Origin of the sequence: Pseudomonas sp. SG-MS2, from assembly GCF_009933855.1 — a bacterium.
Classification (GTDB): domain Bacteria; phylum Pseudomonadota; class Gammaproteobacteria; order Pseudomonadales; family Pseudomonadaceae; genus Aquipseudomonas; species Aquipseudomonas putida_E.
This window is the reverse complement of record NZ_MOMO01000245.1, coordinates 1-44526: the sequence shown is the minus strand read 5'-3', so window position 1 is coordinate 44526 and position 44526 is coordinate 1. Positions and strand designations below refer to the sequence as shown.

Sequence of the window (44526 nt, the reverse complement as noted above, 5' to 3'; positions counted from 1 at the left end):
CGGGCCAAGGTTTGCCGGGGGATTTCGATGCCATGCCGGGACAGTACGCTTTCAAAACGGTGTAGCGGCAGACCATCGACATACTTGGTGGTCAGCAGCATGGCCAGCACGCTGGGGCTGGCCATGCTCTTTTCGATCAACTGGGCTGGCTTGTCAGCGGTAACCGGCGCGGTTTCGCAGCCCCGGCACCCGTAAACCTTGCGCACGTGTTTGAGTACGCGGATCTGCATCGGCACGATGTCGAGCTGCTCGCTGGTTTCCTCGCCAATGACATGCTTGCGGCAACCACAGGCGCAGGTCAGTTCGTGCTCGGGCAGGTCGTGGATGACTTCGACCCGAGGCAGATCGGCCGACAGTGGTTTGCGTTTGCCGCGACGTTTGGCAGGCGCAACGACTTCTTCGTCGGCATCGTCAACCACCGCCAGTAGCGGGTCGCTTTCGGGTTCGTTGAACATCGCCAGTTGCGGCGTGTTGGGATCGACAGTTTGCTCGGACTTACGGCCAAAGAAACGGTCACGCCATAACTTGATCTGCTCTTTCAGGTCGTCGATGTGTGTCGTATAAGCCTCCTTGACCTCCTGCTCGCGCACACGGGCAGCCGATTGCTCACACGCACGAGCAGCGTAACTCTCAAGCAGCATTTGCTTGAGCAGAACAGGGTCATCCGGGAGGTTGTCGGGCACTGAAATCATGGCCCGGATTATACCGGGTCAGGCGACGAAACGGGGCGTCAGAACCTGATGCGGACGGTTGCGCCAGAGGTCGAAACCGTCGAGTAGCCAGTTCAGTTCTTGGACGGTCAGGACAATCGCTTCGTCGGTGGCGTCGGGGGAAGTTTTGAAACGTTCGGCTTCGAGGCGTTTGAGCCAGAGACAGAAGCCGTTGCGCTCCCAGTACAACACCTTGATGCGGTTACGGGCTTTATTGAGGAAAACGAACAGTACGGGGTCGAACACGGCGACCTTGATATCCAACTCGACCAGCGCGGTGAGGCCGTCGATGGACTTTCGGAAGTCTACGGGCTTGGGATAGAGGTACACCTTTTCGACTTTGCTGTCGGGTCGCATCATGGCGGGCGGACTCCAGAAAGAAATCGGGAGCGCAGCATCGGGCATCAGGTGGACGCTTGGAATGTGGGGATGATGGATCCCTTACAGTACATGAGCAAAAAGTGTTCTCTCAGCTTTTTGTCAGGTCGCCCCCAATTGCTGTTTGCCCAAGCGCCTTTCCTTTCTTGCGCAAGGCTTGCCGCGCAGCGGCATGCGTTAAATAGGCTGACAGGGTCGGTGCTGTTCAAGGCCCTGCCTGATTTGGAGCCGCTGATGCATTCTGGTGCTGAGATCGCGATCGCTCTGATCTGGAGATCCGGCGCGGCGTTTAGGGACTCGCAAGAACGCTCGCCCAGGCTCCCCCCGTTGGTGATTTCTAAAGCCATGGTCTTCCTTTCCTGGATATCGGCAATAGCCGTTGTTATATTTGTTGGATATTGGATACAGTAGCCAAAATTTCCAGGCCGAGGTCTATCGAAATGAAACAAAATGTGATCGCATTGGTTTTTGGGGGGAGGAGCTCAGAGCACTCAGTGGCGCTCCGCTCCGCCTCTATGATTCACGAGGCGCTAATGGCCCTCGGTCACCGTGTGCACTGTGTGGGGATAGATCGTGAGGGGAGCTGGAGATATCAGGGGGAGCCGTGCCAGTTTCCAGGCGAGGTTGATCGGTCGGCGCCTTTGATTTCAATACGTCCAGGTCATCCCTCGCTCTCGTACACAACTCAAGGGAGCGACACGGTGGAGATTGCGATCGATCTGCTCTTTCCGGCACTGCATGGTCGGTGGGGGGAGGATGGGACGATTCAAGGATTGGCAGCGATGTGCGGTTTGCCTTGTGTGGGCTCCGGGGTGCTGGGTTCAGCAATGTCCATGGATAAGGATGTTACGAAGAGAATGCTCCAGTCTTCTGGGCTAGTTGTGGGGCCATGGAGGGCCATGAATTTCATGCGCCCCTGGGAAGAACTGGTCGAGTGCCTGGGTAGCAGCACGCTCTTCGTGAAGCCCGCTAATTCGGGGTCATCGATTGGTGTATCTAAGGTATCCAATGCCTTGGAGTATGCTGAGGCATTTGCTATTGCAGCATGTCAAGACGCAAAGGTGCTTGTGGAGGCTGAAATCTGTGGAAGAGAGATAGAGTGTGGTGTGCTCGAACTTGAGGAAGGCTTGATCGCCTCGGTGGTGGGTGAAATACTTAAAAAGGAAGGGCAGGCATATTACGATTATCAGGCGAAATATGATTCTAAAAGCGGAGCAGATATTCGTGTGCCAAGCTTATTGGCACCGGACATTGTCGAACGCATTCAGGATTTATCCGTTCAAGCATTCAGATGCCTTGAACTGAAGGGATACGCCAGGGTGGATTTTTTCTTGACAGAGGATGGTGCAATTATTCTCAATGAGGTCAATACGTTACCCGGATTTACAGGTTCCAGTATGTACCCGAAAATGTTTGAGTGCTCCGGCTATCCCCCTGAGAAGCTAGTAGGAGCGCTGGTGGAATATGCGCTCTCGTCAGCATCGAAGGACCGTTTTAAGGCGCGTCCTGTCGACGCCGTGTCTCCAGAAACGTAACGATTGAATCTCGTCCCTCGGCAAGGTGCTCGGCCAAATATTGCTTGGCGGCTTCGCGATCACCCTGAGCGCACGCTTTCACAATTCGTTTGTGATCCTGTTGCGATTTCTTGTGGTAGTCGAGATTTGTCAACAAAAAACGAAGATGGCGATCCACCGAGTCATGAAGGGACTTAATCAATGCAAGTAGCCTGGGGCGTTTGGCTTTTGAATAAAGAAGGTGATGAAACCTTTCATTTAGTTCGCTAAGCTGGTGCGGATCTGTTGCCTGCTCCATTGTAGACACGAGGTCATGCATCTGCGCCAGATCATTCGCTACAATATTGGAAAAACCAAAATCCAGGGCTGTGCATTCTGCCATGATCCGCATGTCATAGATCTCGACAATATCTTCAATCGTCATGATCGCTACAGATGCGCCTTTATGGACTTCATAGGTAACAAGCCCTTCGGCCTCCAATTGCCTTATGGCGTCCCTTACCGGCATTCGACTCAAACCGAATTTTGAGGCGAGCTCTTCTTGGCGCAAAGCCGTGCCTTCGGCTATTGCGCCAGAAAGTATGCCTTCCCGTAGCGACTCGACTACATAATCCATCGCGGTTTTATGGCGATGTTTGTCAGGAACGATAAAGCTATCGAGAGAGTTTGCCACCATGTTCTCCGGGTCAAGCGATGCAGTCAAAAACGCTGGCGAAGGTATCACAGACTCACTAGGGCTACCAATCGAGTCATTGACTGATGTTCAGTGCCTTATAGCTGTCATTTGCCCCCTGCATGCGCATAGAAACCACGCGCTTTGGCATGTTCAAATCAGTGTGAGTTTTTGCAGCGGATCAGCCTCTCTGTGGTTTTCCGAGAGGTGAAGCTTTGGGTCGCTGCCATTGAAGCGAGTGGGTAGGAGGTCTTGTTTCTCTTGTTGATTGCCCGCTGATGAGCCACCAGTCAACGCGATGGGGCCCGCCCGGTTCACGTTTCACGTGGGATCGGTCAAAGTTGGAAAGCTTCTTGCAAAGCCACGCCCAAGCGCCCCTTGGGCGTCAAAGTTTTGCTTGAAGAGGGCTCTCGGTGGATCGCAGTCAGTTAATCAACAACGCACGCCACAACCTGGCCGGCCTGGGCCGGGGCAACCTGGGTGTGCCGCTGTTGCTGCTGGTGATGTTGGCAATGATGATGTTGCCGATACCGCCGTTCCTGCTCGACGTGTTCTTCACCTTCAATATCGCGCTGTCGATCGTGGTTCTGCTGGTCTGCGTGTATGCCTTGCGGCCACTTGATTTTGCCGCCTTCCCCACCATTTTGCTGGTCGCGACGCTGCTGCGACTGGCGTTGAACGTCGCCTCCACGCGCGTGGTCATGCTCCATGGTCAGGAGGGCCATGGTGCCGCAGGCCAAGTGATCCAGGCTTTCGGTGATGTGGTGATCGGCGGCAACTATGTGGTCGGTGCGGTGGTGTTCGCCATCCTCATGATCATCAACTTCGTGGTGGTCACCAAGGGTGCCGGGCGCATCTCTGAAGTGAGCGCGCGTTTCACCCTCGACGCCATGCCCGGCAAGCAGATGGCGATCGACGCCGACCTCAACGCCGGCCTCATCGATCAGGCCCAGGCCAAGGCGCGGCGCGCTGAGGTCGCCCAGGAGGCCGAGTTCTACGGTTCGATGGACGGTGCCAGCAAATTCGTGCGCGGTGACGCCATCGCCGGCCTGTTGATCCTGTTCATCAACCTCATCGGCGGCATGCTCATTGGCATGCTCCAGTACAACATGTCCTTCAGCGAGGCCGGCAAGGTCTACGCGCTGCTGACCATCGGTGACGGTTTGGTGGCGCAATTGCCATCACTGCTGCTGTCCACCGCTGCTGCGATCATGGTGACCCGTGCCTCCGGCTCCGAGGACATGGGCAAGCTGATCAACCGGCAGATGTTCGATTCGCCCAAAGCGCTGGCGGTGTCGGCAGGCTTGATGATCGTCATGGGCCTGGTGCCGGGCATGCCGCACTTCGCTTTCATCAGCCTTGGCCTGTTGGCCGGCGGTGGTGCCTATCTGGTGTGGAAGAAGCAGCAGAAGGCCAAGCTCGCCGCGCAGCAAGAGGTGCAACGCCAGCAGGACCTGTTGCCGTCGCCGCAACGGGCGATGGAAACCAAGGAGCTTGGCTGGGATGACGTGACGCCGATCGACATGATCGGCCTGGAGGTCGGCTACCGCCTGATCCCGCTGGTCGATCGCAACCAGGGTGGGCAGTTGCTGGCCCGGATCAAGGGGGTGCGCAAAAAGCTCTCCCAGGACCTGGGCTTCCTCATGCCCACCGTGCACATCCGCGACAACCTCGACCTGCAGCCCAGCGCCTACCGCCTGACGCTGATGGGCGTGATTCTGGCCGAGGCCGAGATCTACCCGGACCGCGAGCTTGCCATCAACCCGGGGCAGGTATTCGGCACCCTCAACGGTATCGCCGCCCGTGACCCGGCCTTCGGCCTGGAAGCGGTCTGGATCGATATTGGCCAGCGCGCCCAGGCGCAGTCGTTGGGCTACACCGTGGTCGATGCCAGTACCGTGGTTGCCACGCACCTCAACCAGATCCTGCAGAAGCATTGCCATGAACTGATCGGCCACGAGGAAGTGCAGCAACTGCTGCAGGTGCTGGCCAAGGCTTCGCCTAAACTTGCCGAAGAGCTGGTGCCTGGTGTCATTTCCTTGTCGGGGCTGCTCAAGGTCCTGCAGGCATTGCTCGCCGAGCAGGTGCCGGTGCGTGACATCCGCAGCATTGCCGAGGCCATCGCCAATAATGCCGGCAAGAGTCAAGATACCGCCGCGCTGGTGGCGGCAGTGCGCGTCGGATTGTGTCGCGCCATCGTGCAAAGCATTGTCGGCGTTGAGTCCGAGCTGCCTGTGATCACTCTTGAGCCAAGGTTGGAACAGATTTTGCTCAATAGTCTGCAAAGGGCCGGGCAAGGTCAGGAAGACGGTGTTCTTCTGGAGCCGAGCATGGCCGAAAAGCTGCAGCGTTCGTTGATCGAAGCGGCCCAGCGTCAGGAGATGCAGGGCCAGCCGGCCATCCTTCTGGTTGCCGGCCCGATCCGAGCCATGCTGTCGCGCTTCGGTCGCCTGGCTGTACCGAATTTGCATGTTCTGGCGTATCAGGAAATACCGGATAACAAGCAAGTCACCATCGTTGCCACCGTGGGCCCCAACGGCTGAGGTAGTGGGTTATGCAAGTTAAGCGTTTTTTCGCCGCCGATATGCGCCAGGCCATGAAGCTGGTCCGTGATGAGCTGGGCTCCGACGCCGCCATCATCGGTAACCGGCGCATCGCTGGCGGTGTCGAGCTGACGGCCGCGCTGGACTACAAACTGTCCGCGTTGGCCCCGCGCGTGCCCAATGCCGAGCTCGAGCACGAGCTGCGCAAGACCCAGACGCGCATCGCCACGGCCCAGGCCGAGCTGGACAACCGCAGTGATGCCACCGAAGGCAGCCGCCAATTGTTCGCCGGCCAGTCGCTGACCGCCTCGCAGCCGTTGATCGAACCGCATGTGGATGTACCGGCCCCTGCAGCACCTGCTGCACCGGCACCGGTCGACCCGCGCCTGTTCGATGCCATGCGCTCTGAGCTGTCGGGCCTGCGCGAGCTGCTTGAAGTGCAGCTTGGCTCGCTGGCCTGGAGCCAGCTGCAAGGCAGCAAGCCGGCGCAGGCCAACCTCTGGCGCCGGCTGCAGCGCATCGGCCTGTCGGGGCCGATCGCTCGCGAACTGCTTGACCTCACTGCCGAAATCGAGGAGCCGCGCCAGGCTTGGCGCATGCTGCTGGCGCACTTGGCACGCATGATCGAAGTGCCTGAGATCGAGCCGATCGAAGAGGGTGGTGTGATCGCCATGGTCGGCCCCGCCGGCATGGGCAAGACCACCACCCTGGCCAAGCTGGCGGCGCGCTATGTGCTCAAGTACGGCCCGCAGAACCTGGCCCTGGTCAGCATGGACAGTTTCCGCATTGGTGCCCAGGAGCAGCTCAAGACCCTGGGGCGCATCCTCAACGTGCCGGTGACCTATGTAGACCCCGGCCAGTCGCTGGCCCAGGCGTTGGAGCCGCTGCTGCGCAAGCGCGTGGTGCTGATCGATACCGCCGGCCTGCAGGCCAGCGACCCGGCCCTGCGCATGCAGCTGGAAAGCCTCGCCAGCCGCGGCATCGCCTCGAAGAATTACCTGGTGCTGGCCACCACCAGCCAGAAGCAGGTGCTGACGGCTGCCTATCACAGCTACAAACGCTGTGGGCTGGCCGGCTGCATCCTGACCAAACTCGATGAAACGGCGAGCCTCGGCGATGTGCTGAGCCTGGCCATCAGTCATGAACTGCCCGTTGCCTATCTTACCGATGGCCCGCGCATTCCTGACGACCTGCACTTGCCGCGGGCGCACCAACTGGTTACCCGCGCGGTCAATGTGCAGTTGCAGGACGAGCCCAGCGAAGAGGCCATGGCCGACATGTTCGCTGATCTCTATCACAACCCAAGGAGAGCGGGTTGATGATCAAGCGTATGCAAAATACCTACACCAAGGGGGCCGCAGTCATGCCCCACGTGTGGCTTGGGTCCAAGCGAGACAAGGTGAACAACGAACATGGGTAGCATGCATCCCGTACAGGTGATCGCCGTAACCGGTGGCAAAGGTGGCGTCGGCAAGACTAACGTTTCAGTGAACCTGTCCCTGGCGCTGGCCGAGCTCGGCCGCCGGGTCATGCTGCTGGACGCCGACCTGGGCCTTGCCAACGTCGACGTATTGCTGGGCCTGACCCCCAAACACACCCTGGCCGATGTCATTGAAGGGCGCTGTGAGCTGCGCGACGTGCTGCTGCAGGGGCCGGGCGGCGTGCGCATCGTGCCGGCGGCCTCTGGCACGCAGAGCATGGTGCACCTGGCCCCGGCCCAGCATGCCGGGCTGATCCAGGCCTTCAGCGAGATCGGCGACAACCTCGACGTGTTGGTGATCGACACCGCTGCGGGGATTGGTGACTCAGTAGTCAGCTTCGTCCGTGCAGCCCAGGAAGTGCTGCTGGTGGTGTGCGACGAACCCACCTCGATCACCGATGCCTACGCGCTGATCAAGCTGCTCAATCGCGATTATGGGATGAACCGTTTCCGCGTGCTGGCCAACATGGCGCAGAGCCCGCAGGAAGGGCGCAACCTGTTCGCCAAGTTGACCAAGGTCACCGACCGCTTCCTCGACGTTGCCCTGCAATACGTCGGCGCCGTGCCGTACGACGAGTGTGTGCGCAAGGCGGTGCAGAAGCAGCGGGCAGTCTACGAAGCCTTCCCCCGTTCCAAGTGTGCGCTGGCCTTCAAGGCCATTGCGCAGAAGGTCGACAGCTGGCCGTTGCCGGCCAACCCGCGCGGGCATCTGGAGTTCTTCGTCGAGCGCCTGGTGCAGCCCACCAGCGCAGGGCCGGTCCTATGAGTGCGAGCGGGTTCAAGATGTACAGCAAGGCGTCCAAGGACGCCCAGTACGATCTGGTTGAACGCTACGCGCCGCTGGTCAAGCGCATTGCCTACCACCTGCTGGCGCGCTTGCCTGCCAACGTGCAGGTGGAAGACCTGATCCAGGCCGGCATGATCGGCTTGCTTGAGGTGGCCAACAAATACGACGCCAGCAAGGGCGCCAGCTTCGAAACCTACGCCGGCATCCGCATCCGCGGCGCCATGCTCGACGAGGTACGCAAAGGTGACTGGGCACCGCGCTCGGTGCACCGCAACACGCGCATGGTCAGCGATGCGATGCGCGCTGTGGAAGCAAGAACCGGCCGTGACGCTAAAGATCATGAAGTTGCGGCCGAACTCAAGTTGAGTCTCGATGATTACTACGGGATTTTGAACGATACCCTGGGTAGCCGCCTGTTCAGCTTCGACGACCTGTTGCAGGACGGCGAGCACGAAGGGTTGCACGAGGAGGGCGCCAGTGGCCAGGTCGAGCCGTCGCGCGACCTGGAAGACGAGCGCTTCCAGGCCGCACTGACCGATGCCATCGCCAACTTGCCGGAGCGCGAGCGGCTGGTGCTGGCGCTGTACTACGACGAAGAGCTGAACCTCAAGGAAATCGGTGAGGTACTGGGGGTCAGCGAATCGCGTGTCAGCCAGTTGCACAGCCAGTGCGCCGCGCGACTGCGCAGCCGCCTTGGGGAATGGCGGGCGCGTTGAGCCCGGGGTCGTTGCAGTCGTTTTCACGTTGTACCGAATTGATTGAATGCGCGCTCGGGGCCGAGCGCGTTTGAGACTGCTTGGAGGTCTAATTGAACAAAGACATGAAAATCCTCATCGTTGACGACTTTTCGACGATGCGGCGGATCATCAAGAACCTGTTGCGTGATCTGGGCTTCACCAATACCGACGAAGCCGACGACGGCACCACGGCATTGCCGATGCTCGAAAGCGGCCATTACGACTTCCTGGTGACCGACTGGAACATGCCTGGCATGTCCGGCATCGACTTGCTGCGCAAGGTACGTGCCCACGACCGCCTGAAGGCCATGCCGGTACTGATGGTGACGGCCGAAGCCAAGCGCGACCAGATCATCGAAGCGGCTCAGGCCGGCGTGAATGGGTATGTGGTCAAGCCGTTCACCGCCCAGGTGCTCAAAGAAAAGATCGAGAAGATCTTCGAACGCGTCAACGGCTGAACAAAGTCAGGGGGCGCCATGGAATCAACACAAACGTCTTTGGGGGAGTTTGAGTCAACCCTGAAGAAGCATGCCCAGGAACTGGTCGAAAGCCTGGAACGGGGCCGGTTCGGCGAGGCGGTGCAGCTGATTCATCAGCTCAACCAGACCCGCGACCGCGGCTTGTATCAGGAAGTCGGCAAGCTCACCCGCGAGCTGCACAGTGCGATCGTCAGCTTCCAGATCGACCCGCGCATGCCGCAGGCCGAGGAAGTCTCGCAGATCACCGACGCCACCGAACGTTTGTCCTATGTGGTCAAGCTTACCGAAGGCGCCGCCAACCGCACCATGGACCTGGTGGAGGAGAGCACGCCCGTGCTCAACGACCTGGCCGCTGAGGCGCAGAACCTGAGTGTCGACTGGCAGCGCTTCATGCGCCGCGAAGTCGCTGCGCCGGAATTCCGCGAGCTGGTCAAGCGTGTCGACAGTTTCCTGACGCACAGCGCTGAAGGCAACCGCAAGGTATCTGGCCACCTCAATGACATTCTGCTGGCTCAGGACTATCAGGACCTGACCGGCCAGGTGATCAAGCGGGTGACCGCGCTGGTGACCGAAGTCGAAAGCAATCTGCTCAAGCTCGTGCTGATGGCCAGTCAGGTCGACCGTTTTGCCGGTATCGAACATGACCACCAACAGCTGCGCGCTGAAAAAGATGAAGAAAAATATCCGGCTCGGGGTGAAGGTCCGCAGATTCATGCCGATAAGCGTGAAGACGTTGTGTCCGGTCAGGACGATGTCGATGATCTGCTGTCCAGCCTGGGTTTTTAAGGAGCACGTTTAATGAGCTTCGGCGCCGATGAAGAAATCCTTCAGGATTTCCTGGTAGAAGCCGGCGAAATTCTTGAGCAACTGTCCGAGCAACTGGTCGAGCTGGAAAGCCGGCCCGATGATGCCGACCTGCTCAATGCGATCTTTCGCGGTTTCCACACTGTAAAAGGGGGCGCCGGCTTCCTCCAGCTCAATGAGCTGGTGGAGTGCTGCCATATCGCCGAGAACGTGTTCGACATCCTGCGCAAAGGTGAGCGCCGGGTCGACGCGGAACTGATGGACGTGGTGCTCGAAGCGCTGGATACGGTCAACAGCATGTTCGGCCAGGTGCGCGAGCGCAGTGAAGTGACCCCGGCCACGCCTGAGTTGCTGGCGGCCTTGGCCCGCCTGGCCGAGCCGGGTAGCGCCGAAGCTGCTGCGCCGGTGGCCGAGGCTGCGCCTGCGCCGGCCGAGCCTGCTGCCGAGGCAGACATCACCGACACCGAATTCGAGCAGTTGCTCGATTCGCTCGATGCGGTCAAAGCCCAAGCAGCGGCTGCCGAACAGCAGCTGCAGGGCGAAACGTTGGCCGGCTCCGGTGACGAGATCACCGACGACGAATTCGAGTCGTTGCTTGACCAGTTGCACGGCAAGGGCCAGTTCTCGGCCGAAGTCGTTGCCACAGAGCCCGTGGCCGCTGCAGCCAGCGCGCCAGCCAGCGACGAAATCACCGACGAAGAGTTCGAGTCGCTGCTGGATCAGCTGCACGGCAAGGGCACGTTCCAGGCGGACGCGCTGCCTGCTGCCGTTGCTCCGGTGGCCGGTGAAGTGCCAGCTGCCGGTAGCGGCGATGAAATCAGCGAGCACGAGTTCGAGGCATTGCTCGATCAGTTGCATGGCAAAGGCAAGTTCACCGGCGATGCCGTGACCGCTGAAGCGCCCGCCGCCGTTGCCACCCCTGTCGCCGCCAAGCCGCAAACCCAGCCTGTGGCCAAGCCGGCACCGGCACCGGCACCGGCACCTGCTGCTGCGGCCAAGCCTGCCGCGCCGGCCCGCGCGCCCGCACCGGCTGCCGAAAAACACGCGGTAAGCGAAGCGGAAACCACCGTGCGCGTCGACACTGCGCGCCTGGACGAGATCATGAACATGGTCGGCGAGCTGGTGCTGGTGCGTAACCGCCTGGTGCGCCTGGGCCTGAACAGCGGTGACGAGGCCATGTCCAAGGCCGTGTCGAACCTCGATGTGGTCACGGCCGACTTGCAGACTGCGGTGATGAAGACCCGCATGCAGCCGATCAAGAAAGTCTTCGGCCGCTTCCCGCGCCTGGTCCGCGACCTGGCCCGCCAGTTGAAGAAAGAGATCAACCTGGAACTGGTCGGTGAAGAGACCGACCTGGACAAGAACCTGGTCGAGGCATTGGCCGACCCGCTGGTGCACTTGGTGCGCAATGCGGTTGACCACGGTGTCGAGATGCCTGAAGAACGTGAAGCCTCGGGCAAGGCGCGTACCGGCCGCGTGGTGCTGTCGGCCGAGCAGGAAGGCGACCACATCCTGCTGTCGATTTCCGACGACGGCAAAGGCATGGACCCTAACATTCTGCGCGCCAAGGCCGTGGAAAAGGGCTTGATGGACAAGGACGCCGCCGACCGTCTGAGCGAGTCGGACTGCTACAACCTGATCTTCGCTCCGGGCTTCTCGACCAAGACGGAAATCTCCGATGTGTCCGGCCGTGGTGTCGGTATGGACGTGGTCAAGACCAAGATTTCCCAGCTCAACGGCTCGATCAACATCTTCTCGGCCAAAGGCCAGGGTTCGAAGATCGTCATCAAGGTGCCGCTGACGTTGGCGATCATGCCGACCCTGATGGTGATGCTGGGCAACCAGGCGTTCGCCTTCCCGTTGGTCAACGTCAACGAGATTTTCCACCTGGACCTGTCGCGCACCAACGTGGTCGACGGCCAGGAGGTGGTGATCGTACGCGACAAGGCGCTGCCGCTGTTCTACCTCAAGCGCTGGCTGGTTCAGGGCCAGGTGCATGAGGAGCAGCGCGAGGGCCACGTGGTGATTCTGTCTGTGGGCACCCAGCGCATCGGCTTCGTGGTCGACCAACTGGTGGGCCAGGAAGAAGTGGTGATCAAGCCGCTGGGCAAGATGCTGCAGGGCACCCCGGGCATGTCCGGCGCCACCATCACCGGCGACGGTCGCATTGCGCTGATTCTCGACGTACCGAGCATGCTCAAGCGTTACGCGGCGCGGCGTATTTGATTTCGGTGGCGCGCCCTTGCCGGCTGCGCCACCTAATGGAGTGTTTATGGCAGTCAAGGTCCTGGTGGTGGATGATTCGGGTTTCTTCCGCCGCCGCGTCTCGGAAATCCTCTCGGCGGACCCGACGATCCAGGTCGTCGGTACCGCGACCAACGGCAGGGAAGCGATCGACCAGGCGCTGGCGCTCAAGCCCGATGTCATCACCATGGACTATGAAATGCCCATGATGGATGGCATCACCGCAGTGCGGCACATCATGCAGCGCTGCCCGACGCCGGTGTTGATGTTCTCCTCGCTGACCCACGAAGGCGCCCGGGTGACCCTCGACGCGCTGGATGCCGGTGCGGTGGATTACCTGCCGAAGAACTTCGAGGACATCTCCCGCAACCCGGAGAAGGTCAAGCAGATGCTGTGCGAGAAGGTTCACACCCTTTCGCGCAGCAACCGTCGTTTCGGTGGTTACGCAAGCCCCGCTGCGGCGGCTGCGCCGGCACCTGCCAGCGTTGCGCACACCGCCACCAGCAGCCTGGCCAGCCCGGCGCCAACGCGCAGCGTGGCGCCTGCCCGTGCGGCGGCGGCACCGGCGTCAACCCATTCGCCAGCGCCCAAGCGCAAGCCCTACAAACTGGTGGCTATCGGTACGTCGACCGGCGGCCCGGTCGCCCTGCAGCGGGTACTGACGCAACTGCCTGCCGGGTTCCCGGCGCCGATCGTGCTCATCCAGCACATGCCGGCGGCGTTCACCAAGGCTTTTGCCGAGCGCCTGGACAAGCTGTGCAAGATCAGCGTCAAGGAAGCCGAGGACGGCGACTTGCTGCGCCCAGGCCTCGCCCTGTTGGCCCCCGGTGGCAAGCAGATGATGATCGATGGCCGGGGCACGGTGAAGATCCTGCCCGGTGACGAGCGCTTGAACTACAAGCCCTGCGTGGACATCACCTTCGGTTCGGCAGCCAAGTCGTATGGTGACAAGGTGCTGTCGGTGGTACTCACCGGCATGGGCGCCGACGGCCGTGAAGGTGCACGCCTGCTCAAGCAGGGCGGCAGCACCGTGTGGGCCCAGGATGAAGCCAGTTGCGTGATCTATGGCATGCCCATGGCCATCGTCAAAGCCAACCTGGCCGATGCGGTGTACAGCCTGGATGAGATCGGCAAGCACCTGGTCGAGGCGTGTGTCTGATGGATGTCCTTAGCCTGATCGGTCTGATCCTGGCCTTCGTCGCCATCGTCGGTGGCAACTTTCTCGAAGGGGGCCATGTCGGGGCGCTGCTCAATGGCCCGGCAGCCCTGATCGTGTTGGGCGGTACCCTGGCGGCGGCGCTTTTGCAGTCACCGTTGTCATCGTTCAAGCGTGCCTTGCAGATCTTGCGCTGGATCATCTTCCCGCCACGGGTTGACCTGGCTGGCGGTATCGACCGGGTGGTGAACTGGAGCCTGACCGCACGCAAGGAAGGCCTGCTGGGCCTGGAAGGTGTGGCCGATGGCGAGCCCGACCCGTATGCCCGCAAGGGCTTGCAGCTGCTGGTTGACGGTGCCGAGCCCGAGGCCATTCGCAGTATCCTCGAAGTCGATTTTCTCACCCAGGAAGGCCGCGATATCCAGGCTGCCAAGGTATTCGAAAGCATGGGTGGCTATGCGCCGACCATCGGTATCATCGGTGCGGTGATGGGCCTGATCCACGTGATGGGCAACCTGGCCGACCCGTCGCAGTTGGGCAACGGCATCGCTGTGGCGTTCGTTGCCACCATCTATGGCGTGGCCAGTGCCAACCTGATCCTGCTGCCGGTTGCGAGCAAGCTCAAGGCCATTGTCATGCGCCAGTCGCGCTACCGCGAAATGCTGCTCGAAGGCCTGTTGTCGATTGCCGAGGGTGAGAACCCGCGTTCGATCGAGTTGAAGCTGCAAGGCTTCATGGAGTAACCCATGCGTCGCCGTCGCCATACCGAAGAACACGAAAATCACGAGCGCTGGCTGGTGTCGTACGCCGACTTCATCACCTTGCTGTTCGCTTTTTTCGTGGTCATGTACTCGATTTCCTCGATCAACGAAGGCAAGTACAAGGTCATTTCGCAAGCACTGCTCGGGGTGTTCAACGACCCTGAGCGGAGCATGAAGCCAATCCCTATCGGCGATGAGCAACCGCTCAGCATCAAGCCGGCCGAGCCGTTGATCAATGACAGCGAGCAGACCGACGCAGGCCTTGCGCAGAGCAGCGTCGACCCACTCAAAGCCATCAGTGACGACGTACGCGATGCCTTCGGTGACCTGATCAAGTCCGACCAGATGACCATCCGCGGAAACGAGCTGTGGGTGGAGATCGAGCTGAATTCCTCGCTCCTGTTCGGCAGTGGCGATGCCATGCCCAGCGACAAGGCTTTCGACATCATCGAGAAGGTGGCGAATATCCTCAAGCCGTTCGCCAACCCGGTGCACGTCGAAGGCTTTACCGACAACCTGCCGATCCGTACCGCGCAATACCCGACCAACTGGGAGCTGTCTTCGGCGCGGGCGGCGAGCATCGTCCGCCTGCTGGCGATGGAAGGCGTCAACCCGGCGCGCATGGCCTCGGTGGGGTATGGCGAATATCAGCCTGTGGCCGGCAATGACACTGCTGAGGGCCGGGCGCGAAACCGCCGTGTGGTGCTGGTGATCTCCCGCAACCTTGAAGTACGCCGCAGCCTGACCGGCTCCGGCAGTGCCAACGCCACACCGGACGCTGCCTTGCGCCGCGCTGGCACACAAAGTGCACCGGCAACCCCAGCAGCGATGGCGGGGCAGTGACTCGTCAATTCTCTGTCACCGCAAACCCATTGCGGTCCGGAAAACCGGATCGCACAGGGGGCAGCGGCCTCCATGAATCAAGAGTTGTCCTATGAGAGTCTGGGCAGTAGCCAATCAGAAAGGCGGGGTCGGCAAGACCACCACCACTATCGCCCTGGCCGGTTTGCTGGCCGAGGCGGGCAAGCGCGTGGTCGTCGTCGACCTCGACCCGCATGGTTCGATGACCAGCTATTTCGGGCACAACCCCGATGCGTTGGAGCACAGCTGTTACGACCTGTTCCTGCACAAGGGCCAGGTGCCGGATGGCTTGCCCGGGCAACTGCTGCTGCCCACCAGCGACCAGCGTATCTCGCTGCTGCCCTCGAGTACCGCATTGGCGGTGCTGGAGCGTCAGTCGCCGGGGCAGAGTGGCCTGGGCCTGGTGATCGCCAAGAGTCTGGCGCAGCTGTGGCAGGACTTCGACTTCGCCCTGATCGACAGCCCGCCGCTGCTCGGGGTGCTGATGGTCAATGCACTGGCCGCCAGCCAGCAACTGGTGATTCCGGTGCAGACCGAGTTCCTCGCGGTCAAGGGCCTGGAGCGCATGATCGGCACGCTGGCCATGATCAACCGTTCGCGCAAGCAGGCCTTGCCGTACCAGATCGTGCCGACCCTGTTCGACCGCCGTACCCAGGCCTCGCTGGGTACGCTGAAAGTGCTACGTGATGCCTATGAGCATCAGGTATGGCAGGGCTACATTCCGGTCGATACGCGCTTGCGCGATGCCAGCCGCAACGGCGTCACGCCGTCACAGTTCGATGGCAAGAGCCGCGGCGTGATCGCTTACCGGGCATTGCTCAAGCACCTGCTCACCTACAAGACTGCAGTACAGGTGGCTTCATGACGGTGAAGACCGGTACCCGGCCGCAACTGGCCCTGCAATCCTATCTGGATGGTCTGCTGCAGGAAGCCACCGAGGCTGAGGGCATTCTTGACCTGCCGGCTGCGAGCGACGAATTTGCCGCTGCCGTGCGCGAAGAACAGGCCCGAGATGCGCAGCCGCAGGTCCAGAGCCCTGCAGTCAGCATCCCGGCAAGGCCTTTTGCCGAACCGCAGGCCGGGGTGCTTGCGACCGTCTTGCCGGTCGAAGCGCCGGTCGTGGCGGTGGTCGAGACCAAGGTGGTGGCCGAAGCCGCCATTCCTGTACTGACCCAGGTTCAATCGCCCGAGCCCGTCGCGCCGCTGGTTGAAGTCAACCTGCCCGCGCCGAGTGCGCCCGTGCCACCGGCAACGGTCGATGGTCGCCCGGCCTGGGCGGCCGAGCCCTTCGAGTGCCTGCTGTTCGACGTCGCCGGGCTGACGCTGGCGGTGCCGCTGGTGTGCCTGGGCTCTATCTACAGCCTGGAGGGCCAGGAGCTGACGCCGCTGTTCGGCCAGCCGGACTGGTTCCTTGGCATCCTCACCTGTCAGGCGGGCAACCTGAAGGTGCTGGACACGGCGCGCTGGGTCATGCCGGATCGCTACCGGGACGATTTCCGCCAGGGCCTGCACTACGTCATTTCCGTTCAGGGCTACGAATGGGGGCTGGCGGTGCATCAGGTCAGCCGTTCGCTGCGCCTGGACCCGTCCGAGATCAAATGGCGCAGCCAGCGTGGCCAGCGACCGTGGTTGGCCGGCACGGTGATCGAACACATGTGTGCGCTGCTGGACGTCGCCGAACTGGCCGAGCTGATCGCCAGTGGCGCGGTCAAGCAGTTGCATGCCAAACACAAATAACTGCGAACACACCGCCATCGGCGGAATTTGAGGGCTAGGGGAATGAAAAAGTCGTCTGCACAAGGTTCGGAAGATCCGATTCTGCAATGGGTAACCTTCCGTCTGGACAACGAGTCCTACGGCATCAATGTCATGCAGGTGCAGGAAGTCCTGCGCTACACCGAGATCGCCCCGGTACCGGGTGCGCCGAGCTACGTGCTGGGTATCATCAACCTGCGTGGCAATGTGGTGACGGTGATCGATACCCGTCAGCGCTTCGGCCTGATGCCTACCGAGGTGACCGACAACACCCGTATCGTCATCATCGAGGCTGACAAGCAAGTGGTCGGCATCCTCGTCGACAGCGTCGCCGAGGTGGTCTACCTGCGTCAGTCGGAGATCGAGACTGCACCGAACGTGGGTAACGAAGAGTCGGCCAAGTTCATCCAGGGTGTATGCAACAAGAATGGAGAACTGTTGATCCTGGTCGAGCTGGACAAGATGATGACCGAGGAAGAGTGGTCCGAGCTGGAGAACATCTGAGTTGATTTTCGAGGTTGCTGTCATCTTCCTGGCGCTGTTGTGGGCGCTGAGCCTGTGGTTCTTCCTCAACTACAGCAAGCGCCAGCGCGAACTCGCTGCCCAGCAGGCCCAGGGCGATGCGGTGCGTGACCAGCGCATCAAGGACCTGGCCAAGCGCCTGGATGACTACCAGAACGGTACCGTGCGCATGGGTGAAGCCATCCATGAGTTGCGCGCGGTGGTGGCCACCTTGCCAGACCGGTTGGAGCGTCTGGAGCAACGCGACCCGAGCAATGTCACCTTCAGCCAGGCGGCCAAACTGGTAGGGATGGGGGCGAGTGTGTCGGAGTTGACCGAAAGCTGCGGATTGACGCAAGCCGAGGCCGAGCTGATGAGCAAGTTGCATCGTAGCGAGTAGTTGAAGCAGCGAGTAGTTGAAAAGGCGACCCAGGTCGCCTTTTCCTTTTCTGTACCGGCTCGTTCAAGCCAGTCTGCGGCTCACACAAACCCCAATGAATATGCCGCTCAGGGCCTGACCCAGGAATTGAATCCGCCGATCCTGGCAACCCGGTCAAGCGGGAGCATCTGCCTTTGCACCGCCCGCAAGTCAGTAAGGTTCACGAACTGCCATGAGTGGGTTCGGGGGAAGGCGTACAGGTTGATGATCTGGCGCATGACGCCGAGCTCTGGCAGGTGGCGATCGACCATGTCGGTGAGCAGCCTCGGCCCGGTGAGGCGGCAAAGGGTCTGGGCATATTGATAGAAGCCGTGCGGGTCAGTTTGCAGGGTAGGCTTGCTGTCGTAGAAGCCTGGTTCCTCCAGGTAGCGCGCATGCATCTCTTCGAGGATTGCCCTTAGTGTCGGATTACCCGCATGGCTGCCTATCAGGCTGCTGTTATAGAGGGTGTTCATGCCCATTTTTTCATTGGACACAGGGGGGTAGAGCAGCAGGCCGCTTTCGGTGGTGGCGAGTGTCACGTCATCAAGCCGCTCACCCGGCTGCCCCCTGGGTACACCGCCGATGACCGAAGGGTACTCACCCGGTGCCAGCAATGCATCGTCGATGTCCATGTACAAGCCTCCCTCGTGCTCTAGCAGGGCAAAGCGCAAGATGTCTGCGGCGGAGGCAAAGTTGCTGGCCACGCCGCCGTTCCCGTCGATCGCCGCCTGATACTGGGTGTAGTTGTCGCTGCCCCGCAAGCTTGCATAGAACGGCTGGTCTTCAAGTGCCAGTACCTCGACCCCCGGGGCATGCGCTGTCAGGCGAGCCAGGTTTTCCTGGAAGGCAGCAGGCTCGGCCCTGGAAAGATAGAGACGCAGCGCGTACTGCGTATCCTGCACTTTCAGGGCGTTGCTGGCGACGTTGTCGATCAACAAGTCCGGAATGACCTTGTCGCCCACCCACACGTTGAGGATCTGCTTGGGGATCGGGCGCAGGTCTGCGGCGTGTGGCGCGGGCAAATCGATGGGGAGCTTCAAGTCCACGCCCAATGCACGCAGGGTTGCCATGCGCATGGCATTGGTGACCGGACGCGTTCGCACATCTACTTCAACCAGGTTGAGCGAGCCCGGCGTTGCGATGTAATAGGTCGGCTCGACTTCATTGAGATCGCTTTGCAGGCGAAACGCATCTGTTTGCATGTCGTAAAGCATTTCTGCCTGATAACCCCCGATCATTGCGGCTAGCAGGTCAGGCGTACCGTCGTAGCGAGGAGTCCTGATGATTGCCCCGGCAACGGCAGTGTTTGCGTCAGCCAGTGGTGCAATAGGGTCCGGGATATGGAAATAATCAGCCACTTCGGCCAGCGGCAGGTGGGGCGGCGTGATGGGGCTCAATGGGTAGCCAGGTTTCCCGTTGACCCTGCTGGGTAGCACGAAACCATCGTTTTTGATGCGCAGCAGCGTGGGGGCTTCGGACAAGCCGGCAGTGATCAACGGCGCTGCATTGAGCAACCCGAAGACCGACGTACTGACGCCTTCGGCTTTCTGTTGTGCGCTCTTGCCTTCAATGGCCTGGTCCAGGCCCAGGCCAAACTGGGCGACGCCGCCCAGGGCGAACAGCGGGGCCAGCTCGGGGACCACCAAAGCCAGGGGTGCCAGCAGGTTGATCGCTGAGTTCAGGTAGCCGCGCCACCTGGCCTTGGTCACCTCACGGTCGCTGGTGATGATGAAACTCGCATCCTGGTAGCTGCGCTGCTTCTGGCGTTTGGCCAAGGTAAGGAACAGGTCGCCCTGGATCAGCGGGCTGTAGTCCTTGGCCTTGTAGTTGATGTAGTCCTTTGGTGGCCAGATGCCTTCTGCCGTGAAACCGGGGCGGTTGCTGTCCAGATGATAGGGTTCTGGATAGCTGCCAAGGCCACATAGGGCAGTGTGAAGGCCGCTGTAGCTCAAACCGTCTTCGCGGTCAGCAAGCGCGAAGTGGGCTTGAAGAGCATCGCGTTTATCGGGAGCACGGCATTGTTCGGCGAACCAGTCCAGCAGCGCCTGTTTGCCCCTGAACTCATGCAGCGGCGAAGCGTTGCCCGGAATGTAGAGCAGAACCAGGTCGCTGACGGCGTCGTTTATACACAGCAGGTCGGTGGCCGCATAACCGTACACATTCAGCAGCCTGGTCCGTACCCTCGGTTTGCTGCTGACCGTGCCGTCGCTGCGCAGCACCGGGGCCGCAGCTTCCAGGCCGCATGCCTGCCAGGCCAGTTGCCTGCCAGCGTCAGTGAGGCTGCCTTCGGCCGCTTGCTTGTTGCAGGCGGCGATGAAGTTGATTTTTGCACCGATGCGGTAGTGGTCCAGGTGAGCATCCCAGTAGCTGTCGAGCATCGACTTGTAATGCTCGTGCAAGTCCAGCTCCCAGATAAAGGACTCAAAGGCCTCGGCGTCCAGTGGAACATGATTGCTGGCGTTGTATTGCTGCTTGTCGCTATGCCTGAACAGGCCGTTGTAGACGCCATACGGTGAGTGGTTGTCCAGCAGGCTTTGTTCGCACAGGCTGTCGACGATGGTCAGCGGGCCATCGGGTAGATGTCCGGCCCAAGGCGCACCGATTGCCGCGCCCAGCCAGTTGTTGGCCGATTCACCTTGCCAGTTCGACAGCACCGCTTGGGTCAGTGTCATTTTCTGCGCAATGACGGCAACCCAGCCGAGCTTGGGGTTGAACTGGCAGTGCAGCGTGACGGCATCGACCCTGTCGGGGTCAAGGTCTATGGTGCGTTCTTTGGCCCACTGGCGTATGGCGTCGGCTGCTGCCCGGTCCGGGCGCGGAAAACCGGCGAGGCTGTCGCGCACATATTGCACACCCTTGGCATTTACGTATCGGTTCTTCATGGAATTCACTTTCGCAGCGGGGAAGGGCTGGCAAAAGTGACTTGTGCAGAGAGGGGGGTGGGGCTAATTAATTGTGGGGTTGTTCACCGGCCTTTAGCGATCGCCCGCGCGCCTCACCGTATCAACCCGAGGGCAGACGCAATGTTTGCGGGGTGATGTCACGGCTTTGGGCTGGCTCGTCGTCGAAGCCAACAGGGACTTTGCCGCGCAATTGCCAGGCGAAGGCGATGATCTCGGCGATGGTCAGGTACAGCGCTTCGGGAATCTGCTCGCCCAGCTCCAGGCGAGCCAGCAGGCGCACCAGCTCAGCGTTCTCGTAGATCGGCACTTCATGTTCACGTGCCAGCGCCAGGATGGCCTCGGCCAGTTCATCGTCGCCTTTGGCACTCAGGGTGGGGGCTTGCTGGCCATCGTAGCTCAGGGCGATGGCCTGACGCGGTTGCTTGCTGCTCATGCGGTTTCGTCCACCCAGCGTTGTTCCACACGTGTGCGCGGCCCTTGAGGCGGGATGCCGGGATGACATTCGAGGTCGCCAACGTCCAATCCGCGGGCCAGAAGGCGTTCACGCAGCGCGCCGAGCTGGCTGTCGATCAGCCGGGCGGTTTGTTCACGTTCAGCCCACAACTGGCCGGACAGCCGGCCCTGGCTCAGTTGCGCCTGCACCTGCAGGGGGCCGAGCGGTGCCAGGTCGAAGGCCAGGTCGATGCGCCACAGCGCCTGCAGTGGGTCCTGTTGTTCACGCTCCCGGTCAGCTTGTTGCTGTGCGGTTTCCTCGCGCTGCAGCTTGACCTGAAGCGGAATGAAATCCAGGCCATGGCGCACGGGTATCTCGGTTTGCCAGGTGGTCTGCAGGTTGCCGTTTTCCAAGCTGCCGGATTGTTGCAGGCTGCTCAGGGCGTGGCTTTGCAGGCGCGAGATGGCCGCGGCGGCGAGGCGCAGCAGCTGCTGCAGGTCGCCTTCGTGTTCCATGGCCTGCAGCAACCGGGAGGGCAGCGGAAACCCGCCTGGCTGTTGCTTCGGGCTCGCCCGCTCGAGCATGCCCAGGGCGCCGCGTGCCATGGTTGGCAAAGCCTGGGCCAAGGTGGTCGAGACGAAGGCAGGACTTGCCGGTGCGTACGCCGAGGCCTGGGCCACCAGCCTGATCAGATGGGCCTTCAGGTCGGTTGCCACGTGTGTGCTCTGGCCGCCAAGCAGTTTCGCTTCAAGGAATGCCCCGCTGTTGCTCAAGGCCTGGGCAAACGCTTTGCCATCGCCCAGTTGGCGAGCGTCCGGCAGGCTGGCCAGCAGGCGCTCGGCGCTGGTGCGCAGTTCGCCGTTGCCGCTCGGGTCGCTGGCTATTCGCTGCAAAGCGTTGAGCAGGCCGGGCAAGGAGGCCTGGCGGCCCTGTTGGGTGAGCAGCTGCTGGGCGATGTTCAATTGCTCCTGACGGCCGCTGAGCGGCACGAAGCGTAGCGACTGGTCGCCTTGCACCAGCGCGCTGAGCAGGCTGCCGACCGGCAACGGGCGCGGGCTGTCGATGGTCAGGACGGCGCCTGCCTGTGCGCTGTTGAGCAAGCTCACCAGCGCGCGAAAGCTGGTGGCGGCACCAGGGCCAAGGGCAAGTGCCTGGTTGGTCAGGACCTTGCCTTGCAGGAGGGTGCCGACAGGCACCTTGCTGGTATCGAGTTGAGTGAGGAGGGTGACGTTGCTGGCGCTGGCCTGTTGCACCATTACCGCGAGGCGGTTGCTCTCTGGCTGGCTGACGGTGATCTGGCTGCCTTGAGGGATGGGTTGGCTGGTGGTGACCTGCAGCTGGTTCTGCTTGCCGTTGGCCTGGATCAGCTTGAGCACCAGTTGAAACTCGCCACCTGACTGGCGCAGCGTCAGTACCTCGGCCTGGGCGGTCTCGCCAGGCTTGAGCAGCCCGGGTTGTGCCTGGGTCAGGTTCAGCAGCTCGCCGGTCAGCGCCGCCTTGATCGCCTGCGGGTTGACGACGTTTTGTGCGCCGAGACTATTGATTTCAGTCATGATTGTATACAACCTGTCGAGCCCGCCCTCTTGGCAGCGGGGCAGCGCATGTAATAATGCCGGCCGTCCGCCACTGCCAGTATAACGGCAGCCAGGGGGGCGACTTGAGCCGTAAACTGGATAAGGCGAAACCGTGACCCTTCACCTCCAAGCCGTGGGCCTGGCCTGCGAGCGCGACTGGCGCCTGCTGTTCGAGCACCTGGATTTCGAGCTGCGGCCAGGCGACATGCTGCAGATCAGCGGCCCCAACGGCAGCGGCAAGACCAGCCTGCTGCGCCTGTTGGCCGGGCTGATGCAGCCGACTGCCGGGCAGATCCTGCTGGGCGGCAAGCCGTTGGCCGAACAACGCCATGCGCTGGCCAGCATCCTGCTGTGGATCGGCCATGCTGCCGGTATCAAGGACTTGCTCAGCGCTGAAGAAAACCTGGCCTGGCTGTGTGCCTTGCACCAGCCTGCCACAGCCGAAGCGATCTGGGCTGCTCTGGAAGCGGTCGGCTTGCGCGGTTTCGAAGATGTTCCCTGCCATACCCTGTCTGCCGGGCAGCAGCGCCGTGTAGCGCTTGCCCGGCTGTACTTGCACAGCCCGCCGTTGTGGATCCTCGATGAACCCTTCACCGCGCTGGACAAGCAAGGGGTCGCGCAGTTGGAGGCCCATCTGGCACGCCATTGCGAGCGCGGCGGCACGGTGGTGCTGACCACCCACCACACGCTTGACCAAAAGCCCTCCGGCTATCGCGAACTGAACCTGGGGCAATGGGCGGCATGAGCGTATTCATTCTGTTATTGCGCCGTGAAGCGCGCCTGTTGTTCCGCCGCCCGGCGGAACTGGCCAACCCTTTGGTGTTCTTCGCTATCGTGGTGGCGCTGTTCCCGCTGGCGGTTGGGCCGGAAAGTCAATTGTTGCAAACCTTGTCGCCCGGTTTGGTCTGGGTGGCGGCCCTGCTGGCAGTGCTGCTGTCGCTCGATGGCCTGTTTCGCAGCGATTTCGAAGACGGCTCGCTGGAACAGTGGGTGCTGTCGCCGCACCCTCTGGCAGTGCTGGTGCTGGCCAAGGTGCTGGCGCACTGGATCTTTTCCGGGCTGGCGCTGGTATTGTTGGCGCCACTGCTGGCACTGATGCTGGGGCTGCCAAGCCATTGCCTGCCGGTGCTGCTGGGCTCGCTGTTGCTGGGTACGCCAGTGCTGAGCCTGCTGGGTGCGGTAGGTGCGGCGCTGACGGTTGGCCTCAAGCGCGGTGGGTTGCTGCTGGCATTGCTGATTCTGCCGTTGTATATCCCTGTATTGATCCTGGGCAGTGGTGCGTTGCAGGCGGCGTTGCAAAATATGCCGGCGACCGGCCATCTGCTCTGGCTGGCCAGCCTTACGGCCCTGGCGGTGACACTGGCACCCTTTGCGATAGCGGCCGGCCTGAAGATCAGCGTCGGTGAATAACGAGTCCCGGGCTCTCAAGCCCGGCTAATACCCTGGATGTACCCTGATGAAAATTAGCTGGACGTGGTTCCACAAGCTTGGCTCCCCAAAATGGTTCTATGCCATCAGCGGCCGCATGCTGCCGTGGCTGACCGTATCGGCCATCCTGCTGCTGGTGACGGGGGTGATCTGGGGCCTGGCCTTTGCCCCCCAGGACTACCAGCAGGGCAACAGCTTCCGCATCATCTATATCCACGTGCCGGCGGCCATGCTTGCACAATCGTGCTACGTGCTGCTGGCGGTGGCTGGCGTGGTGGGGCTGGTGTGGAAGATGAAGCTGGCGGATGTGGCCCTGCAGTGCGCAGCGCCCATCGGCGCCTGGATGACTGCCGTGGCGCTGGTGACCGGGGCCATCTGGGGCAAGCCGACCTGGGGCAGCTGGTGGGTCTGGGATGCGCGGCTCACGTCGATGCTGATTCTGCTGTTCCTGTACTTCGGCATCATCGCCCTGGGCCAGGCAATCAGTAACCGTGACAGCGCGGCCAAGGCCTGTGCCGTGCTGGCCATCGTTGGGGTTATCAATATCCCGATCATCAAGTATTCGGTGGAGTGGTGGAACACCCTGCACCAGGGCGCCACCTTCACCCTGACCGAAAAACCGGCCATGCCCGCCGAGATGTGGCTGCCGCTGCTGTGCACGGCGCTGGGCTTCTACTGCTTCTTCGGCGCCGTGCTGTTGCTGCGCATGCGCCTTGAAGTACTCAAGCGCGAAGCGCGGGCCAGTTGGGTCAGGGAAGAAGTATTGAACAGCCTGGGCCGGAGGGCCGTGTGATGAGCTTTTCTTCATTCGGCGATTTCCTCGCCATGGGCCACCATGGCCTGTATGTCTGGTCGGCCTACGCCATCTGCATGGCAGTGCTGGCGGTCAATGTCGCCGCGCCGTTGCTGGCCCGCCGTCGCTATCTGCAAGATGAGGCGCGCCGTCTGCGCCGGGAGAACAACCAGTGAATCCGCAGCGCAAGAAACGCCTGTTACTGATACTCGGCCTGCTGGTCGGGGTGGCGGTTGCCGTCGGCTTTGCCCTGAGCGCCCTGCAACAGAACATCAACCTGTTCTACACACCGACGCAGATCGCCAATGGCGAGGCGCCGCTGGACACCCGCATCCGCGCAGGCGGCATGGTCGAGAAGGGCTCGCTGCAGCGCTCGGGCGACTCCCTTGATGTGCGTTTCGTGGTCACCGACTTCAACAAGTCGGTGCCAATCACCTACCGCGGCATCCTCCCCGACCTGTTCCGCGAAGGGCAGGGCATCGTCGCCCTGGGCAAGCTCAATGCCGAGGGTGTGGTGGTGGCCGATGAAGTGCTGGCCAAACACGATGAGAAATACATGCCGCCAGAAGTCACCAAGGCCCTGAAGGAAAGCGGCCAGGCCGCCAGTGGCGCGGAGGCCAAACCATGAATGCGGCGTTGGTGATCCCTGAACTGGGCCAATTGGCGATGATCCTGGCGATCTGTTTCGCCGTTGTGCAGGCGACCGTGCCGTTGCTCGGCGCCTGGCGCGGCGACAGCCTGTGGATGAGCCTGGCACGTCCGGCGGCCTGGGGCCAATTTGCCTTCCTGGCCTTTGCTTTCGTTTGCCTGACCCACGCCTTCATGACCGACAACTTCTCGGTTGCGTACGTGGCCAGCAACTCCAACAGCGCCTTGCCCTGGTACTACAAGTTCAGTGCCGTGTGGGGCGCGCACGAAGGCTCGTTGCTGCTGTGGGCGCTGATTCTCGGTGGCTGGACTTTCGCCGTGTCGGTGTTCTCGCGCCAGTTGCCGCAAGTGATGCTGGCGCGGGTGCTGGCGGTGATGGGCATGATCAGTGTGGGCTTCCTGAGCTTTTTGATCATCACCTCCAACCCGTTCCAGCGTTTGCTGCCGCAAGTGCCGACCGATGGCCGTGACCTCAACCCGCTGCTGCAGGACTTTGGCCTGATCGTTCACCCGCCGATGCTGTACATGGGCTATGTGGGCTTTTCGGTGGCCTTCGCCTTCGCCATCGCCGCGCTGCTGGGGGGGCGCCTGGATGCTGCGTGGGCGCGCTGGTCGCGGCCCTGGACCATCATTGCCTGGGCGTTTCTCGGCGTGGGCATCACCTTGGGCTCCTGGTGGGCCTATTACGAACTGGGCTGGGGCGGCTGGTGGTTCTGGGACCCGGTGGAAAACGCTTCTTTCATGCCTTGGCTGGTGGGCACGGCACTGATCCACTCGCTGGCGGTGACGGAAAAACGCGGCGTGTTCAAGAGCTGGACCGTGCTGCTGGCGATTGCCGCGTTCTCGCTGAGCCTGCTGGGGACGTTCCTGGTGCGTTCCGGCGTGCTGACCTCGGTGCATGCGTTCGCCTCCGACCCTTCACGTGGCGTGTTCATCCTGATCTTCCTGCTGTTCGTGGTCGGTGGTTCGCTGACCCTGTTCGCCCTGCGTGCCCCAGTGGTCAAAAGCCAGGTGGGCTTTGCCCTGTGGTCGCGCGAGACGCTGCTGCTGGCCAACAACCTGGTGCTGGTGGTGGCGGCTTCGATGATCCTGCTCGGCACCCTCTACCCGTTGGTGCTCGATGCCCTGACCGGGGCCAAGCTGTCGGTGGGCCCGCCGTACTTCGATGCCTTGTTCCTGCCGCTGATGGCACTGCTGATGGTGGTGCTCGGCATCGGTGTGGTGGTGCGCTGGAAGGACACCCCAGGCAAGTGGTTGGCGAGCATGATGACGCCGGTACTGATCGCGAGCGCAGTGCTGGCGCCAGTGGCCGGGTTCATCGTCGACGACTTCGACTGGCCGACCCTTACCGCTTTTGCCCTGGCAGCCTGGGTAGTGCTCAGCGGGTTGCGCGACATTTTCGACAAGACCCGCCACAAGGGCCTGGCCAAAGGCGTGCGTGGCCTGACGCGCAGCTACTGGGGCATGCAGCTGGCGCACTTGGGGCTTGCGGTGTGCGCCCTTGGCGTGGTGCTGTCGAGCAACAACAGTGCCGAGCGTGACCTGCGCCTGGCCCCGGGTGAAAGCGTGGAGCTGGGTGGTTATCAGTTCCTGTTCCAGGGCGCCAAGCACTTCGAAGGGCCGAACTTCATTTCCGACAAGGGCACCGTCGTCGTCAGCCGCGATGGCCGTGAAGTGACCACGCTGCACCCAGAGAAGCGGCTCTATACCGTGCAGCAGTCGATGATGACCGAGGCCGGCATCGATGCCGGTTTCACCCGCGACCTGTACGTTGCCTTGGGCGAGCCGCTGGACAACGGCGCCTGGGCCGTGCGCGTGCATATCAAGCCTTACGTCCGCTGGATCTGGCTGGGCGGTCTTTTGACCGGCCTGGGCGGTTTGCTGGCGGCCCTCGACCGGCGCTACCGCGTCAAGGTCAAGACCCGGGTGCGTGATGTCCTGGGCGTGTCTGGAGCAGCTGCATGAAGCGTTGGATCATGGTGGTGCCACTGGCGGTATTCCTGCTGTTGGCCGTTTTCCTCTACAAGGGCCTGTTCCTCAAGCCCGACGAGCTGCCCTCGGCAATGATCGGCAAGCCGTTCCCGGCGTTTTCCCTGGCCTCGACCCAGGGCGATCGCACCCTGACCCAGGCCGACCTGCAAGGCCGCCCGGCGCTGGTCAACGTATGGGCCACCTGGTGCCCGTCGTGCAAGGTCGAGCACCCTTACCTCAACCAGCTTGCCGGGCAGGGCGTGGTGATCTACGGCATCAACTACAAGGACGACAATGCTGCCGCCCTGAAGTGGCTGGCCGAGTTCCACAACCCGTACCAGCTGGATATTCGCGACGAGCAGGGCAGCCTGGGCCTGGACCTGGGCGTCTATGGCGCGCCGGAAACCTTCCTGATCGACGCCAAGGGCATCATCCGCTACAAGCATGTGGGCGTCGTCGATGCCACCGTGTGGCGCGAGCAACTGGCACCGCTGTATCAGGGCCTGGTCGACGAGGCCAAGCCATGAGGCGCTGGCTTGCGGCCGTTGTACTGGGTTTGAGTGTTGCCGGCATGGCCAGGGCGGCCATCGATACGTACCAGTTCCGCGACGACGCCGAGCGTGAGCGTTATCAGCAACTGACCAAGGAACTGCGCTGCCCCAAGTGCCAGAACCAGGACATCGCCGACTCCAACGCACCGATTGCCGCCGACCTGCGCCGCGAGATCTTCCGCATGCTGGGCGAAGGCAAGAGCAATCAGCAGATCGTCGACTTCATGGTCGACCGCTATGGCGACTTCGTGCGCTACAAGCCTGCCCTCACTGGGCGTACCTGGCTGCTCTGGTTCGGCCCGGGCATTCTGCTGGTCGGTGGCTTTGCGGTGCTGGCGGTGATTGTCCGCCGCCGCCGTGTGCCGGCTACCCAAGGCTCGCACGAGTTGTCTCTCGAAGAACGCGAGCGTCTCGCCAAACTGCTGGATAAAGAACAGAACCATGACTGAATTCTGGCTTGGTGCGGGCCTGCTGCTGCTCGCCGCCCTCGGCTTTCTGCTGATCCCGACCCTGCGTGGCCGTCGCCAGCAGCAGGAAGAAGACCGTACTGCGCTGAACGTGGCGCTGTATCAGGAACGTGTCGCCGAACTGGCTGCCCAACAGGCCGCCGGTGTGCTGGATGACGCGCAACTGGCCAGCGGCCGCGATGAGGCCGCCCGTGAACTGCTGGCCGATACCGAAGGCGCCGAAGCGCCGCGCCAGGGGCACTTGGGCAAGGTGCTGCCACTGCTGGCCGCAGTACTGGTGCCGGTGGTGGCGCTTGATCTGTATCTGCACTTTGGTGCTGCGGACAAAGTGGAGCTGACTCAGGAGTTCGCTGCTGCGCCCAAGACGATGGAAGAAATGACCACGCGCCTTGAGCGCGCCGTCCAGGCTCAGCCGGATTCGGCCGAAGGCCTGTATTTCCTGGGCCGCGCCTACATGGCCGAACAGCGCCCGGCAGATGCGGCCAAGGCCTACGAGCGCGCCGTGGCCCTGGCCGGTCGCCAGCCCGAATTGCTCGGCCAATGGGCCCAGGCCCTGTATTTCGCTGCCAACAAGCAGTGGAGCGCACAGGTGCAGGCGCTGACCGACGAGGCGCTCAAGGCCGACCCGAACGAAGTGACCAGCCTTGGCCTGCGCGGCATTGCGGCCTTTGAGGGCGAGCGCTACCAGGAAGCCATCGACTACTGGAACCGCCTGCTGGCGCAGTTGCCTGAAGGCGATGCCTCGCGGGCGGCCTTGCAAGGCGGCATCGACCGTGCGGCAGAGCGCCTGGGTGGCAATACCGGCAAGCCCGAGACCCCGGTGGCGGCACGCCTGAAGGTGCGGGTAGAGCTGGCCCCGGCGCTCAAGGACAAGGTCAAGCCCGACGACACTGTGTTCATCTTCGCCCGGGCTACCAACGGCCCGCCCATGCCGCTGGCGGCCAAACGGGTGACCGTTGCCCAATTGCCGCTGGAGGTAGAATTGTCTGACGCCGATGCGATGATGCCGCAGATGAAACTGTCCGACTTCGCCGAAGTCCAACTGGTTGCAAGGGTATCGCGCGCCGGCCAGCCCACCCATGGTGAGTGGATCGGCCAGGGCGCACCGCTGCCCAGCAAGACCCAGGCCACCCAGCTCCTGACCATCGACAGCCCCGACCCGTAAGAGAACCCTGCCATGCGAAACGCCGTCCGCCTGACCCTGATCACCCTGGCCCTGGGTTTGTCTGCGTGTACGGTGCGTGAGCCGTACGAACAGCCGGCGCCACCGATCGAAACGGTGCCGCCGCACAAGGGGCCGGTGGTCAAGCCACTGCCTGGTGGCCAACCGGCCACGCAGCCGAGCAAACCGGCAGCGACCCCCAAACCGATGCCGCGGACCTCCGCAAGCTTTGCACCGCCGCCGGGGGGCGCCAGCCATTGGGATCCGAAACTGGGTGTTTATGTATTGGAGAGGAAGCCCAATACGTTCTATCGGCAGCGCACCTACTACCGTTATGACAATGGCTGGAGCTGGTCTTTGAGCCCGGATGGCCCGTGGCAGGAGACCGACAGCAGTGGTGTACCCGGTGGGCTGGGCCGGGCGTTCGCTCAGTAATGGTTTTGCCGTTTTCGGCCAACCGATACAGTACAGTTGACCCGCGATTTACAGATTGACTGTACCGCCCGCCGACTCCGCATAATGCCCCTTCGAATTTGAGTCGGAGGGGTGCATGAGCAAGACAGTCCTGGTGTTGGTGGAAACCGTCGATGATTACCTGCCCCTGCTCGAACAGGCCGGCTACCGGCTGATCCGTGCACCGTCCGCGCCACTGCGTGCCGACGCCATTCAGCGCCAGGGCGCTGAGATCGATGCGGTGCTTACCCGCGGCCCGCTGGGCCTGACCGCTGTGGAAATCCAAGCGTTGCCCAACTTGCAGATCATCTGCGTGATCGGCGCCGGTTACGAACACGTCGACCTGGCCGCCGCCGCTGCCCGTGGCATTACCGTCACCAATGGCGCGGGTGCCAATGCCGCCGCCGTGGCCGACCACACCCTGGCGATGCTGCTGGCCCTGCTGCGCGACATTCCCCGCGCCGATGCCGGTATCCGCCGCGGCGAGTGGCACCGGGTCATCAGCCCCTCGGTTAGTGGCAAGCGCCTCGGCATCCTCGGCCTGGGCGCAGTTGGCCTGGCTATCGCCAAACGTGCCAGCCTCGGCTTCGACATGAACATCAGCTACCACAGCCGCACACCGCGCCAGGGCGTGCCTTACACCTGGTACGACAGCCCGTTGCACCTGGCCGATGCCGTCGACATTCTGGTCGTGGCCACCCCGGGCGGTGCCAATACGCACCATCTGGTCGATGCTCGGGTGCTCGAGGCTTTGGGCCCCGAGGGCTATTTGGTGAACATCGCCCGTGCCAGCGTGGTGGATACCCAGGCCCTGGTCGGCGCGCTGCAGCGCGGGCAACTTGCGGGTGCAGCACTTGATGTGTTCGATGACGAACCGGCCGTGCCCGATGCCCTCAAGGCCCTCGGCAATACGGTGCTCACCCCGCATGTGGCCGGGCAATCCCCTGAAGCGGCGCGCGACACGGTGGCCTTGGTCCTGCGCAATCTACAGGCCTTCTTTGCCGGCGAACCGGTACTCACACCAGTCCGTCCGTAACCTTCGTTTTAGTTTCTGCCCGGCGCTGCCCGGGCCACAAGGAGTGTTCGCATGCAACTCGAGATCTTCCAGGTCGATGCCTTTTCCGCCGAGCCGTTCGGTGGCAACCCGGCAGCAGTGATCGCGCTTGAAAGCTGGCTGCCTGATGACGTGCTGCAGCGTATCGCCGAAGAGAACAACCTCTCCGAAACCGCCTATTTCGTGCGCAATGGCGAAACCTTCGACCTGCGCTGGTTCACCCCGGCGGTGGAGGTCGAGCTGTGTGGCCATGCCACTTTGGCGTCGGCCTATGTGCTGTTCGAGCAGTTGGGTGAGCAGGCAGAAGTGCTGCGCTTCAACACCCGCAGCGGTGAATTGCGGGTTAGCCGCGGGGCCGACGGCTTGCTGGCCATGGACTTCCCGGCCAAGCAGCCGCTGGCCGTCGAGGCGCCCGCCGGTTTGCTGAAGGCGCTGGGGTTGAGCGGGGCGAGTGCGGTGCATCAGTCCGACGACTATGTCGTGATGATCGATGACGCCTCGCTTTTGGACCCGCTGCAGCCTGACTTCGTCGCCTTGTCGGCCTTCGATGTGCGTGGCATCGCCGTGACCGCGCCCGGGCGCGGATACGATTTCGTCACGCGCTGGTTCGGCCCGCGAGTCGGTGTCAACGAAGACCCGGTCACAGGTTCTGCGCACACCTCGCTTGCGCCTTTGTGGGCGCAGCGGTTGGGCAAGAGCATCCTGACCTGCGAGCAGGGCGGCGCGCGCAAGGGCCAGCTGCACTGTCAGGTGCCAGGTAATGGCCGAGTGATCATCAGCGGGCGGGCGGCGTTGTACCTGCGCGGTACTGTCTACATCTAGACGTTTGTGTAGTCCACTGTGGAGCGGCCTTGTGTCGCGATGGGCTGCAAAGCAGCCCCCTGGTTCAATGATGATTGCGTAACTCGAGAGGCCGCGTTGCGGCCTGATCGCGACACAAGGCCGCTCCTACCTGGCATCTATAATTGCGGGCCCAATCCTCGCTAATGGAGCACCCCATGGTCATGGAGAAACAAGGCACCTGCCTGTGCGGCGCCACGAAGCTCACGGTCACCCTCGACAACACCCATATCAGTGCCTGCCATTGCAGCATGTGCCGCAAGTGGACCGGTGGGCCGTTGCTGGTCGTTCACTGCAGCCAGCCGCCGGTCATCGAAGGGCGTTCGCCCGGCGTCTACGATTCATCCGACTGGGCCCAGCGCGGCTTTTGCGGGCGCTGCGGCACTCACCTGTATTACCGGCTCAAGGCCAACGATTTCTACGCGGTGCCGGTGGGCCTGCTGGACGGCGATGAGGCTTGGGATTTCGACCTGCAGATATTCGTCGAGCAGAAACCTGCCTGGTACTGCTTTGCCAACCAAACCAAGGAATTGACTGGACAGCAAGCCTTCGAGCAGTTGGGTTGAGCCTGGCGGCTTGCCAAACCCGTGCATTCCTGAGAAAAGGGCGGCCTTGAATTTCAGCGTTGGAGCATGCCCATGAGCAGCGAACTGCAAATCACCGACCTCGTCGAAGGCGACGGCAAGGCCGCCGTCAAAGGCGCCCTGATCACCACCCAGTACACCGGCTGGCTGGCCGATGGCAGCGAGTTCGACTCGTCCTGGTCGCGCGGCAAGCCGTTCCAGTGCGTGATCGGCACGGGCCGCGTGATCAAGGGCTGGGACCTAGGCCTGATGGGCATGCGCGTGGGTGGCAAACGCACGCTGCAGGTGCCGGCGCACCTTGGCTATGGCGAACGTAGCGTGGGCGCGATCCCGCCGAATTCGGACCTGACGTTCGAGATCGAATTGCTCGAGGTGTTGACGCGGGATGACTGAGTGTCGGATGCGGCCGGCAGGCTTTAAATAATTCGGCAACATGTATGCCTTAACGTAAGTCTTGCCCAGGGAGGAACCAAACGCGTTGAGGGCACTCTGACCCCTACTCGTTGGCCAGGGATGGCATTCACTACAAGGATGCCTTGCGGCTTGAGCCTCAGGGCAATGTGGCGGGTCGACCCGAAACTGTCTGCCACAAGAGCCTGCCTACATGAAGTTGCCACCGTTTGTCCGCCGTAGTCGCTACCTGCTGCTGAGCCTCGCACTCGTCGCTGCGGCGGTGCCCTTGGCACTGGAAGTGGTCGAAAGCCGCGCTCAACCGGTCGACGGCACCCAGACCCTGGTGTTTCTGCGCCATGCCGAGAAACCCGGCGAAGGGTTGGGGCAGTTGAACTGTCAAGGCCTCAACCGTGCACTGGACTTGGCCACGCTGCTGCCCGAGCGCTTCGGCAACGCCGATTTCGTCTTCGCAGCCAACCCGACACGAGAGGTCGAGGAAGGCAGCAGTGACCAGAGCTACAGCTACATCCGGCCACTGATGACCATCACCCCGAGTGCGATACGTCTCGGCCTGCCGGTGAATATCGATTACGGTGCAAACGACACCGATGAGCTAGCCGATGAATTGCTCAGTGGCAAGTACCGCAACGCCACCGTCTACACTGCCTGGTCCCATGGTTACCTGCCGGAGCTGATCAATACTGTCGCCGGCAAGGCGCTGGGTGAGGACCGGGTGATCACCGAAGATTGGCAGGGCGATGACTTCGACACCCTGTATGTTCTGACCTTGACCTGGCGCGACGGCAAGGCCAGCCTGCTCAGCCGCAACATACGCCAGGGCCTGGATGGCGGTGCGCATAGCTGTCCGACCTGATCTGCTGTTACTGTCTTGGCAAGCAAGCCGACTCCCACTGGGTTGAGCTGAATTTGAGAGCAGCGGGGCAACCTGTGTGGGCCGGCTTGCCGGCGATAGGGCCGGCGAAGACCCCTGAGGCTTTACCGCCCGAACCGCATCGGCCAGCCCACCACTTTCTTCGCCCGCGGGGTGGCATAGGTCCGCACCTTGGACGTGCTCAGCCCCATCCGCACCAACGATTCGGCAATGGTCACCGCCGCGCTCACGCCATCGACCACCGGCACCCCGGTACGTTGGCGAATCTGCTCGTCCAGCCCGGCCATGCCGCCACAGCCAAGGCAGATCACCTCGGCCTTGTCTTCGCGCACCGCCCGTTCGGCCTGTTCGACGATGGCCTGTACCGCACGCTGCGGGTCTGCCTCCAGTTCCAGCACGGCCAGGCCACTGGCGCGCACCGAGGCGCAGCGGTCGTATAGCCCCGAAAGCTTCAGGCGGTCTTCGATAAGTGGCACGGTACGGTCCAGGGTGGTCACCACCGAGTAGGCGTGGCCCAGGTACATCGCAGTGCTGGCGGCGGCATCTGTGATGTCCACCACCGGCACGTTCAGCAGTTCCTGCAGACCTTCGCGGCCATGTTCGCCGTAGCCGGCCTGGATCACGGCATCGTACGGGCCCTCGTAGGCCAGCACGCGGTCCATCACGGCAATGGCGGCCAGGTAGCTCTCGAAATTGCCCTCCACCGACTCGGCACCGAACCATGGGGTCAGGCCTATGATCTGCGTGCCGGGCGACGCCACGCTGCGGGCCTGTTCGGCGATGGCCTCGGTGATGGCTTCGGTGGTGTTGACGTTGGCGATCAGAATACGCATGAACACTGCTCCTTGATCAGTGGCTGCTGTGGTCGACGGCGATGCATTCGCCGCTGACATCAGCGTAATGGCGGTTGCGCGGGGCGATCAGCAGGTACAGCGCAGCGGCGATGCCGGCACCGATCAGCCAGGAAAAAGGCGCGATGGCATGGAAGTTGGGCACCAGCGCCAGGACGATGGCCAGCAGCGCGGCCGGCAGGAACGCGGCGACCGCCCGCAGGTTGATGCCCTTGCTGTAGTGGTAGGCCCCGGCCGGGTGTTCGCTGTACAGCTCCGGCACGTTGATGCAGCCTTTGCGCAGCAGCCAGTAGTCGGCCATGATCACCCCGTACAGTGGGCCCAGCAGGGCGCCCAGGCCGGACAGGAAGTAGACGATCACCAGCGGGCTGTTGTAGAGGTTCCATGGCAGGATCAACACGGCGAGGGTGGCGCTGATCAACCCCGCGCGGCGAAAGTTCAGGTGCCGCGGCGCCAGGTTGCTCAGCACGAAGGCCGGGGCGACGAAGTTGGCCATGATGTTCACCGCAACGGTGACGATCAGGAAGGCCAGGCAACCGAGCACCAGGAAAGCGGTGTTGGGGATGCTGGCAACGATCTGGGTCGGGCTGTCGATGATCTGGCCATTGATCTGGAACTGTGCGCCGCACAGCACCACGGTGATGACCGCGAAGACCAGGATGTTCACCGGCAGGCCCCAGAAGTTGCCTACGCGGATGGTCTTGCGGCACGGCGAGGAACGGGCGAAGTCGCAGAAGTTGAGCACCAGGGTGCCGTAGATCGCCAGCCACAGCGCGCCGCCGGCGAATATGTTGCGCCACATCTCGTAACCGGTCAGCGGCTCGGCCACCGACCAGGCGATGCGCGCATCGGCCTTGAAGTACATGAACACCGCCAGGCTGGCCACGGTCAGCAGGATCACCGGGCCGGCGAATGCCTCGTAGCGGCGCACCATCTCCATGCCGTAGGCGAGGATCACCAGTTGCACCAGCCAGATCGCCACGAAGCACACCCAGCCCAGGCTCGACAGGCCGAGGATGCTGTCCTGGTCATAGCTGGCGAGTTGCGGCCACACGGCCGTGAGTAGCACGCGCAGCACTACAGAGGCCAGGTAGGTCTGGATGCCGAACCAGGCGATGGCAATCACTGCACGGATCAGCGCAGGGATCTGCGCGCCATGGATGCCGAAGGCGATGCGGCTGATCACCGGGAACGGCACGCCGGTCTTCTGCCCCATGTAGCCGGACAGGTTCATGAAGAAGTACACCAGCGCGGCGCCGATCGCCAATGACAAGAGTATCTGCCAGCCGCCCAGGCCCAGGGCGAACAAGCCCATGGCGAAAGAGTAGTTGGCAATGTTGTGCACATCGTTGGTCCACAGCGCGAAGATACTGTAGCGCCCCCAGCGGCGGCCCTCTATGCGCGTCGGGGCAAGGTCGCGGTTATGCAGGCGCGGGCTCAGTTCAAGTTGTGGCGCACTGCCGGTCAGGGAGGAAGCGGGGGTGGTGCTGGCGACGGATAGTTCAGGGGCAAGGTCGAGGCTGGTACTCATTCCGGCAGGCTCCTGATGCACGTGGACTGCGATGAGCGGGCATGCGCACGGGCTCGCCATCTCGTCAGTGCAGCGTTGGCATCACTGGGTTCTGGGCGCGGCGGCCGGTTTGGGGCGGCGTCGCGGGTTCTTGTGTATTTATGTTCTGTTTAACTTGTATACAAAACACGAACACACAAAAGCGAGTTCCATGCCACTCAAAAACCGTACTTCGAGTTGTCACTATCTCGAATCTATCTCTCTGAAAGCTAAGTTGATGAATTAAAGAAACTATAAATTGACCAATTGAACAGGTTTAATTTTTTGTTCGGATAATTAGTTGATCATTTGGTCAGATTAAGTTGCGCGAACTGTGTAACGTAATGGGGCATTGCTAGCACTTATGCACACAAAAATGGCACCTAAGGTGACATTTATGTGTACAGAGGTGGGTCAGGTTTTCCAGGCGCCTCAGTCCATCGGCGGCAAGCGCCGCTTTACCGGGCTCTTCTTGATGATCGCCGTGTTGGTGTCAGCTAGCACATTGATACGGTCAAGCAGGGCGTCGAGCTGTTCCATCGACCGCACATGCAGCCGGGCAATGAAGCAATCCTCGCCCGTTACCTTGTCGCACTCGGTGAACTCGGGAATCGCGACAATCTGCCGTTCCACCTCCTGCAACTGCCCCGGCAGCGGGCGAATGCGCACGATGGCCTGCAATTGGTAACCAAAGCTGCGCGCATCGACATCCACGGTGTAACCCCGCAGCACGCCGCGCTCCTCCAGACGGCGCAGGCGCTCGCTGACGCTGGGTGCAGAAAGGCCACTGATCTGCGCCAGTGCTTTCAGTGAGCGGCGGGAATCTTCCATCAGGGCATTGATCAGGAGTTGGTCGATGGCATCGGTCATATACGCCTCATTAGGTTAAGGAGAGATTTCCCCTTGATAGTAAAGGCGCACTGGCCATTTTGCCTTGGTTATCCGCTGGTAGGTTAATCGTCAGCCTCTGCATACTGTGGCCATCATCAATGGGAGGTGTGAGATGGACAGTTCGTTGCGCCGTGGCTCGCTGGAAATGGTCGCTGCCATGCTGATTTCCGGGACCATCGGCTGGTTCGTGCTGGTATCCGGGCAGCCGGTGCTGGACGTGGTGTTCTGGCGTTGCGTGTTCGGTACTGGCACGTTGCTGGTGATCTGCGCGGCGTTCGGGTTCCTCAAGCCCGGCGTGATCAGCCGCACGGCTTTGCTCTTGGCCATTGCCAGCGGCGTGGCCATCGTCGGCAACTGGGTGTTGCTGTTCGCTTCCTATTCGCGGGCGTCGATCGCCATCGGCACAGCGGTGTACAACGTCCAGCCGTTCCTGCTGGTGGGGCTGGCGGCAGTGTTTCTGGGCGAGAAGATCACTATGGCCAAGCTCACCTGGCTGAGCGTGGCGTTCCTTGGCATGCTGGCCATCGTCAGCGCCCATGGCGCAGGGCAGGGCAGCGGTGAAGAGTACTTGGTGGGCATTGCGCTGGCGCTGGGGGCGGCGTTTCTGTATGCCATTGCCGCATTGATCATCAAGCACCTGAGCGGCACGCCACCGCATCTGATTGCCTTGATCCAGGTAGCGACCGGCGTAATGCTGCTGGCGCCGTGGGTCAAGCTGGGCGGGTTGCCTGGCGAGCCTTCGGCGTTGGCCAGCCTGGTGACGTTGGGCATGGTGCACACGGGGCTGATGTACGTGCTGCTGTACAGTGCCATCCAGCGCCTGCCCACGGCGTTGACCGGTGCCCTTTCATTCATCTACCCGATTGCCGCGATCCTGGTCGACTGGGTGGCCTTCGGGCACCGCCTGGCGCCACTGCAGTGGCTCGGTGTGGCGCTGATCTTGCTGGCGGCGGCGGGCATGCAGCAAGGGTGGTGGTTCCGTTCGGCGCCGATCATTGCCAAAGGATAGTGAGGACGCTGAATGACCTATCGCCGAACAAGCCGGCGATAGGGCGCGCAGCGGCCTCGCGGGGTAGAATGCTCCCTTTTATCTGCTTGCGACCCGCCATGACTTCGCCGATCCACACCCTCGAACAGCATCTGCTCACCGCCCTCGACCCCGCCCCGCAGGAAACCCGCCGCCTGTTCCATGGTCGCGGCCGTTGCTGGCCGGGGCTGGAGCAGGTCACCGTCGACTGGCTGCAGGGCGTGCTGTCGGTAGCGTTGTTCCGTGAACCACCCGAGGGCCAGCTGGCAGAACTAGAGGCCATGCTGCGCAACCTCGCCGAGCACCCACAGTGGGCCGGCCAAGCGATCCTCATCCAGCACCGTTACCTGCCGGACAGCCCGGGCCTGTGGCTGTGGGGCGAGCCGTGCCAGCAGCGCGAGGTGGTCGAAGATGGCCTGACCTATCTGCTCGACCTGGGCGTGCGGCAGAACAACGGCCTGTTTCTCGACATGCGCTACGGCCGACGCTGGGTGCGTGAGCAGGCGGCGGGCAAGCGTGTGCTGAACCTGTTCGCCTACACCTGCGGCTTCTCGGTGGCAGCGATTGCCGGGGGCGCCGAGCAGGTGGTGAACCTGGACATGGCCAAGTCGGCGCTGTCCCGTGGCAGAGACAACCATCGCCTCAATGGCCACGATGCATCGCGGGTGGCGTACCTGGGGCATGAACTGTTCAAGTCGTGGGGCAAGGTGCGCAAGTACGGACCCTACGATTTGATCATCATCGACCCGCCAACCTTCCAGCGTGGCAGTTTCGTGCTGACCCAGGATTACGCGAAGATCTTGCGGCGCTTGCCAGAGTTGCTGACCGAGGGTGGGACTGTGCTGGCGTGCGTGAATGATCCGGCGATCGGGCCGGAGTTTCTGATCGAGGGCATGGCTGAGCAGGCCCCGGCGTTGGCTTTCGTCGAGCGTCTGGATAACCCGCCGGAGTTTCCGGATGCCGATCCGGCGGGGGGCTTGAAGGCCTTGGTATTCCGCAGTAAATCACCAGCCTGATGCTGGGGAACCTTCACTTGGGCGCAATGGTGGCGCACAAGTGAAGGTAGAACTCAATTACTGACCGGTATAGATCTGGTCGAACACCCCACCATCGTTGAAGTGGGTCTTCTGCACGGTGCGCCAGTCACCGAAGGTTTTCTCCACCGACAGGAAGTCGACCTTCGGGAAGCGGTCGGTGTACTTGGCCAGTACGGTTGCATCACGCGGACGCAGGTAGTTCTGTGCGGCGATTTCCTGGGCTGCCGGCGACCACAGGTACTTGAGGTATTCCTCGGCCACGGCCTGGGTACCCTTCTTCGCTACCACTTTGTCGACCACACTCACCGGTGGTTCGGCTTCGGCCGACACGCTCGGGTAGACCACTTCGAACTGGTCGCGGCCGAATTCGCGGGCGATCATTTCGGCTTCGTTCTCGAAGGTCACCAGCACATCGCCGATCTGGTTGGTCATGAAGGTCGTGGTCGCGGCGCGGCCACCGGTATCGAGTACCGGTGCCTGTTTGAACAGCTTGCCGACGAAGTCCTTGGCCTTGTTCTCGTCACCGCCCTGCTTGAGCACATAACCCCAGGCCGACAGGTAGGTATAGCGCCCGTTACCTGACGTCTTGGGGTTGGGCACGATGACCTGTACACCATCCTTGAGCAGGTCAGGCCAGTCTTTGAGTGCCTTGGGGTTGCCCTTGCGCACGATGAACACAGTGGCCGAGGTGAACGGGGCGCTGTTGTTGGGCAGGCGTGTAACCCAATTGTGCGGCACCAGCTTGCCGATATCGGCCAGCGCATTGATGTCGGTGGCCATGTTCATGGTGATGACGTCGGCCGGCAGGCCATCGATCACTGCACGTGCCTGTTTGCTCGAACCGCCGAAGGACATCTGCACGTTGACCTTCTCGTCGTGCTCGGCTTCCCAGTGTTTCTGGAACGCTGGGTTGTAATCCTTGTAGAAGTCGCGCATCACGTCGTAGGAAACGTTGAGCAGGGTCGGAGCGGCCTGAGCGAGGGTGCCGCACGCCAGGCCGGCGGCCAGCAGCGAAGCAGTGAAGAGTTTTTTCACGATGCGTCCTTGTTCCGGAGTGTTTGGTAACTTATGCGCGACTATAGCGTTTCGTTATTGAACGACTAAAGACCAAATGGCTCTTTGCTTATTCTGTTTTCGGGAACAGCAGGTTACCGCAGCGCGAGCAAAATGCAGCGCCGTGTTCATGGGCCTTTTTGCTGCACCTTGGGCAGTCGTGCTGCAACTGTTCGGCGCGCATGGCATTGGCCAGTTCGGCGGTGAAAATCCCTGTGGGCACGGCAATGATCGAATAACCGGTGATCATCACCAGTGAGGACAGCACCTGGCCCAGCGGTGTTTTCGGCACGATATCGCCAAAGCCCACGGTCGTGAGCGTGACAATGGCCCAGTAGATGCCTTTGGGGATGCTGGTAAAGCCGTGCTCGGGGCCCTCGATCACATACATCAAGGTGCCGAACACAGTAACCAGGGTCGACACGCTGAGCAGAAACACGATGATCTTCTGCTTGCTGCCACGCAGTGCCGCCATCAGGTAATTCGCTTGGTTCAGGTACTGGCCGAGCTTGAGCACACGGAAAATCCGCAGCATGCGGATCACCCGGATGATCAGCAGGTACTGCGCGTCGCTGTAGTACAGGGCGATGATCCCCGGCACGATAGCCAGCAGGTCGACCAGGCCGTAGAAGCTGAAGGCGTAGCGCATGGGCTTGGGCGAGCAGTAAAGGCGAGTGATGTACTCGGCCAGGAAGATCGCGGTGAAGCCCCATTCGATACCGGCCAGCAGGCCTGCGTAGTTCTGGTGAATCTCGTCGATGCTGTCGAGGATCACCGTGACCAGGCTGGCCAGGATGATCAGCAGGAGGGTCTTGTCGAAGCGCCGGCCGGCGACGGTGTGGGTCTGGAATACGATGACGTAGAGCCGTTCGCGCAGGCTCGCAGGGTTGTTCATGGGCTCGTTCCACAAAAGCGATGGGCTGAGCCTAGGGGTTGCGTTTCAGCTGTGCAAGCGCCTGGCATTGCGCTGCCTGGGCTGGGCCAGGTGGCTGCCCAAGTGCATCAGCCAGCAGGCGGCGACGAACGGGGCGGTCAGGCCGGGCACCGGTAGCAGCTTGAACAGCGGTTGCAGCAGTAGAGCCAGGGCAATCGCCAGCAGGGTCACCCAAGGCTTTTCACCCTGCCTGCTGAAGGCCAGCGCCGCCAGTGCCGCGTTGAAGCCGTACAGACCCAGCCAGGCAGATTGCGCTTCGGCAAACAAGGCTACGCTGCCACCGATGGCCGAGCCGATCACCGCCCACATCGCGGCATAGGGGTTGGCGATGAACATGCCTAAGATGATCAGCAACCCGGCCAATGGCTGGTCGAGCAGGAAAATCTGGCCTACGCCCCGCGCCAGAGCATACAGCGGGTCGGCTTCGACGAAGCCGCTGGGTGAGGGGCTGGCGAGCAGCAGTGTGCCCCAACCCAGCAGCACGAAAGGGGCGGTGTAGGCGATCAGCAGTTTGCCCCCGCGCTTGCGCCACTGGTGGGTAATGATGCTGGACAGCCCACCGGCAGCGATGATCAGCGGCGGCATGATTGCCGACCAGGGCAGTACCGCGCAGATCAGGATGCCGATCAGCACGCCGTTATAGCAGTAAAGCCCGGCCTGGCGGTCGGCGCGGTCATAGCCGCGGCGCTGTGCGGTGAGCAGGCCGGCGAGGGCGCCGAGCAGGGCGCCGCCGACCAGGTCGGGGGCGGTCAGCAGGATGGCCAGCAGGCAGCACAGGCCGCACAGGGGGCTGCGCAGCAGCAGTACCTGGCTGAAGCCGTTGAGTAGCGCCGTGGCCCAGTCGGGGCACGGGTTGACAAAATTTTTGGTGTACATGGGCAGTCGGTAAGGTTGATGGAAGAGCGGTGGGCCTCTTTGGGCCTCGGTTTTCCGCGTGTCTGTTGTTGGGGTGCAAGGGGAGGGCTTTGCCCTCCTTTCGCGACGCAAGGCCGCTCCTACAGGGTTTCGCGTTCGCCGGTAGGAGCGGCCTTGTGTCGCGAAAGGGGCGCAAAGCGCCCCCGGCAATCTCAGACCAAGGTCTCGATCCGCAGGCTGTTGGTCGAGCCTGGCTTGCCGAACGGCACACCGGCAGTGATCAGCAATGTGTCACCACGGCTGGCCATGCCTTGGGCCTGGGCAATTTCCAGTGCGGTGGAGACCACCTCATCTACCTGGCGCAAACGGTCATTGACCACCGAGTGCACGCCCCAGGTCACGCTCAAGCGGCGGGCAGTGACCAGGTTCGGCGTCAGGTTGAGGATCGGTGCCCGTGGCCGCTCGCGTGCGGCGCGCAGGGTCGAAGCCCCCGACTCGCTGTAGTTGACCAGCACCGCCACCGGCAGGATGCCGCTGATCCGGCGGATCGCGCAGCTGATGGCGTCCGACACGGTGGCTTCAGCTTTGGGCCGGCCAACGTCGAGCTGGGCCTGGTAATCCGGGCCGTTCTCCACCTGGCGGATGATCTTGCTCATCATCTGCACGGCTTCCAGTGGGTAGTCACCCGAGGCGGTCTCGGCCGACAGCATCACCGCATCGGCACCTTCGGCCACGGCATTGGCGACGTCGGTGACTTCGGCGCGGGTCGGGGCTGGCGAGAAACGCATGGATTCGAGCATCTGCGTGGCCACCACCACCGGTTTACCCAGCTGGCGGCAGGTGCCGATGATGCTTTTCTGGATCTGCGGCACGCTCTCGGCCGGCACTTCCACACCCAGGTCGCCACGCGCCACCATGATTGCATCGGACAGTTCGGCAATCGCCTGCAGCTGCTCCACGGCCGACGGCTTTTCGATCTTGGCCATCAGGTAGGCACGGTCGCCGATCAGCTGGCGGGCCTCAAGGATGTCTTCGGGGCGTTGCACGAACGACAGCGCCACCCAGTCCACGCCCAGTTCCAGGCCGAAGGCCAGGTCGCGGCGGTCCTTTTCGGTGAGCGGGGAGAGGTCAAGCACCGCTTGCGGCACGTTGACACCCTTGCGGTCGGACAGCTCGCCACCGGCCAGCACTTCGGTGTCGATGGCATCGTTGTGCTTGGCGGTCACCCGCAGGCGCAGCTTACCGTCGTCCAGCAGCAGGTCCATGCCGGGCTCCAGCGCGGCGATGATCTCCGGGTGCGGCAGGTTGACCCGGCGGCTGTCACCCGGGGCCTTGTCCAGGTCCAGGCGCAGCGCCTGGCCGCGTTGCAGCTGCACCTTGCCTTCGGCAAAGCGGCCAACGCGCAGCTTGGGGCCCTGCAAGTCCATGAGGATGCCGAGCGGGTAGTTCAGTTGCTGCTCGACCTCGCGGATCCACTGGTAGCGCAGGGCGTGGTCGGCGTGTTCGCCATGGCTGAAGTTGAGGCGGAAGATGTTCACCCCGGCTTCTACCAGCTGGCGGATATCGTCGATGCCATTGATCGCAGGGCCGAGGGTGGCGAGGATTTTGACTTTTTTATCAGGCGTCATGATTGTGCAGTCTCAAGGATCAGGATGGCGCGGAAGTCGTTGACGTTGGTGCGGGTCGGCTCAGTGACGATCAGCGCATCGAGTGCGGCGAAATAGCCGTAGCCGTTGTTGTTGTCCAGCTCGTCACTGGCCGACAGGCCCAGGGCCTCGGCGCGGGCGAAGCTGGCTGGCGTCATGACGGCGCCGGCGTTTTCTTCCGAGCCGTCGATGCCGTCGGTATCACCAGCCAGGGCGTACACGCCCGGCAGGCCCTTGAGGCTTTCGGTGAGGCTGAGCAAAAACTCCGCATTGCGCCCGCCACGGCCATTGCCGCGTACGGTGACGGTGGTTTCGCCGCCAGAAAGGATTACGCAAGGTGCTTTGAGCGGCTGCCCGTGCTGGACGATCTGCCGGGTGATACCGGCATGCACCTTGGCCACTTCGCGCGATTCACCTTCCAGGTCGCCGAGGATCAGCGGGCTGAAGCCGGCCTGGCGGGCTTGCACTGCAGCGGCTTCAAGCGATTGCTGGGGCTTGGCGATCAGCTGGAAGTGGCTGCGGGCCAGGGCCGGGTCATCGGCCTTGACGGTTTCCGAGGCGGGGTTGTTGAGCCAGTCGATGACGGCCTTGGGCGCTTCGATGTTGTAGCGCTTGAGGATCGCCAGGGCGTCGGCCGAGGTGCTCGGGTCGGCCACGGTAGGGCCGGAGGCGATGACCGTAGCCAGGTCGCCGGGCACATCGGAAATGGCATAGGTGTAGACAGTGGCGGGCC

The 44526-nt window shown here is 62.2% G+C and carries 46 protein-coding genes; 32 read left to right on the top strand and 14 right to left on the bottom strand.

Translation table 11 applies throughout. The annotated features are described in order from the left end of the window. The coding region (locus tag BLX42_RS23425) for an IS66 family transposase zinc-finger binding domain-containing protein (RefSeq protein ID WP_161872774.1) at positions 1 to 692 on the bottom strand (692 nt) is incomplete at its 3' end. 18 nt (positions 693 to 710) lie between these two features. After that, a complete protein-coding gene (gene tnpB, locus BLX42_RS23420) occupies positions 711 to 1070 on the bottom strand; it encodes an IS66 family insertion sequence element accessory protein TnpB (RefSeq protein WP_009687920.1) in 360 nt (119 codons plus the stop codon). Between the two features lie 458 nt (positions 1071 to 1528). Here tnpB and BLX42_RS23415 point away from each other — a divergent pair, with 458 nt between their 5' ends. After that, complete coding sequence (locus tag BLX42_RS23415) at positions 1529 to 2623, top strand: D-alanine--D-alanine ligase family protein (protein WP_125924729.1); 1095 nt, start codon at positions 1529 to 1531, stop codon at positions 2621 to 2623. Here BLX42_RS23415 and BLX42_RS23410 read toward each other — a convergent pair. After that, positions 2583 to 3278 carry a GntR family transcriptional regulator gene (locus BLX42_RS23410; RefSeq protein WP_042111626.1) on the bottom strand — a complete coding sequence of 232 codons (696 nt, stop codon included), beginning with the start codon at positions 3276 to 3278 and terminating at the stop codon, positions 2583 to 2585. The two genes, BLX42_RS23415 and BLX42_RS23410, sit on opposite strands and share 41 nt — an antisense overlap. A 410-nt stretch (positions 3279 to 3688) precedes the next feature. Between BLX42_RS23410 and flhA the strand changes: the two genes are divergently transcribed. The 14 genes from flhA (at position 3689) to BLX42_RS23340 (ending at position 17783) form a co-directional block, all read left to right on the top strand. After that, entirely contained in the window at positions 3689 to 5818 is a 2130-nt protein-coding gene (gene flhA / locus BLX42_RS23405) for a flagellar biosynthesis protein FlhA (protein ID WP_046785346.1), read from the top strand. Between the two features lie 11 nt (positions 5819 to 5829). Continuing rightward, on the top strand, positions 5830 to 7137 hold the full coding sequence (gene flhF, locus BLX42_RS23400) for a flagellar biosynthesis protein FlhF (protein ID WP_046785345.1): 1308 nt from the start codon (positions 5830 to 5832) through the stop codon (positions 7135 to 7137). A gap of 93 nt (positions 7138 to 7230) precedes the next feature. Further along, on the top strand, positions 7231 to 8064 hold the full coding sequence (fleN, locus tag BLX42_RS23395; protein ID WP_011534890.1) for a flagellar synthesis regulator FleN: 834 nt from the start codon (positions 7231 to 7233) through the stop codon (positions 8062 to 8064). After that, entirely contained in the window at positions 8061 to 8801 is a 741-nt protein-coding gene (gene fliA / locus BLX42_RS23390) for an RNA polymerase sigma factor FliA (protein ID WP_012315498.1), read from the top strand. The genes fleN and fliA overlap by 4 nt, the downstream gene beginning before the upstream one ends. A gap of 104 nt (positions 8802 to 8905) precedes the next feature. Continuing rightward, positions 8906 to 9280: a chemotaxis response regulator CheY gene (locus BLX42_RS23385; RefSeq protein WP_115274187.1), complete on the top strand. Its 375-nt coding sequence runs from the start codon at positions 8906 to 8908 to the stop codon at positions 9278 to 9280. Between the two features lie 18 nt (positions 9281 to 9298). Then, the gene (locus BLX42_RS23380) at positions 9299 to 10087 is read left to right on the top strand and encodes a protein phosphatase CheZ (protein ID WP_039601990.1); all 789 of its coding nucleotides are present in this window, start codon (positions 9299 to 9301) and stop codon (positions 10085 to 10087) included. A 12-nt stretch (positions 10088 to 10099) separates the two neighbouring features. Continuing rightward, positions 10100 to 12331 (top strand): chemotaxis protein CheA, encoded by a 2232-nt coding sequence (locus BLX42_RS23375; RefSeq protein ID WP_161872773.1) that lies wholly within the window; start codon positions 10100 to 10102, stop codon positions 12329 to 12331. 46 nt (positions 12332 to 12377) lie between these two features. Further along, on the top strand, positions 12378 to 13508 hold the full coding sequence (locus BLX42_RS23370) for a chemotaxis response regulator protein-glutamate methylesterase (RefSeq protein ID WP_046785342.1): 1131 nt from the start codon (positions 12378 to 12380) through the stop codon (positions 13506 to 13508). Further along, positions 13508 to 14248, top strand: a complete 741-nt coding sequence (locus BLX42_RS23365) for a flagellar motor protein (protein WP_012315493.1) — start codon at positions 13508 to 13510, stop codon at positions 14246 to 14248. Before BLX42_RS23370 ends, BLX42_RS23365 begins: the two co-directional genes overlap by 1 nt. Positions 14249 to 14251: 3 nt before the next feature. Further along, on the top strand, positions 14252 to 15109 hold the full coding sequence (gene motD / locus BLX42_RS23360; protein WP_161872772.1) for a flagellar motor protein MotD: 858 nt from the start codon (positions 14252 to 14254) through the stop codon (positions 15107 to 15109). A gap of 91 nt (positions 15110 to 15200) precedes the next feature. Beyond that, complete coding sequence (locus BLX42_RS23355; RefSeq protein ID WP_046785340.1) at positions 15201 to 15992, top strand: ParA family protein; 792 nt, start codon at positions 15201 to 15203, stop codon at positions 15990 to 15992. Then, entirely contained in the window at positions 15989 to 16864 is an 876-nt protein-coding gene (locus BLX42_RS23350) for a CheW domain-containing protein (RefSeq protein WP_115274189.1), read from the top strand. The genes BLX42_RS23355 and BLX42_RS23350 overlap by 4 nt, the downstream gene beginning before the upstream one ends. Positions 16865 to 16906: 42 nt before the next feature. After that, positions 16907 to 17386 carry a chemotaxis protein CheW gene (locus BLX42_RS23345; RefSeq protein ID WP_003254393.1) on the top strand — a complete coding sequence of 160 codons (480 nt, stop codon included), beginning with the start codon at positions 16907 to 16909 and terminating at the stop codon, positions 17384 to 17386. Between the two features lies 1 nt (position 17387). Next, positions 17388 to 17783, top strand: coding sequence for a DUF2802 domain-containing protein (locus BLX42_RS23340; RefSeq protein WP_046785338.1), 396 nt, complete (start codon positions 17388 to 17390; stop codon positions 17781 to 17783). A 107-nt stretch (positions 17784 to 17890) separates the two neighbouring features. On the opposite strand, the gene BLX42_RS23335 is transcribed toward BLX42_RS23340, so the two are convergent. The 3 genes from BLX42_RS23335 to BLX42_RS23325 all read right to left on the bottom strand — a co-directional run bounded on the left by BLX42_RS23335 (position 17891) and on the right by BLX42_RS23325 (position 22693). Then, a complete protein-coding gene (locus BLX42_RS23335) occupies positions 17891 to 20686 on the bottom strand; it encodes a dermonecrotic toxin domain-containing protein (protein ID WP_161872771.1) in 2796 nt (931 codons plus the stop codon). Between the two features lie 121 nt (positions 20687 to 20807). Beyond that, positions 20808 to 21140, bottom strand: coding sequence for an EscU/YscU/HrcU family type III secretion system export apparatus switch protein (locus BLX42_RS23330; RefSeq protein ID WP_115274191.1), 333 nt, complete (start codon positions 21138 to 21140; stop codon positions 20808 to 20810). After that, positions 21137 to 22693 (bottom strand): flagellar hook-length control protein FliK, encoded by a 1557-nt coding sequence (locus BLX42_RS23325; RefSeq protein WP_161872770.1) that lies wholly within the window; start codon positions 22691 to 22693, stop codon positions 21137 to 21139. Before BLX42_RS23325 ends, BLX42_RS23330 begins: the two co-directional genes overlap by 4 nt. 133 nt (positions 22694 to 22826) lie before the next feature. Between BLX42_RS23325 and ccmA the strand changes: the two genes are divergently transcribed. From ccmA to BLX42_RS23250, 15 genes are all read left to right on the top strand, one after another. Then, a complete protein-coding gene (gene ccmA / locus BLX42_RS23320) occupies positions 22827 to 23459 on the top strand; it encodes a cytochrome c biogenesis heme-transporting ATPase CcmA (protein WP_046785334.1) in 633 nt (210 codons plus the stop codon). Further along, the gene (ccmB, locus tag BLX42_RS23315; protein ID WP_371316859.1) at positions 23447 to 24124 is read left to right on the top strand and encodes a heme exporter protein CcmB; all 678 of its coding nucleotides are present in this window, start codon (positions 23447 to 23449) and stop codon (positions 24122 to 24124) included. Before ccmA ends, ccmB begins: the two co-directional genes overlap by 13 nt. A 46-nt stretch (positions 24125 to 24170) precedes the next feature. Then, positions 24171 to 24935 carry a heme ABC transporter permease gene (locus BLX42_RS23310; RefSeq protein ID WP_046785333.1) on the top strand — a complete coding sequence of 255 codons (765 nt, stop codon included), beginning with the start codon at positions 24171 to 24173 and terminating at the stop codon, positions 24933 to 24935. Beyond that, positions 24935 to 25111, top strand: coding sequence for a heme exporter protein CcmD (gene ccmD / locus BLX42_RS23305; RefSeq protein ID WP_039601249.1), 177 nt, complete (start codon positions 24935 to 24937; stop codon positions 25109 to 25111). Before BLX42_RS23310 ends, ccmD begins: the two co-directional genes overlap by 1 nt. After that, a complete protein-coding gene (gene ccmE, locus BLX42_RS23300) occupies positions 25108 to 25563 on the top strand; it encodes a cytochrome c maturation protein CcmE (RefSeq protein ID WP_039601248.1) in 456 nt (151 codons plus the stop codon). Before ccmD ends, ccmE begins: the two co-directional genes overlap by 4 nt. An 11-nt stretch (positions 25564 to 25574) precedes the next feature. After that, positions 25575 to 27548 carry a heme lyase CcmF/NrfE family subunit gene (locus tag BLX42_RS23295; RefSeq protein ID WP_177010805.1) on the top strand — a complete coding sequence of 658 codons (1974 nt, stop codon included), beginning with the start codon at positions 25575 to 25577 and terminating at the stop codon, positions 27546 to 27548. Beyond that, a complete protein-coding gene (locus BLX42_RS23290; protein ID WP_012315479.1) occupies positions 27545 to 28081 on the top strand; it encodes a DsbE family thiol:disulfide interchange protein in 537 nt (178 codons plus the stop codon). The genes BLX42_RS23295 and BLX42_RS23290 overlap by 4 nt, the downstream gene beginning before the upstream one ends. Further along, the gene (locus BLX42_RS23285) at positions 28078 to 28554 is read left to right on the top strand and encodes a cytochrome c-type biogenesis protein (protein ID WP_161872769.1); all 477 of its coding nucleotides are present in this window, start codon (positions 28078 to 28080) and stop codon (positions 28552 to 28554) included. Before BLX42_RS23290 ends, BLX42_RS23285 begins: the two co-directional genes overlap by 4 nt. Next, positions 28547 to 29737 carry a c-type cytochrome biogenesis protein CcmI gene (ccmI, locus tag BLX42_RS23280; protein ID WP_161872768.1) on the top strand — a complete coding sequence of 397 codons (1191 nt, stop codon included), beginning with the start codon at positions 28547 to 28549 and terminating at the stop codon, positions 29735 to 29737. The genes BLX42_RS23285 and ccmI overlap by 8 nt, the downstream gene beginning before the upstream one ends. Before the next feature lie 12 nt (positions 29738 to 29749). After that, entirely contained in the window at positions 29750 to 30169 is a 420-nt protein-coding gene (locus tag BLX42_RS23275) for a hypothetical protein (protein ID WP_161872767.1), read from the top strand. Positions 30170 to 30284: 115 nt separating this feature from the next. After that, positions 30285 to 31223, top strand: coding sequence for a 2-hydroxyacid dehydrogenase (locus BLX42_RS23270; RefSeq protein ID WP_161872766.1), 939 nt, complete (start codon positions 30285 to 30287; stop codon positions 31221 to 31223). 51 nt (positions 31224 to 31274) lie between these two features. Further along, positions 31275 to 32063: a PhzF family phenazine biosynthesis protein gene (locus BLX42_RS23265; RefSeq protein ID WP_161872765.1), complete on the top strand. Its 789-nt coding sequence runs from the start codon at positions 31275 to 31277 to the stop codon at positions 32061 to 32063. A 176-nt stretch (positions 32064 to 32239) separates the two neighbouring features. Next, entirely contained in the window at positions 32240 to 32647 is a 408-nt protein-coding gene (locus BLX42_RS23260) for a GFA family protein (RefSeq protein ID WP_119687530.1), read from the top strand. A 72-nt stretch (positions 32648 to 32719) separates the two neighbouring features. Beyond that, positions 32720 to 33058, top strand: coding sequence for an FKBP-type peptidyl-prolyl cis-trans isomerase (locus BLX42_RS23255; RefSeq protein ID WP_046785325.1), 339 nt, complete (start codon positions 32720 to 32722; stop codon positions 33056 to 33058). 211 nt (positions 33059 to 33269) lie between these two features. Beyond that, entirely contained in the window at positions 33270 to 33932 is a 663-nt protein-coding gene (locus BLX42_RS23250; protein ID WP_161872764.1) for a histidine phosphatase family protein, read from the top strand. A 122-nt stretch (positions 33933 to 34054) separates the two neighbouring features. Here BLX42_RS23250 and BLX42_RS23245 read toward each other — a convergent pair whose 3' ends face one another. The 3 genes from BLX42_RS23245 to BLX42_RS23235 all read right to left on the bottom strand — a co-directional run bounded on the left by BLX42_RS23245 (position 34055) and on the right by BLX42_RS23235 (position 37220). Further along, entirely contained in the window at positions 34055 to 34783 is a 729-nt protein-coding gene (locus tag BLX42_RS23245) for an aspartate/glutamate racemase family protein (protein ID WP_119687529.1), read from the bottom strand. A 16-nt stretch (positions 34784 to 34799) separates the two neighbouring features. Beyond that, positions 34800 to 36332 carry an NCS1 family nucleobase:cation symporter-1 gene (locus tag BLX42_RS23240; protein WP_161872763.1) on the bottom strand — a complete coding sequence of 511 codons (1533 nt, stop codon included), beginning with the start codon at positions 36330 to 36332 and terminating at the stop codon, positions 34800 to 34802. Positions 36333 to 36782: 450 nt separating this feature from the next. After that, positions 36783 to 37220 (bottom strand): Lrp/AsnC family transcriptional regulator, encoded by a 438-nt coding sequence (locus tag BLX42_RS23235; protein ID WP_039603292.1) that lies wholly within the window; start codon positions 37218 to 37220, stop codon positions 36783 to 36785. Positions 37221 to 37353: 133 nt separating this feature from the next. Between BLX42_RS23235 and BLX42_RS23230 the strand changes: the two genes are divergently transcribed. Both BLX42_RS23230 and BLX42_RS23225 read left to right on the top strand, forming a co-directional pair. Further along, positions 37354 to 38250, top strand: a complete 897-nt coding sequence (locus BLX42_RS23230) for a DMT family transporter (protein ID WP_161872762.1) — start codon at positions 37354 to 37356, stop codon at positions 38248 to 38250. Between the two features lie 98 nt (positions 38251 to 38348). Continuing rightward, positions 38349 to 39284 carry a class I SAM-dependent methyltransferase gene (locus BLX42_RS23225; protein ID WP_161872761.1) on the top strand — a complete coding sequence of 312 codons (936 nt, stop codon included), beginning with the start codon at positions 38349 to 38351 and terminating at the stop codon, positions 39282 to 39284. A 57-nt stretch (positions 39285 to 39341) separates the two neighbouring features. On the opposite strand, the gene BLX42_RS23220 is transcribed toward BLX42_RS23225, so the two are convergent. The 5 genes from BLX42_RS23220 to BLX42_RS23200 form a co-directional block, all read right to left on the bottom strand. Beyond that, on the bottom strand, positions 39342 to 40340 hold the full coding sequence (locus BLX42_RS23220) for a sulfate ABC transporter substrate-binding protein (protein WP_161872760.1): 999 nt from the start codon (positions 40338 to 40340) through the stop codon (positions 39342 to 39344). A gap of 88 nt (positions 40341 to 40428) precedes the next feature. Further along, positions 40429 to 41253 carry an ion transporter gene (locus BLX42_RS23215; protein ID WP_161872759.1) on the bottom strand — a complete coding sequence of 275 codons (825 nt, stop codon included), beginning with the start codon at positions 41251 to 41253 and terminating at the stop codon, positions 40429 to 40431. A gap of 45 nt (positions 41254 to 41298) precedes the next feature. Continuing rightward, positions 41299 to 42168 (bottom strand): urea transporter, encoded by an 870-nt coding sequence (locus tag BLX42_RS23210; RefSeq protein WP_115274204.1) that lies wholly within the window; start codon positions 42166 to 42168, stop codon positions 41299 to 41301. A gap of 191 nt (positions 42169 to 42359) precedes the next feature. Next, positions 42360 to 43775: a pyruvate kinase gene (gene pyk / locus BLX42_RS23205; protein ID WP_161872758.1), complete on the bottom strand. Its 1416-nt coding sequence runs from the start codon at positions 43773 to 43775 to the stop codon at positions 42360 to 42362. After that, positions 43772 to 44526: glycerate kinase (locus BLX42_RS23200; protein WP_161872757.1), on the bottom strand; the 755-nt coding region annotated here is incomplete at its 5' end. The genes pyk and BLX42_RS23200, both read right to left, overlap by 4 nt.

Coding starts and splice junctions, on each gene's coding strand:
- BLX42_RS23285 (WP_161872769.1), top strand. CDS start 28,078: ATGAGGCGCTGGCTTGCGGCCGTTGTACTGGGTTTGAGTGTTGCCGGC.
- BLX42_RS23265 (WP_161872765.1), top strand. CDS start 31,275: ATGCAACTCGAGATCTTCCAGGTCGATGCCTTTTCCGCCGAGCCGTTC.
- motD (WP_161872772.1), top strand. CDS start 14,252: ATGCGTCGCCGTCGCCATACCGAAGAACACGAAAATCACGAGCGCTGG.
- BLX42_RS23335 (WP_161872771.1), bottom strand. CDS start 20,686: ATGAAGAACCGATACGTAAATGCCAAGGGTGTGCAATATGTGCGCGAC.
- BLX42_RS23225 (WP_161872761.1), top strand. CDS start 38,349: ATGACTTCGCCGATCCACACCCTCGAACAGCATCTGCTCACCGCCCTC.
- BLX42_RS23275 (WP_161872767.1), top strand. CDS start 29,750: ATGCGAAACGCCGTCCGCCTGACCCTGATCACCCTGGCCCTGGGTTTG.
- BLX42_RS23385 (WP_115274187.1), top strand. CDS start 8,906: ATGAAAATCCTCATCGTTGACGACTTTTCGACGATGCGGCGGATCATC.
- BLX42_RS23310 (WP_046785333.1), top strand. CDS start 24,171: ATGAAAATTAGCTGGACGTGGTTCCACAAGCTTGGCTCCCCAAAATGG.
- BLX42_RS23370 (WP_046785342.1), top strand. CDS start 12,378: ATGGCAGTCAAGGTCCTGGTGGTGGATGATTCGGGTTTCTTCCGCCGC.
- BLX42_RS23240 (WP_161872763.1), bottom strand. CDS start 36,332: ATGAGTACCAGCCTCGACCTTGCCCCTGAACTATCCGTCGCCAGCACC.
- BLX42_RS23255 (WP_046785325.1), top strand. CDS start 32,720: ATGAGCAGCGAACTGCAAATCACCGACCTCGTCGAAGGCGACGGCAAG.
- BLX42_RS23245 (WP_119687529.1), bottom strand. CDS start 34,783: ATGCGTATTCTGATCGCCAACGTCAACACCACCGAAGCCATCACCGAG.
- ccmB (WP_371316859.1), top strand. CDS start 23,447: ATGGGCGGCATGAGCGTATTCATTCTGTTATTGCGCCGTGAAGCGCGC.
- BLX42_RS23375 (WP_161872773.1), top strand. CDS start 10,100: ATGAGCTTCGGCGCCGATGAAGAAATCCTTCAGGATTTCCTGGTAGAA.
- BLX42_RS23290 (WP_012315479.1), top strand. CDS start 27,545: ATGAAGCGTTGGATCATGGTGGTGCCACTGGCGGTATTCCTGCTGTTG.
- BLX42_RS23330 (WP_115274191.1), bottom strand. CDS start 21,140: ATGAGCAGCAAGCAACCGCGTCAGGCCATCGCCCTGAGCTACGATGGC.
- BLX42_RS23415 (WP_125924729.1), top strand. CDS start 1,529: ATGAAACAAAATGTGATCGCATTGGTTTTTGGGGGGAGGAGCTCAGAG.
- BLX42_RS23215 (WP_161872759.1), bottom strand. CDS start 41,253: ATGAACAACCCTGCGAGCCTGCGCGAACGGCTCTACGTCATCGTATTC.
- fleN (WP_011534890.1), top strand. CDS start 7,231: ATGGGTAGCATGCATCCCGTACAGGTGATCGCCGTAACCGGTGGCAAA.
- ccmI (WP_161872768.1), top strand. CDS start 28,547: ATGACTGAATTCTGGCTTGGTGCGGGCCTGCTGCTGCTCGCCGCCCTC.
- BLX42_RS23350 (WP_115274189.1), top strand. CDS start 15,989: ATGACGGTGAAGACCGGTACCCGGCCGCAACTGGCCCTGCAATCCTAT.
- BLX42_RS23270 (WP_161872766.1), top strand. CDS start 30,285: ATGAGCAAGACAGTCCTGGTGTTGGTGGAAACCGTCGATGATTACCTG.
- ccmD (WP_039601249.1), top strand. CDS start 24,935: ATGAGCTTTTCTTCATTCGGCGATTTCCTCGCCATGGGCCACCATGGC.
- BLX42_RS23250 (WP_161872764.1), top strand. CDS start 33,270: ATGAAGTTGCCACCGTTTGTCCGCCGTAGTCGCTACCTGCTGCTGAGC.
- flhF (WP_046785345.1), top strand. CDS start 5,830: ATGCAAGTTAAGCGTTTTTTCGCCGCCGATATGCGCCAGGCCATGAAG.
- BLX42_RS23380 (WP_039601990.1), top strand. CDS start 9,299: ATGGAATCAACACAAACGTCTTTGGGGGAGTTTGAGTCAACCCTGAAG.
- BLX42_RS23365 (WP_012315493.1), top strand. CDS start 13,508: ATGGATGTCCTTAGCCTGATCGGTCTGATCCTGGCCTTCGTCGCCATC.
- BLX42_RS23260 (WP_119687530.1), top strand. CDS start 32,240: ATGGTCATGGAGAAACAAGGCACCTGCCTGTGCGGCGCCACGAAGCTC.
- fliA (WP_012315498.1), top strand. CDS start 8,061: ATGAGTGCGAGCGGGTTCAAGATGTACAGCAAGGCGTCCAAGGACGCC.
- BLX42_RS23325 (WP_161872770.1), bottom strand. CDS start 22,693: ATGACTGAAATCAATAGTCTCGGCGCACAAAACGTCGTCAACCCGCAG.
- BLX42_RS23230 (WP_161872762.1), top strand. CDS start 37,354: ATGGACAGTTCGTTGCGCCGTGGCTCGCTGGAAATGGTCGCTGCCATG.
- BLX42_RS23355 (WP_046785340.1), top strand. CDS start 15,201: ATGAGAGTCTGGGCAGTAGCCAATCAGAAAGGCGGGGTCGGCAAGACC.
- BLX42_RS23210 (WP_115274204.1), bottom strand. CDS start 42,168: ATGTACACCAAAAATTTTGTCAACCCGTGCCCCGACTGGGCCACGGCG.
- BLX42_RS23410 (WP_042111626.1), bottom strand. CDS start 3,278: ATGGTGGCAAACTCTCTCGATAGCTTTATCGTTCCTGACAAACATCGC.
- tnpB (WP_009687920.1), bottom strand. CDS start 1,070: ATGATGCGACCCGACAGCAAAGTCGAAAAGGTGTACCTCTATCCCAAG.
- BLX42_RS23345 (WP_003254393.1), top strand. CDS start 16,907: ATGAAAAAGTCGTCTGCACAAGGTTCGGAAGATCCGATTCTGCAATGG.
- BLX42_RS23235 (WP_039603292.1), bottom strand. CDS start 37,220: ATGACCGATGCCATCGACCAACTCCTGATCAATGCCCTGATGGAAGAT.
- pyk (WP_161872758.1), bottom strand. CDS start 43,775: ATGACGCCTGATAAAAAAGTCAAAATCCTCGCCACCCTCGGCCCTGCG.